At 40.2% G+C, this 57,671-nt stretch carries 48 protein-coding genes (1 of these 48 running past the window's edge); 37 read left to right on the top strand and 11 right to left on the bottom strand.

Features of this window, described 5'->3' with window-relative positions; genetic code table 11:
• Positions 1–671 precede the first annotated feature (671 nt).
• The 3 genes from D1B33_RS16650 to D1B33_RS16660 form a co-directional block, all read right to left on the bottom strand.
• The gene (locus D1B33_RS16650; protein WP_118877540.1) at positions 672–1,259 is read right to left on the bottom strand and encodes a hypothetical protein; all 588 of its coding nucleotides are present in this window, start codon (positions 1,257–1,259) and stop codon (positions 672–674) included.
• 24 nt (positions 1,260–1,283) lie between these two features.
• Positions 1,284–2,825 (bottom strand): hypothetical protein, encoded by a 1,542-nt coding sequence (locus D1B33_RS16655; protein ID WP_118877541.1) that lies wholly within the window; start codon positions 2,823–2,825, stop codon positions 1,284–1,286.
• Between the two features lie 132 nt (positions 2,826–2,957).
• The gene (locus D1B33_RS16660) at positions 2,958–3,863 is read right to left on the bottom strand and encodes a LysR family transcriptional regulator (RefSeq protein WP_158583011.1); all 906 of its coding nucleotides are present in this window, start codon (positions 3,861–3,863) and stop codon (positions 2,958–2,960) included.
• 207 nt (positions 3,864–4,070) lie between these two features.
• Here D1B33_RS16660 and D1B33_RS16665 point away from each other — a divergent pair, with 207 nt between their 5' ends.
• The 8 genes from D1B33_RS16665 (at position 4,071) to tsaD (ending at position 10,753) form a co-directional block, all read left to right on the top strand.
• Positions 4,071–5,105, top strand: a complete 1,035-nt coding sequence (locus tag D1B33_RS16665; RefSeq protein WP_118877543.1) for a phosphotriesterase family protein — start codon at positions 4,071–4,073, stop codon at positions 5,103–5,105.
• A gap of 19 nt (positions 5,106–5,124) precedes the next feature.
• Positions 5,125–6,087, top strand: a complete 963-nt coding sequence (locus D1B33_RS16670) for a phosphotriesterase family protein (protein WP_118877544.1) — start codon at positions 5,125–5,127, stop codon at positions 6,085–6,087.
• A gap of 83 nt (positions 6,088–6,170) precedes the next feature.
• Positions 6,171–7,550: an MFS transporter gene (locus tag D1B33_RS16675; protein WP_118877545.1), complete on the top strand. Its 1,380-nt coding sequence runs from the start codon at positions 6,171–6,173 to the stop codon at positions 7,548–7,550.
• 137 nt (positions 7,551–7,687) lie between these two features.
• Positions 7,688–8,044, top strand: coding sequence for a hypothetical protein (locus tag D1B33_RS16680; protein WP_118877546.1), 357 nt, complete (start codon positions 7,688–7,690; stop codon positions 8,042–8,044).
• A 96-nt stretch (positions 8,045–8,140) separates the two neighbouring features.
• Positions 8,141–8,593, top strand: a complete 453-nt coding sequence (gene tsaE, locus D1B33_RS16685) for a tRNA (adenosine(37)-N6)-threonylcarbamoyltransferase complex ATPase subunit type 1 TsaE (protein WP_118877547.1) — start codon at positions 8,141–8,143, stop codon at positions 8,591–8,593.
• Positions 8,590–9,291, top strand: a complete 702-nt coding sequence (tsaB, locus tag D1B33_RS16690; RefSeq protein WP_118877548.1) for a tRNA (adenosine(37)-N6)-threonylcarbamoyltransferase complex dimerization subunit type 1 TsaB — start codon at positions 8,590–8,592, stop codon at positions 9,289–9,291. The genes tsaE and tsaB overlap by 4 nt, the downstream gene beginning before the upstream one ends.
• Before the next feature lie 2 nt (positions 9,292–9,293).
• Positions 9,294–9,740 carry a ribosomal protein S18-alanine N-acetyltransferase gene (rimI, locus tag D1B33_RS16695; protein ID WP_118877549.1) on the top strand — a complete coding sequence of 149 codons (447 nt, stop codon included), beginning with the start codon at positions 9,294–9,296 and terminating at the stop codon, positions 9,738–9,740.
• On the top strand, positions 9,737–10,753 hold the full coding sequence (gene tsaD / locus D1B33_RS16700) for a tRNA (adenosine(37)-N6)-threonylcarbamoyltransferase complex transferase subunit TsaD (protein WP_118877550.1): 1,017 nt from the start codon (positions 9,737–9,739) through the stop codon (positions 10,751–10,753). The genes rimI and tsaD overlap by 4 nt, the downstream gene beginning before the upstream one ends.
• Before the next feature lie 475 nt (positions 10,754–11,228).
• Here the strand turns inward: tsaD and D1B33_RS16705 are convergent, their stop codons facing one another.
• Positions 11,229–13,187, bottom strand: a complete 1,959-nt coding sequence (locus D1B33_RS16705; RefSeq protein ID WP_118877551.1) for an ABC-F family ATP-binding cassette domain-containing protein — start codon at positions 13,185–13,187, stop codon at positions 11,229–11,231.
• Positions 13,188–13,404: 217 nt separating this feature from the next.
• On the opposite strand from D1B33_RS16705, the gene D1B33_RS16710 reads away from it, so the two are divergent.
• From D1B33_RS16710 to tatC, 3 genes are all read left to right on the top strand, one after another.
• On the top strand, positions 13,405–14,037 hold the full coding sequence (locus tag D1B33_RS16710) for a redox-sensing transcriptional repressor Rex (RefSeq protein WP_118877552.1): 633 nt from the start codon (positions 13,405–13,407) through the stop codon (positions 14,035–14,037).
• Between the two features lie 79 nt (positions 14,038–14,116).
• A complete protein-coding gene (locus tag D1B33_RS16715) occupies positions 14,117–14,338 on the top strand; it encodes a twin-arginine translocase TatA/TatE family subunit (RefSeq protein ID WP_118877553.1) in 222 nt (73 codons plus the stop codon).
• Positions 14,339–14,358: 20 nt separating this feature from the next.
• On the top strand, positions 14,359–15,186 hold the full coding sequence (tatC, locus tag D1B33_RS16720) for a twin-arginine translocase subunit TatC (protein WP_118877554.1): 828 nt from the start codon (positions 14,359–14,361) through the stop codon (positions 15,184–15,186).
• Positions 15,187–15,248: 62 nt separating this feature from the next.
• On the opposite strand, the gene D1B33_RS16725 is transcribed toward tatC, so the two are convergent.
• Positions 15,249–15,881 carry a CPBP family intramembrane glutamic endopeptidase gene (locus D1B33_RS16725; protein ID WP_233549517.1) on the bottom strand — a complete coding sequence of 211 codons (633 nt, stop codon included), beginning with the start codon at positions 15,879–15,881 and terminating at the stop codon, positions 15,249–15,251.
• A 356-nt stretch (positions 15,882–16,237) separates the two neighbouring features.
• On the opposite strand from D1B33_RS16725, the gene groES reads away from it, so the two are divergent.
• Together groES and groL are read left to right on the top strand one after the other, a co-directional pair.
• On the top strand, positions 16,238–16,522 hold the full coding sequence (gene groES, locus D1B33_RS16730; RefSeq protein WP_118877556.1) for a co-chaperone GroES: 285 nt from the start codon (positions 16,238–16,240) through the stop codon (positions 16,520–16,522).
• Between the two features lie 113 nt (positions 16,523–16,635).
• Positions 16,636–18,267, top strand: a complete 1,632-nt coding sequence (gene groL, locus D1B33_RS16735; RefSeq protein WP_118877557.1) for a chaperonin GroEL — start codon at positions 16,636–16,638, stop codon at positions 18,265–18,267.
• Between the two features lie 85 nt (positions 18,268–18,352).
• On the opposite strand, the gene D1B33_RS16740 is transcribed toward groL, so the two are convergent.
• Entirely contained in the window at positions 18,353–18,847 is a 495-nt protein-coding gene (locus tag D1B33_RS16740; protein ID WP_233549518.1) for a site-specific integrase, read from the bottom strand.
• 83 nt (positions 18,848–18,930) lie between these two features.
• Between D1B33_RS16740 and D1B33_RS16745 the strand changes: the two genes are divergently transcribed.
• The 4 genes from D1B33_RS16745 (at position 18,931) to D1B33_RS16760 (ending at position 26,223) form a co-directional block, all read left to right on the top strand.
• Positions 18,931–19,281: a YobA family protein gene (locus D1B33_RS16745; RefSeq protein WP_158583012.1), complete on the top strand. Its 351-nt coding sequence runs from the start codon at positions 18,931–18,933 to the stop codon at positions 19,279–19,281.
• A gap of 330 nt (positions 19,282–19,611) precedes the next feature.
• Complete coding sequence (locus tag D1B33_RS16750) at positions 19,612–20,505, top strand: SDR family oxidoreductase (protein WP_118877560.1); 894 nt, start codon at positions 19,612–19,614, stop codon at positions 20,503–20,505.
• 927 nt (positions 20,506–21,432) lie between these two features.
• Positions 21,433–23,247 (top strand): beta-glucuronidase, encoded by a 1,815-nt coding sequence (gene uidA, locus D1B33_RS16755; RefSeq protein ID WP_118877561.1) that lies wholly within the window; start codon positions 21,433–21,435, stop codon positions 23,245–23,247.
• A gap of 330 nt (positions 23,248–23,577) precedes the next feature.
• On the top strand, positions 23,578–26,223 hold the full coding sequence (locus tag D1B33_RS16760) for a cation-translocating P-type ATPase (protein WP_118877562.1): 2,646 nt from the start codon (positions 23,578–23,580) through the stop codon (positions 26,221–26,223).
• Between the two features lie 366 nt (positions 26,224–26,589).
• Here the strand turns inward: D1B33_RS16760 and D1B33_RS16765 are convergent, their stop codons facing one another.
• Complete coding sequence (locus tag D1B33_RS16765; protein WP_118877563.1) at positions 26,590–27,444, bottom strand: malate synthase; 855 nt, start codon at positions 27,442–27,444, stop codon at positions 26,590–26,592.
• A gap of 511 nt (positions 27,445–27,955) precedes the next feature.
• On the opposite strand from D1B33_RS16765, the gene D1B33_RS16770 reads away from it, so the two are divergent.
• The 7 genes from D1B33_RS16770 (at position 27,956) to D1B33_RS16800 (ending at position 37,795) form a co-directional block, all read left to right on the top strand.
• Positions 27,956–30,028 carry a methyl-accepting chemotaxis protein gene (locus tag D1B33_RS16770; protein WP_118877564.1) on the top strand — a complete coding sequence of 691 codons (2,073 nt, stop codon included), beginning with the start codon at positions 27,956–27,958 and terminating at the stop codon, positions 30,026–30,028.
• 231 nt (positions 30,029–30,259) lie between these two features.
• Complete coding sequence (locus D1B33_RS16775) at positions 30,260–30,847, top strand: 50S ribosomal protein L25 (RefSeq protein WP_118877565.1); 588 nt, start codon at positions 30,260–30,262, stop codon at positions 30,845–30,847.
• A gap of 551 nt (positions 30,848–31,398) precedes the next feature.
• Positions 31,399–32,499, top strand: a complete 1,101-nt coding sequence (locus D1B33_RS16780) for an FAD-dependent oxidoreductase (protein ID WP_233549519.1) — start codon at positions 31,399–31,401, stop codon at positions 32,497–32,499.
• 140 nt (positions 32,500–32,639) lie between these two features.
• The gene (locus tag D1B33_RS16785) at positions 32,640–33,719 is read left to right on the top strand and encodes an acyltransferase family protein (protein ID WP_118877567.1); all 1,080 of its coding nucleotides are present in this window, start codon (positions 32,640–32,642) and stop codon (positions 33,717–33,719) included.
• Positions 33,720–33,993: 274 nt separating this feature from the next.
• Complete coding sequence (locus tag D1B33_RS16790) at positions 33,994–34,635, top strand: TetR/AcrR family transcriptional regulator (RefSeq protein WP_118877568.1); 642 nt, start codon at positions 33,994–33,996, stop codon at positions 34,633–34,635.
• Between the two features lie 90 nt (positions 34,636–34,725).
• Complete coding sequence (locus D1B33_RS16795) at positions 34,726–37,032, top strand: ABC transporter permease (RefSeq protein ID WP_118877569.1); 2,307 nt, start codon at positions 34,726–34,728, stop codon at positions 37,030–37,032.
• Between the two features lie 4 nt (positions 37,033–37,036).
• On the top strand, positions 37,037–37,795 hold the full coding sequence (locus D1B33_RS16800; RefSeq protein WP_118877570.1) for an ABC transporter ATP-binding protein: 759 nt from the start codon (positions 37,037–37,039) through the stop codon (positions 37,793–37,795).
• A 143-nt stretch (positions 37,796–37,938) separates the two neighbouring features.
• On the opposite strand, the gene D1B33_RS16805 is transcribed toward D1B33_RS16800, so the two are convergent.
• Positions 37,939–38,850, bottom strand: a complete 912-nt coding sequence (locus D1B33_RS16805; RefSeq protein WP_118877571.1) for a TetR/AcrR family transcriptional regulator — start codon at positions 38,848–38,850, stop codon at positions 37,939–37,941.
• Positions 38,851–39,024: 174 nt separating this feature from the next.
• On the opposite strand from D1B33_RS16805, the gene D1B33_RS16810 reads away from it, so the two are divergent.
• From D1B33_RS16810 to D1B33_RS16845, 8 genes are all read left to right on the top strand, one after another.
• The gene (locus D1B33_RS16810) at positions 39,025–40,563 is read left to right on the top strand and encodes a DHA2 family efflux MFS transporter permease subunit (protein ID WP_118877572.1); all 1,539 of its coding nucleotides are present in this window, start codon (positions 39,025–39,027) and stop codon (positions 40,561–40,563) included.
• 258 nt (positions 40,564–40,821) lie between these two features.
• Positions 40,822–42,033 carry an EAL-associated domain-containing protein gene (locus D1B33_RS16815; RefSeq protein WP_118877573.1) on the top strand — a complete coding sequence of 404 codons (1,212 nt, stop codon included), beginning with the start codon at positions 40,822–40,824 and terminating at the stop codon, positions 42,031–42,033.
• A 145-nt stretch (positions 42,034–42,178) separates the two neighbouring features.
• Complete coding sequence (locus D1B33_RS16820; RefSeq protein WP_118877574.1) at positions 42,179–43,468, top strand: glycoside hydrolase family 18 protein; 1,290 nt, start codon at positions 42,179–42,181, stop codon at positions 43,466–43,468.
• A 155-nt stretch (positions 43,469–43,623) separates the two neighbouring features.
• Entirely contained in the window at positions 43,624–45,849 is a 2,226-nt protein-coding gene (locus tag D1B33_RS16825) for a YcdB/YcdC domain-containing protein (protein WP_118877575.1), read from the top strand.
• A 139-nt stretch (positions 45,850–45,988) separates the two neighbouring features.
• Positions 45,989–46,306, top strand: coding sequence for an ArsR/SmtB family transcription factor (locus D1B33_RS16830; RefSeq protein WP_118877576.1), 318 nt, complete (start codon positions 45,989–45,991; stop codon positions 46,304–46,306).
• An 81-nt stretch (positions 46,307–46,387) separates the two neighbouring features.
• Entirely contained in the window at positions 46,388–47,341 is a 954-nt protein-coding gene (locus tag D1B33_RS16835; RefSeq protein WP_118877577.1) for a cation diffusion facilitator family transporter, read from the top strand.
• A 194-nt stretch (positions 47,342–47,535) separates the two neighbouring features.
• Positions 47,536–48,003 carry a DUF2243 domain-containing protein gene (locus D1B33_RS16840; protein ID WP_233549520.1) on the top strand — a complete coding sequence of 156 codons (468 nt, stop codon included), beginning with the start codon at positions 47,536–47,538 and terminating at the stop codon, positions 48,001–48,003.
• Positions 48,003–48,803 (top strand): cytochrome c oxidase assembly protein, encoded by an 801-nt coding sequence (locus tag D1B33_RS16845; protein ID WP_118877579.1) that lies wholly within the window; start codon positions 48,003–48,005, stop codon positions 48,801–48,803. Before D1B33_RS16840 ends, D1B33_RS16845 begins: the two co-directional genes overlap by 1 nt.
• 342 nt (positions 48,804–49,145) lie before the next feature.
• On the opposite strand, the gene D1B33_RS16850 is transcribed toward D1B33_RS16845, so the two are convergent.
• Positions 49,146–50,981 (bottom strand): DNA ligase D, encoded by a 1,836-nt coding sequence (locus D1B33_RS16850; RefSeq protein ID WP_118877580.1) that lies wholly within the window; start codon positions 50,979–50,981, stop codon positions 49,146–49,148.
• 103 nt (positions 50,982–51,084) lie between these two features.
• On the opposite strand from D1B33_RS16850, the gene ku reads away from it, so the two are divergent.
• From ku to D1B33_RS16865, 3 genes are all read left to right on the top strand, one after another.
• A complete protein-coding gene (gene ku / locus D1B33_RS16855; protein ID WP_118877581.1) occupies positions 51,085–51,918 on the top strand; it encodes a non-homologous end joining protein Ku in 834 nt (277 codons plus the stop codon).
• A 90-nt stretch (positions 51,919–52,008) separates the two neighbouring features.
• The gene (locus D1B33_RS16860) at positions 52,009–52,527 is read left to right on the top strand and encodes a YusW family protein (protein ID WP_158583013.1); all 519 of its coding nucleotides are present in this window, start codon (positions 52,009–52,011) and stop codon (positions 52,525–52,527) included.
• Between the two features lie 111 nt (positions 52,528–52,638).
• Positions 52,639–53,010, top strand: a complete 372-nt coding sequence (locus D1B33_RS16865; RefSeq protein ID WP_118877583.1) for a DUF423 domain-containing protein — start codon at positions 52,639–52,641, stop codon at positions 53,008–53,010.
• 58 nt (positions 53,011–53,068) lie between these two features.
• On the opposite strand, the gene D1B33_RS16870 is transcribed toward D1B33_RS16865, so the two are convergent.
• On the bottom strand, positions 53,069–55,030 hold the full coding sequence (locus tag D1B33_RS16870; RefSeq protein WP_118877584.1) for a methyl-accepting chemotaxis protein: 1,962 nt from the start codon (positions 55,028–55,030) through the stop codon (positions 53,069–53,071).
• A 229-nt stretch (positions 55,031–55,259) separates the two neighbouring features.
• Here D1B33_RS16870 and D1B33_RS16875 point away from each other — a divergent pair, with 229 nt between their 5' ends.
• Positions 55,260–56,447, top strand: a complete 1,188-nt coding sequence (locus D1B33_RS16875) for an endonuclease Q family protein (RefSeq protein ID WP_118877585.1) — start codon at positions 55,260–55,262, stop codon at positions 56,445–56,447.
• A 187-nt stretch (positions 56,448–56,634) separates the two neighbouring features.
• Here D1B33_RS16875 and D1B33_RS16880 read toward each other — a convergent pair whose 3' ends face one another.
• The gene (locus D1B33_RS16880) at positions 56,635–57,411 is read right to left on the bottom strand and encodes an alpha/beta hydrolase (protein WP_118877586.1); all 777 of its coding nucleotides are present in this window, start codon (positions 57,409–57,411) and stop codon (positions 56,635–56,637) included.
• A gap of 194 nt (positions 57,412–57,605) precedes the next feature.
• Here D1B33_RS16880 and D1B33_RS16885 point away from each other — a divergent pair, with 194 nt between their 5' ends.
• On the top strand, positions 57,606–57,671 hold the beginning of the coding sequence (locus tag D1B33_RS16885) for a LysR family transcriptional regulator (RefSeq protein ID WP_118877587.1). Its footprint extends 822 nt past the window's final position; the window shows 66 of its 888 coding nt (coding positions 1–66); it begins with the start codon at positions 57,606–57,608; its stop codon lies off the right edge, out of view.

The raw sequence follows: 57,671 nt of genomic DNA on the forward strand, positions 1-57,671 counted from the left end.
TAGGCACATGAAAACCGCTGATATTCAGCGGTTTTTTTATTATTAATAAGAAATATAAAGCGTCTAAAAAGCCGGTTTGAAATCGAAAGAAGAGAAAACGGTCGAATAGAGAGCTTCTAAAAGACGGTTTAAAGTTAATTTAAGCAAAAATGGTAGAATAGAGAACCTCTAAACACCCATTTGGAATGAGATCATGGAAAAACAGTCGAATAGAAGAGAAGGCTTCTAAAGTACCGTTTGAAGTAAACTCGGGGAAAATGTTTGATTAGCGGTGATCTTAAGAAGCATTTGAAGCAATACTGAAGAAAAACACTCGATTAGAAAGCATCTAAAGCAGCGTTGGAAGCAAACTGGTGTAAAAATACTTGATTAGCAGAAATCTAATGAAGTGTCTTCAGCAATCCAGAAGAAAAACACTCGATTAGAAAACATCTAAAGTTAAATTTGAAGCAAACTCATAAAAATATGTTTTGATTAACAGTAATCTAAAAAAAGTGTCTTCAGCAACTCCAAAAAAGACTCTATTAGCCACCTTTGCATAAAGCACAAATTCTCTAAACCAACACACAAAACAGGAAACGCCTTTATTCCTCGAATACATATCACTTAATAACAATAAAAAAATGCAAGTCTCGGTCAATGCATTTATCCGAGACTTGCACTTCACTTTTCTACTGATGATGTGAATGGTGATCTTGATTCATATTGCTATTAGTGGGAGAACTAGTTCCCAGCAGAATTCCTGAAAATAACAGCAGCCCAACACAAGTAATAATTAGAGACAGTCTGTTAAGAGAACTATTCTTTTGAATAGTTGGCTCTTGGGGCATTACCGATTGTCCTTCTTGTTTTATTTGTTTAATCATTAAGATAGTCATAACACCCATCAGCAAGATTAAGACCAAACTAAGGATATAGATATAGGTCGAATCAAGCATCTCTCCAAGCATGGCTCCCATTAATCCACCCATAATTCCGCCGGCCATACCTTCAATGGTCGTCATTAAGTTAAACATGGCGCCCAGAATTAGACCGATACTGATCGCGATAATCATGGAAAGGATACTGTTTAATGAAAAAGGCTGGGTAAGAGCAAGAATCGTTCCCATAATCAGGCCGCTCATTGTACTGAGCACCATTGCTGCCAGCATGACCGTATTGCAGGATACCTTATGCCGTGATGCGAAAATCTTAAAGTAAATTGTGGCTGTAGATAAAACAATTATTAGCAGGACAATGAATTGCAAAACTAGTTTCATGATCATCACGCCTCCTAATCCGAACTAGTGGTGCCCCCCACAAGAACAAGCTCCATTATCATTTTCTTTTTCGCTTGGCAATTTCCATAATGGATTATTGCAGTATTTCGGATCTGCGCCAACCATACTCATGAATAATGGATGATAATTTTCGCAAATATTTAATTCTGTTAATACCCAATCCTCAGGATCTTTTGCATAATGCTCCCAATAATCGCCACCCATGTTCAGACCAGGTACAGCTGGAATCCAAGACTCTGCCAATAACAAATCAGGGTCGCCGTATTTTGCAGCAATTGCACGGATTTCAGGATCATCCAATGCAAGTAAATGTCCATCTTGGATAATCATATCCGTTCCTCCATCAAGCGTCTCGGTAGTCACGGTAGGGAAGTAAAGATGTACATGCCAGTGACCTACCGGCAAGCCCTGGTTTGCGGCTTCACGTTCAGCGGAGCTTGAAATAACTGTGCCGAAACCTAAATGGATGACACCACTGCGCATTCTTTCATACAGACAGTTTAACCAGCCATTTAAAAAGCCTTTTCTTGGGCGATGAATGTGCGGGTTTGTACCGATGGATGCTTCCCACCATCTGAATAATCCTTTGTCAGGGAATCCTGGGTATTGTAAATGATCCGTTTCTGCTTTTACTTTACGAAGCTTATCGCCAAATTCGCCGCCTTCGTGGATTTCAGTGATTTTTCCATTTACTACATCCATGGAAATCCATGGTACTGGACCGATATGGTTGCTTGTGCCGGCAATCACACCAGTAGCATCTTCGTTTGGCAAGAACATCCATGGTCTGCCCAATACGTGGCCTGGCAAATAAGTTTTTCCGAATTCTTCATTTCCTTTATAGAATGTATCTACTAATTTTGGGTTATAAAATTCTCTGTTTTCATCCCAATATTCATCATGATTTGTATACGTTAAATCTGTACCTTCAGGATCAACAATGCGGATACGGCGGGCATTACGGATTTTTTTCCAAGTCCATTCATCAATCGCCTGAATTATTTCATAAGGCATCGTATGGGCTGGGGAAGCAGTTAACTCTGGTGTGATGAACGGCATACGCTGAATTTGGACTTTATTTGCGCGTAAAACCGGACCGCCATAACCCCATAGCAACTTATCATATTTACCTTCCTTCTCCATTTCTTCCCATTCATCCATCCATTCAGCAAGTTCCTTTGTTCTCGCCAAATAGTATTCTACTTCATTATGACCTTTCCATTTAACGATTGGACCTTTATCGACGTGCATTACTTCATATTTTGTTTCATATTTCTCAAGAATCATTTTACACGCTTCAATTACCATTGGGTCGTGCCAATTGTCCACTCGCAGTAATACGCGCTCACCTGGTTTTAGATCCCAGCCTGCATGCAAGCCATGGTTATAAGGCCGTTTTGCAACGGCATCCAAAAATGGCACCAATTGTTCCGGGCTTGTAATATTAACCATCGGAGGACAACGTGGTTTTTGTTTTTCAATAAGGGGTGGTACATCAAATTTTGGTTTATTTTTTAAAACTTTCTCATTGCTTGAAACAGACATCTTATCCCATCTCCTTGAATAGATTGATTTTTCTAAATATTATCACGAGAATTTTTATTCGTGAAATATATATTTAGTCTATTACTTATATGATAAAAGTATAAATCGATTTAAGGAGTGGTAATAAATCCACTAGTGCTCGAAATATTGTTTAAACAATTTTGCAACGGTAGAAAGATACCGACCTTTTAGCCAAATAACGGCAGGCGGCCTTGCCATCACGACGGGATTGGTGATTTGTTTAAAGAGCAGACTGGAGTTCGGGATTGTTTTTTCTGCCGATTTCGGAATAATCGCTATCCCGATATCATAACTAGCCCAAGTTAACAATGTCATTAAATCACTGCTCTCACACATAATATTCGGTTCAAAGCCAAGATTGGCGCACGCCTTCTTTAATGTATCCCCAACGTAGATTGATTCGGTATAAGACGATGTTCCTTTATGTCTTCTTAAAAGCATAAGCGGCTTATCCTTTAGCTCCACCAAATTGATCGATTGCGATTCTTGATTAATTTCCATTGATTTGCTCATAACGGCAACGAATGGTTCTTCGGGGAAGCTAATCGCTTCAAAAAGTTCGTAATCAATAGGGAGGCGGACAATGCCTATTTCAATCACCCGTTTTTCAAGCAGTTCCATTATCCGGTTGGGATCCCCTTCCCAAATCTGAAACTTCACTTTCGGGTATCGATGGTAGAAATCTTTTATTTTTTCAGGCAATAGCTCTGCGCCCAACGAGGGAATCATCCCGATGTTCAATGTTCCGGAAATGCCCTCGGAAATCTCCTTCATTCTTTGCTTCGTTCTTTCCACTACTTCCAGAATTTCCAATGATTTTTCATAAAACACTTTTCCTTCTTCTGTAAGAGTTAAATTTCTTGTATTCCGCTCCAATAGTTTCATATTTAATTCTTCTTCCAGCAATTTTAACTGCTGACTTAAAGGTGGTTGTGCCATATTGAGCTTTTTGGCAGCGAGAGAAATGTTTCCTTCTTCTACTATTGTTGCAAAGTATCTGATTCGCCTAAATTCCATTTCATGACACCTCATTTCTATTTTCTAGGATATTAACATAATTTATATTTTTTAAGTATGAATAGCAACATTTTTTGTATTTCTCCAAATTTTCTGATTATGTTATTTTTTATTTATTCACTTTTTTGTTTTATTACAGTCTTAATATTGAAAACGAAAAATTTAAGAGTATACCAGAATCCTAAAGATATGATTGGAGGCTATAAAATGCAGGGTTATTTAGAACAAAATGATTCAGAAGTGGTTTTGACAGTTCTTGGTCCAATTTCTGCTCAGGAGTTGGGGGTTGTACTCATTCATGAGTCGCTTCTATCTGTGCTGCCAGGCGCAGAGCTTGCTCCAGAGGTTGATATGGATACAAGCGAGATTTTTGCAGCGTTAAAAAGTCAGCTTTTGGCATTTCGCCGTCTGGGAGGAAAAACGATCGTGGATTCTGGCGGTATGTTTCATGGACGTAATGTAAAGCTCTATGAAACCCTTTCAAAAGCTACAGGCATAAATATTGTAGCCTCTACAGGGTTAGGGCCTGAACCATTGCTGAGCGGGTATTTTTTGACGCCGCAAAAGAATCCTCCCATCCCATGGCAAGCTGAACAATTTGCTGATTTATTCGCCAAAGAGGTAACGGAAGGGATTGTTGTGCCTCGAGTAGAGCGTTCAGGTCCAGCGGGAATGGCAACGTCGATTGCCAGCCGGAATGGGTTGACGGAAATAGAGAAGAACCTTTTCCGAGGATGCGCGCAAACGGCTCTTGCAACGGGGGTGCCGGTATCGGTCCAATATGGAGCAAATGCGATGGATGATTTAAACATCCTGCTAAATGAAGGACTTGCTCCAAACCGCATTATTATTGGAGGGCTTGACCGCATTGAGGCAGTTAAGGCAAAAGAAGCAATTGCCATTGCACGACAGGGGGCCATGGTTGCCCTAGACCATATTGGTTGGACGAAGGATGAAGGTTACGTCAATGATGGGGAACGGATTCGATTGATTTTGGAGTTGTTCGAAGAAGGTTTGGGTGATCAAGTTCTGCTATCCACCAATGCAGTGGGAGTGGCAAAAGGATATAAAGCTAATGGCGTTGGATTCGATTATTTGCTGTCCACATTTGTTCCTTTATTGCGTGCAGCAGGATTGAATGAGGAACAAGTGCATTCATTATTAGCAAAAAACCCGCTACGTGTACTGACAGTTGACAAAGTGGCAGTGGCCATTAAAGAAACAATAGCAAGCAAAAATTAAAGGCAAGGAGTGAAGCGGAATGGGAAAGGTTAATACCGTTTTAGGGACAATAGCGACGGAGGAGCTGGGAGTAACGGCGATTCATGAACATATTGGATTTGGTTTACCGGGTTGTGATCTGGATACACAATGGTGGAGCAAAGCGGAAGAAATGTTTGAGACAACCATTCAGAAATTGCAGCGGTTCCGGGAACATGGCGGAAAAACTTTTGTTGACTGCACAGGCATAGGGAACGGGCGGGATATCCCGTACTTTCAGGTGCTTTCCCGTAAAACAGGCGTCAATATCGTTGCGGTGACGGGATTCGTGGCAGGTGATTCCGCACTTCCTTATTTCCGCGACAAATCGATTGAATATCTAACCAATTTATTTGTGCATGAAATTACAGTGGGAATTGACGGGACGAGCGCAAAGGCCGGGGCTGTCAAAGTGGGCGTGAGCCGTGGCGGTTTAAGCGAATTGGATGAACGCATTTATCGTGCAGCTGCAAGAGCCGCTGCAAAAACAGGTGTACCCGTAATCACACATTTATCAACAAACGCAGAGCGGCAAATGGAGTTATTTGAAATGGAAGGGCTTTCGATAGACCGAGCGATAATTGGGCATGCCGATATAGGACCGGATGTAGATGAAGAGCGCGATGTCATGATTGCAAAGCGAGGCGGGTACGTAGGATTCGATACAATTGGCTATGATGCGGAGCTGGAAAATGCCCCTTATTGGTCATGCGGCCGTCAAGAACGGATCCAGCATTTTCTGTCCTTCCTTGAAAAAGGCTATTTAAAAAATGCCGTCATTTCTGCGGATGCGAATTGTTGGCCATTAGGCTGGCCGGGAGTGGAAGGGCATTCTGTTAATTATTTGTTTGAGGAGTTTATACCGGACCTTCGTAAAGCAGGAGTGGATGAGGGAATCATTGAACAGCTTTTAGTACACAACCCTGCCAATATTCTAACGATGCGAGCACCTGTTTTCGTTTAAAAAATAAGCCTGCCGGGTGCGGTTTGGAATGTCTAGAATAAACAAGCTTTGGCCGTATTTATACAAATGGAGGGATGCAATTGATGAAAGCAAATATTATTGACATAGTAAATGAGGGGAAATTTAACCGCTTTCATTTATTCTTATTGGTTACATGCTGTGTAATCATCACCTTTGATATGTTTGATCTTGTGATCTATAGTTCCGTACTCCCACTATTGATGGAGGAATGGTCCATGTCACCGGTGCAAGCGGGCACGATTGGCAGTTACGGGCCCCTCGGAATGATGGTCGGAGCCTTTATTTTCGGAATTCTGTCCGATAAGATTGGGCGAAAAAATGGGTTGATCATCAGTGTATTCTTATTCAGCATTTTTACATTTCTATGTGCATTTGCTCCTGGGCCAAACAGTTTCGGTGCCTTTCGACTCCTTGCGGGTATTGGGATTGGGGGCGTTATGCCGAATGTCCTTGCCCTGATTACCGATTACTCGCCAAAGGACATTCGCAACAAAATGGTATCCATTGTTATGATCTCTTTTCCCGTAGGCGGAATTTTGGCAGCTCTGGCTGGTATGTACTTCATTCCCCATACGGGTTGGAAAAGTGTCTATTGGATTTCCATCATTCCAGTTTTGCTTATTCCCATCTTGTATAAGTTCTTGCATGATTCCCCGGCTCTTTTATTGGCAAAAGGGAAAACGGATGAACTTTGTATCGCGTTGACAAAAGCAAATCCCAAAGTGTCTTTAACGCCCGATATGAAGTTTGAAACATCCACCCTGAAAGAGGATGCAGGCTCTCCTGTTGCAGCCTTGTTTAAGAATAAACGGGCACTTGGCACGGTAATGATCTGGATTGCCTTTTTCATGTGTTTGTTAATGGTAAACGGGATTAATACCTGGCTGCCAAAATTGATGTTTAGTGCAGGATATGAGCTTGGGTCCAGTTTAAGCTTTATGATTGTCCTGAATGTGGGGGCGATTATTGGAACACTGATTCTTGGGTCCCTTGCCGACAAATACGGAGCGAAAAGGGTACTTGTTCCGATGTTTGTCATGGCAGCCGTTTCTTTGGCTCTTCTAGGATTTAAAGCGAACATGGTTGTTTTATATCTGCTTGTAGCCATAGCAGGAGCCTGTACAACAGGAGCTCAAAATATCTCCTATTCGTTTGTAACGCAATATTATCCTTCATTAATGCGTTCTACGGCTGTCGGATTTGCTTCCGGGATCGGCAGGATTGGTGCCATAATCGGGCCAACATTTGGCGGCCTGCTAGTGCAGCTTAATCTGTCCGTCGAAATGAATTTCTTTGCCTTTGCCGTGCCGGGAATTATAGCGGCAATTGCATTCTCATTCGTTCCTCTGAAATATGGCGATTTCAATAAAGAAGCCAGCGAAACGGAAGGAAATAAAGTGGAACAAAATGAACAGGGAAAAGCATATGAAGTCAAAGTTTGATCATAGGAATCAAATTATAAAAGTCTCTTCGCTCATGTAAAGCTTGCTTTATATGGGCTTTTTTTTATCTAAAAATCACATGTTAACGGGCTTCCATTAATAGATTGGGAATAATGGATTTTTTCCGGGGTGATTTTATGAGAGAAAAAAGGTTCCGAAGAAATTTGCTGGCATGGGCATTTATTTTATTTTCTGCATGCGTCGCCCTTGTGGCACAATGGGATAGTAACGTAAATAAATATTATGATCTTGAAGAGTTGAATGCATTTCACTGGCAGAAGCATATGAATGAAGACGAATTTTCCAAAGTAAAACAGGGCATGTCGTATTGGGATGTAGCGAAAGCTGCGAAGGGACAAGGACAACGAGTTGCCGAAGGGGTATATATATGGGAAGATGAAATCCTTTTGACTCAACGTTATGAAATGCACTTTCAAGAAGGAAAACTCCAAAAGAAAGCAATAATCAAAAGCATTGACCATCAAACCGAATAAATTCTGCTGTAAAATAGAAGACGCAAGGTACAGACTTTGAACATTTAACTATATTTGGGTAAACTTAAGGTAATGTGATGAGAGGATTCGGTTAACATGATATTTGAAAAAAACGTACTATCCTTAGAGGAAACACAAAACTTGGCATTTGCGCTGGCAAGAGTATTAGGCCCTCAAGATACCATTACACTGGAAGGGGACCTGGGAGCCGGCAAAACGACATTTACTCAAGCGCTTGCAAAAGGATTGGGCATTACAAGAACGGTCAACAGCCCAACTTTTACGATCATGAAACAATATGAAGGAAGACTGCCATTCAATCATCTGGATGTTTATCGGCTTGAAGATAGCGACGAGGATCTTGGCTGGGAAGAAATTTTCTATGGCGAGGCCGTAACCGTGGTGGAATGGGCTCATTTAATCGAGGACGATTTACCGGATGAACGGCTGGCAATCGAAATTTACAGAGTGGATGATCACGCAAGAAAATTTGTATTTAAACCAATCGGAGAGCGTTACGAACGATTGTGCGAGGAGTTATTGAAATGATTTGGTTAGGAATTGAAACATCGAATTCGCCACTTTCCATCGCAATTGTGAAAGATGGACAACTATTAGCAGAAGTAGTGCAAAACTTAAAGCTTACCCATTCGGTAACCGTAATGCCCGCAATAGAGGAGCTTTGCCAGAAAGCAAACTTAAAACCAGCGGACCTAGATGCCATAGCTGTCGCGGAAGGACCAGGTTCCTATACGGGGCTTCGAATCGGTGTAACCATTGCGAAAACATTGGCATGGTCCCTAAAGAAACCTTTGGTAGGGATTTCGAGCTTGCAGGTGTTGGCGGCAAACGCATCTACATTTAACGGGGTGATATGTACTCTATTTGATGCAAGAAGACAAAATGTCTATGCTGCCGCTTACCGTGGCTCCCAATTGGAGACGGTTATAAAAGACGGCCATTATTCCATCGCAGAATTGTTGGAGACTTTGCAGCATTTAAACGAACCTGTATTTTTTGTCGGGATGGATGCAGCAATTTTCAAAGAGATTATCATCGAGCATTTAGGCGACCGGGCACACTTTGCGCCCAATTCATTGGCTTTGCCACGTGCATCCCATTTAATTGAATTAGCGCAAAAACAACCGCTGCCAAGTGTAGAAGCAGTCCACCATTTTGTCCCCCAATATCACCGATTGGCACAGGCGGAAGCAGAGTGGGTCAAGGAACAGAAAAAGGGGCAATAGAAATGGTACATTATCGTAGAATGACCGCGGAGGATGTCGAGGCTGTCCATGCCATTGAACTAGCTTCTTTCCCAACGCCTTGGACGCTGGATTCCTTTCATTATGAAATGAGGGAAAATCAATTTGCTCACTATCTCGTTGCGGAAAATGAGGAACACCATATTATTGGTTTTTGCGGAATGTGGTTGGTCATCGATGCAGCTCAAATTACGAATGTTGCAGTAATTGAATCGGCGCGTGGTCTTGGAATCGGAGAAGGACTAATGCGAGAAGCAATGAACATCGCAAAAGACCATGATATTGATGTCATGAGTCTGGAAGTGCGGGTTTCGAATGTGGTCGCACAAAATCTTTATCGAAAGCTCGGGTTCCAGGACGGCGGAATTCGAAAAGCTTATTATACAGATAATCAAGAGGATGCTCTTGTAATGTGGGTGAACTTAAAATGAATGAACAATATATATTAGCCATTGAAACCAGCTGTGATGAAACGGCAGCTGCAATCATCAGAAATGGAACAGAAATCGTATCAAATGTAGTTGCTTCCCAAATTGAAAGCCAAAAGCGATTTGGCGGAGTGGTGCCGGAAATTGCATCACGCCATCATGTGGAACAAATAACAATCGTGATAGAAGAAACATTAAAAGACGCCAATATGCAGCCTTCTGATCTGACGGCAGTTGCTGTTACCGAAGGACCTGGATTGGTCGGTGCATTATTGATCGGAATCAATGCAGCAAAAGCATTTGCCTTTGTACATGGTTTGCCTTTAATTCCGGTCCATCATATTGCGGGGCATATCTATGCAAATGCATTGGTGGAACCACTGCAGTTTCCGTTATTGGCCCTTGTTGTATCAGGCGGCCATACAGAATTAGTATTCATGAAAGAACATGGAAGTTTTGAAGTGATTGGCGAAACGAGAGATGATGCAGCTGGTGAGGCTTATGATAAAGTAGCGCGTGTACTCAAAATGCCATACCCGGGCGGACCGCATATTGACCGTATGGCGCACGAAGCAACAGAAGGCATTGATTTCCCTCGTGCTTGGCTTGAAGAAGATTCCTATGATTTTAGCTTTAGCGGATTGAAATCAGCAGTTATTAATTATAAACACAATTTGGAGCAGCGTGGGGAAGAAATTATTCCTGAAAAAGTCGCAAAAGGTTTCCAGGATAGTGTGGTAGAAGTATTGACGAAGAAAACAGTAAGAGCTGCCCGAGAATACAAGGTGAAACAGGTCATTGCAGCCGGCGGTGTATCTGCGAACAAAGGGTTAAGAGAAAGTTTGGAAAAGGCGTTTGAGCAAGAAGGGATTGCTTTCACCGTGCCTCCTTTAAAACTTTGCACAGATAATGCAGCGATGATCGGGGCTGCAGCTGCTCATATGTATAATGCGGGGGTGCGCGGAAATCTGGCGATGAACGGACTTCCGGGCAAAGAATTAAAAAGTTGGATATAAAACTTTTAGCTGTTTCCAGTGGTTTGGAACAGCTTTTTTTCTACTCAAAATAATAATTATTTATCCCCAAGTAGGTTGGTTAAGATGAGTTTTCTAGTATAACATCCTTACTGTTCGGTAGCTTGCTAGCTTTTGTAAAATTTTTCTGAAAACTTATCCACAGGTGAACAATATTTTTAGCAAAATGTCAATACGAACATTCGTACTTATGCACAAAATGTGCATAAGTTGTGGATAAAATGTGGTAAAACTATATATTGTGTTAGTTTTTACACACAGGTATGTGGATAATAATTTTTTTAATTGTGGATAATGTGGAAAAGTGTGTTGATATGTTGATATTACTAAACTATTGCTGTGAATAAAATTGTGGAGATATTTTATCGAAATTTGTCTATTGACCAAGATATATGTAAAGGAATCATGAATAATAAAAATACCATGTACATATGCACATGGTATTACAACATATCTATTATGATGAAATAATATTGTCCAGTTCTTCATTCAGTTCCAGCCACTGCATTTCAAGTTCATCATGTTCTAACTTGAAAGAATCCAATTCACTTTGATAGCTCACGACTTTTTCATGATCTTTGAAGATTTCCGGTTCACAAAGCTTTGCTTCAATCACAGCCATCGATTCACTTAAGCTGGCCATTTTGTTCTCGAGCTCTTCAACTGTTCGCCGGATTTGCCGCTCCCGTTTTTTCGCCTCTTTATCGATTTGGGAAGTAGAGCCTTTAATTGGAGCAGCCTCTGCAGCAGTTTTCGATGCATTCTTTTGCGCTGCCAATTTCATCTGCGCCAATTCTTCGAGTTCCTGCTTTTTCTCCAAGTAATAATCATAGTCGCCTAAATATTCAAAAGAGCCGGTTTCCGACAATTCAATCACCTTTGTTGCGATGCGGTTGATAAAATAACGGTCATGCGATACGAACAGCAAGGTTCCCGGATAATCAATCAACGCATTTTCCAACACTTCCTTGCTATCCAGATCAAGGTGGTTCGTCGGCTCATCCAGCACGAGCAAATTGGCTTTTTGCATCATCAACTTGGCGAGGGCAAGCCGTGCTTTTTCTCCGCCCGATAATGAATTTACCGGTTTTAGAACGTCATCGCCGCTAAATAGAAAGCGCCCCAGCACAGTACGGATCTCTTTTTCATTTAACAGCGGCCATTCATCCCATAATTCATGCAGAATGGTTTTATTGCCTGTCAGTTTCGCTTGTTCTTGGTCATAGTAGCCGATTTTCACGTTTGTTCCGTAACGAATATCCCCTGATTGAATCGGCAAATCTTTAATAATCGTTTTTAGTAAGGTAGACTTCCCGACGCCATTCGGGCCAACCAAGGCAATTCGGTCTTCGCGGAAGATGCGCATTTGAATGTTTTTAGAGATTGTTTTTCCTTCATATCCGATGCTCAAGTTATCAACAGAGAGCACATCGTTTCCACTCTGGCGTTCGATGGTAAAGCCGAAATTCGCTGAAGCTTCGTCTCCATCGGGCGCATCCATCCATTGTGTGCGTTCGAGAACCTTTCTGCGGCTTTGGGCCATTTTTGTTGTCGATGCGCGGGCAATATTTTTTTGAATAAATGCTTCAAGTTTTGCTTTTTCATCTTGCTGCCGTTCAAACATTTTCATGTCGCGCTCATAGTTTTTGGCTTTTTCATCTAAGTAGGCACTATAATTTCCAACATATTTTGTTACATGCGTTCTGGAAACTTCGTAAACGGTAGAAACCACCTGGTCAAGGAAATAGCGGTCGTGGGAGACGATTAGAATCGCACCTTCATAACCTTTCAAATAGTTTTCCAGCCAGCTTAATGTTTCAATATCCAAATGGTTGGTCGGCTCGTCCAATATTAATAGATCCGGTTTGCTTAATAAAAGTTTAGCCAAAGCCAGGCGTGTGCGCTGCCCGCCGGAAAGGGAAGCAATCGGTTTATCGTAATCTTCCGGAAAGAACTGCATTCCATGGAGGACCGAACGAGTATCCGCTTCATACTGATAGCCCCCAGCATCTTTAAAATCATGCTGCAATTGGTCATAGTCAGCCATGATGCGAGCGTAGTTTTCGGCATTTTCGTAAACAGCTGGATCGGCCATTCGTTGTTCAAGAGAACGCAGCGCAGCTTCTTGATTCTTTAATTCGGCGAAAATGGTCATCATTTCATCCCAGATGGATAATGAGGATTCCAGTCCGGCATGTTGTTCCAAATAGCCGACTTTCACATCTTTTGGAATGATAATTTCGCCGGAATCGTACGACAGTTGGCCGGCGATAATTTTAAGCAAAGTGGATTTTCCTGCACCATTGCGGCCCACTAATGCCACGCGATCTCTATGCTGGACTTCCAACTTTACTCCGCTGAGTATTTCATCTGTCACAAAAGATTTATATAATTGATTTACTTGTAAGACAATCATTTTTACACCTCAGTTCACTTATTTCTAGTTTAATGGAAGAGGAATGGCTTCGCAATGAGGGTGCTTTACATATTTGAGCATGTTTAGTAATATGAAAACAATTTCTGCCATTTTTGAACAAAAAACTGTAACTGTCGCAAATATGCCTTGGTAAATAGGTTATATACAAGTGTATAATAATAAAAAATGATGAGGGGAATAGATAGGAGGAAAATGAGTGAAACATGATTTGAAAATTCCTCAAGCAACAACCAAAAGACTTCCTCTCTATTATCGCTTTTTGCAAAACTTCGCCAATGAAGGGAAACGGAGAATTTCCTCGCAAGAATTAAGCGAAGCGATGAAAATCGACTCAGCCACGATTCGAAGAGACTTCTCCTATTTTGGTGCGTTGGGCAAAAAGGGATATGGATACGATGTATTATATTTGCTTGAGTTTTTCAGACAAACACTGGATCAAGACGAAGGGGCGAATGTTGCATTAATTGGTGTAGGGAACTTGGGGAATGCATTTTTGAAATATAATTTCCAAAAAAACCATAACACGCGGATTGTGGTAGCATTCGACTCAAAAGCGCCGCAAGAAGGAACCGAAATTAACGGCATTCCTGTCTATCATCCGGACCGCCTGGAGGAAATGTATCATGCCTATCATGCGGAGCTTGCAATCCTGACGGTGTCTTCCCGGTCGGCCCAAATCATGGCAGATCGTTTGGTCGCAATCGATGCAAAAGGGATTTTAAACTTTACACCCGTGCGCTTAAATGTACCGGATTCTCTGAAGCTTCTTAATATTGATTTATCGGTTGAATTGGAAGCGTTAATCTATTTAATTCGCAATAGCGATTAATAGGAAGTTGTTTCATTATCTAATGGCAAATTTCAACAAGATGCGCTAAAATATACATATAATAGAGGAGGTGGCTACAATGGTTGTGCATTTAAATGCAATATCACCATTTGCCGTAGTTATTATTTGTGTAGTAGCCCTATTGATTTTTGGACCGAAGAAATTGCCTGAATTAGGAAGAGCGATGGGTACAACTCTTCGTGAGTTCAAAAAAGGAACAAGTGGGTTATTGGATGAAGAAGACGAAAAGAAAAATGTCTCTGTCATTGAACAAAAAGATTCAGATAAAGAAAACAAGTAAGTTAAGGATGTCTATTTTTTATGAATCCAAAAGAACTCACTGTTATTGAACATATAGAAGAACTAAGAAAACGACTGCTGCTTTGTGCCGTCTTCTTCGTTCTTGCATTAATTGTGAGCTTTTATTTAGCTAAGCCGATTATTAAATATATTCAATATGGCGAACAAGCGCAGCAATTAACGTTGAATGCTTTCAATGTAGGCGACCCGCTTACTGTCTATTTGGAAGTAACATTTATCGTGGCATTTATCATTACATCACCGCTTATTCTGTATCAGCTTTGGGCATTCATCACGCCCGGCTTGCATGAAACCGAACGCAAGGCGACTTTGAAATACATTCCATATGCATTCGTGCTGTTCATTGTTGGACTGGCATTTGGCTATTATATTCTATTTCCAAATGTTATGAACTTTATGATGAATCTATCGAACGAACTCGACATTCAGCAAACGATAGGAATTAACGAGTATTTTGGCTTTTTGTTTAAGCTGGTCGTGCCATTCGGTTTAATCTTTGAATTGCCGGTCGTGACGCTTTTCTTGGCTCGAATTGGAATTCTGGATCCGAGTCTTATGGTTAAGTTCCGTAAATATTCTTATTTTGTTCTTTTTGTAGTGGCTGTTTTAGTGGCGCCGCCTGATCTCATTTCGTACATACTGATTTCAATCCCTTTATTCGTTCTTTATGAGATTAGTATTTTCATAGCGCGGATTGGCTATAAAAAATACCAGGCTGCCGAAGCAATTCGCATACAAGAAGAAAAAGAACAGGAACAGAAAAATCAGGTGGAAGAGCTTTTGGCTGAACAACAACGTCAAATAGAAGAAATGACCAAGCAAAATTAAATTTAAATAAAATTAAAGCCTATTTTCATTCGGGAATTTTCCGATGAAAATAGGCTTTTTTATTACTTCGGCAGCTGATCGGTGATTTGCTGCAGCTTGTCTGCATTCATTTGAATAATGGTCACGAAGCCATTTAACATCATGTGTGCAATAATCGATGTAAGCAACCTTTTCGTCTTGTAGTAAAGGAAGGCAAAAATAAAACCGCTGATCGTATATAAAATAATGTGTGAAAAATCTAAATGGATTAGGGCAAAGACAATACTGCTGATGATGGCGGAAACCCAAAAACTTTGCGTTTGGACTAATGAGCCAAACACCACGCGACGGAATACGAACTCTTCCAGAATGGGTCCAAATAAAACGGATGCCAGAATCATGATTGGCGCAATTTCAGTCACTTGCATGATTTTTTGCGTGTTTTCGGAACCGTAGTCGATGCCAAGCGCCAACTCAATTGTAGCGCCTATTGTTTGCCCAAGATAAACAAGGAAAAAACCGATGATCCCCCAGCCAATCGAAACTGGAATTGATGCTTTTTCTCCCTTAAATACATGCCAGAAGTTCTTATTTTTAGAGATTAGGAATATACAGACTAAGAAGGCTATTGCAAAACTGACCGAAGACCACCAGCCTGCCAATGCAATGCCTTCATTTCCATCTTGTTCAAAAAATTGAAGGAAGAATGCTCTCACGGGTTGAATTAATAATAGGAACCCGGATAATTGGGCTGCTATGTAGGTAAGCAGAATATAGAAAGCTGTTTTTTGTGTTTGAATTTTGGTTGGCGTACTCAGAAATAATCCCTCTTTCTAAAGCGAATTGTTTAAAACCTGCCGGATGATGCTAAACTATCACAGGCATTGAAGAAATAGTGCATAATTTCACTTCTCTTTTATTGTAGAGGAATATGGAAAGAAAACAAAATTTTTTTGCGCTTCATACTTGCAAAAACAGAATCAATTCATTATTATAATAATTGTGTTAGCACTCATATGGAGAGAGTGCTAATAAAGTTATATAAATTACAATTTGTAGGAGGTTGTTTCACTTGTTAAGACCATTAGGTGATCGTATCATTATCGAACTAGTTGAGGTGGAAGAAAAAACAGCATCAGGACTAGTACTTCCAGATTCAGCAAAAGAAAAGCCGTCAGAAGGTAATGTAATTGCTGTAGGAACTGGTCGTGTACTAGATAACGGCACACGCGTCGAGCTTGACGTAAAAGAAGGAGATCGCATTATCTTCTCTAAATACTCAGGCACAGAAGTGAAATACGAAGGCAAAGAATACTTAATTCTTCGCGAAAATGATGTACTAGCCGTAATTGGCTAATACCCTATTAAACATAAAATGAATCTTAAGCAATAAGAGCGCCCATAACAACTTAAGCGCTCCCTTAGCTACTTTTGATTTTGAATAGAATTAAAAATTTGGAGGTAGACAAAATGGCAAAAGATATTAAGTTCTCTGAAGAAGCACGTTCTTTAATGCTTCAAGGTGTAGATAAATTAGCGGATGCAGTAAAAGTAACATTAGGGCCAAAAGGACGCAACGTCGTATTGGAGAAAAAATTCGGTTCTCCTTTAATCACAAATGATGGTGTAACAATCGCGAAAGAAATCGAATTGGAAAACCCATACGAAAACATGGGTGCAAAATTAGTAGCAGAAGTTGCTTCCAAAACAAACGAAATCGCTGGTGATGGTACAACAACTGCAACGGTATTGGCACAAGCAATGATTCGCGAAGGTCTTAAAAACGTAACTGCCGGAGCGAACCCAGTGGGAATCCGCAGAGGGATCGACAAAGCGGTAGCTGCAGCTTTGGGAGAATTACAATCGATTTCACGCCCGGTAGAAAACAAAGAATCAATCGCTCAAGTTGCCGCTATTTCTGCTGCAGATGAAGAAGTGGGCGATTTTATCGCGGACGCTATGGAACGCGTTGGCACTGATGGTGTTATCACAATCGAAGAATCAAAAGGTTTCACTACTGAATTGGACGTAGTAGAAGGTATGCAATTCGACCGTGGATATGTTTCCCACTACATGGTAACAGATACTGACAAAATGGAAGCTGTATTAGACAACCCTTATATCTTAGTAACGGATAAAAAGATTTCAAACATTCAAGAAATCTTGCCATTGCTTGAACAAGTGGTTCAACAAAGCCGTCCGCTATTAATCATTGCGGAAGATATTGAAGGGGAAGCTCTTACAACATTAATCTTGAACAAATTACGCGGTACATTCAATGTTGTAGCTGTTAAAGCGCCAGGCTTCGGTGACCGCCGTAAAGCGATGCTTGAAGATATTGCTGTATTAACTGGTGGCCAAGTCATTACTTCAGACCTTGGTTTGGAATTAAAAACAGCGGATGTATCTTCATTAGGCCGTGCTGGTAAAGTTGTTGTTTCAAAAGACAACACGACAATCGTTGAAGGTGCAGGAAACAGCGAAGAAATCGAAGTTCGCGTGAACCAAATCCGTTCTCAAATTGCAGAAACGACTTCTGAGTTTGATAAAGAAAAATTACAAGAACGCCTTGCGAAGTTAGCAGGCGGTGTAGCAGTAATCAAAGTTGGTGCTGCAACTGAAACTGAATTAAAAGAACGCAAACTTCGCATCGAAGACGCATTGAACTCAACACGCGCTGCTGTTGAAGAAGGAATTGTATCCGGTGGTGGTACGGCGCTTCTAAACGTATATGGTGCAGTTGAAAAAATTCTAGAAGAAGTAGAAGGCGACGTAGCTACTGGTGTACGCATCGTATTGCGTGCTCTTGAAGAACCAGTTCGTCAAATTGCTAACAATGCTGGTCTTGAAGGTTCAATTATCGTAGACCGTTTAAAACGCGAAGAAATTGGCGTAGGTTACAACGCTGCAAATGGCGAATGGGTAAACATGATTGAAGCAGGTGTTGTAGACCCAGCGAAAGTAACGCGTTCAGCACTTCAAAACGCTGCATCTGTAGCTGCATTATTCTTAACAACTGAAGCAGTAGTAGCAGACATCCCAGAACCAGCTGGAGCAGGCGGCGGAATGCCTGACATGGGCGGAATGGGCGGCATGATGTAATAAAGCCGTCAATCCCTTGATATATAAGGGTTTGTATGTAAGGTGAAAGTGATTTGCTAACATTTTGCTAACATAGAGGATAATTTTAGAGGCTTCTCATGAGTTGTGAAAACTTTTGGGAAGCTTCTTTTTTCATTTCTTTTGTAACGTGGAGATAGACATTCTTGGTGATTTGATCATCTGAATGACCAAGTCTATCCATAATTTGTTCTAGTGCTACACCAGCTTCTGCAAGAAGTGATGTATGTGTATGTCGTAAAGAGTGTGGGGTTAATTCAGTGTTTAAATTTGCCAGTGTTAGCAGTCTTGCCATTCTTAGTTGTACCATTTTGATAACAATCGGATAACCCGGCTGTCGTTCAGTTTTTGCAAAGATGAAGTCCTGATTGTTGTAATCATTACCAAATTGCTGAATGATTTTCTCTTGCTCTTCATTGTGCATTTTTAAAGCTTGAATCACATCTTCATCCACAACAACTTTTCGTCGGGATTTTTTCGTTTTAGGCGTTACTAAAAGAAATTTTACCGTATTATTGTTGGGATTATAATACGTTTTTGTAATACTGATTGTCTGATTCACAAAATCAATATCTTTCCACTTGAGTGCAACGAGTTCTCCAACCCTAATACCTGTCTTGCCTGATTATAAAAGGAGAGATGTTATTGAAAAAAATTAGTTTAATTTTGTTTTTGACACTTATATCAATTGGATTACTTAGTTGTCAACAAAACAGTGTATCGACTAACATCGAGAACAATTCTTTAACTATCGGAATGATAGTTGCAAAGGAAGAAGCAAGAATACTAGTTGTTGCTGGGGCAACACCGGAGGATATAACCAATTTAACTACACAAGAAATTATTAAAAAATATGAAGATGGGGCTTGGTTTACAATTAACCAAGAAGAACTGGGTCAAGACCTTAAAGTAGGTATGAAAGTTAATGTATGGTATGACACAATGGATTCTTCATTGCCTGGTTCTGGCAATGTAACAAAAATAGAGATACTCTAAGTTTTATTTTCCATCCATTTTTTCCAGATTGTGAAGATTTACATTTAAACTAAATGAGGCTTTAGTAAACAAGCAAAAAGTAGTAAACACTATCTTGATCTTCAACAATCGGGCGCAATTCTTGAAAAAGAATTGTGCCTTCTTCGATTTTAGGGCTAGATTCGTTATATTTATGGCTTTGAAAAGGGTAAAAGATCTAATGTTGTTTGAAGTAACATCATAAGGGGAAAATGTATCAGAGGTTAATTTGTGACAGCTTACAAAGTGTGTAAAAAGCATTTCTTAACTTTTTATTCTTTGGCATTAAAAATAAGATAGGAGATGATTTTGATGAGAAATCCACATCTAACAGATCCACGCAAGAAATTTTATACAGCAAAATTCCCCGATCAAGAGCAGAACACTCCAGCGCTAGAGAATGAAATGCACCCTGAACCTGACTGCGGGGAAGAATCATATAAAGGATACAATCGACTGGAGGGGCGCAATGCCTTAATTACCGGTGGCGATTCTGGAATTGGGCGTGCCGCCGCCATTGCCTATGCGCGGGAAGGGGCAAATGTGGCTATCCAATTCTTCCCTGGTGAAGAAGAAGATGCAAACGAAGTCAAAGAACTAATTGAAAAAGCGGGCAGAAAAGCGTTGTTGCTGCCATATGACTTGCGGGAAGATGGCGCAGCGACAGAGATTGTTGCAAAAACTGTGGAAGCTTTTGGCTTTTTAGACACGCTAGTATTGAATGCTGCGCAACAAATTGCACAGCCGACTCCTAGTGATTTAACAATCAACCAAGTGCAGGATACCTTCAAAGTAAATGTCATTAGCATGTTTGAGACCGTAAAAGCTGCCGAAGAACATTTGGAACCGGGAAGTGCAATAATTACTACCACATCGGTTCAATCTTTCAATCCATCCACATTTTTAATGGATTATGCCGCTACAAAAGGTGCAATAAGCAACTTTACGATCAACCTCTCCTCATACTTTGCTTCTAAGGGGGTGCGTGTTAACGGGGTTGCGCCAGGACCAATTTGGACACCTTTGCAGTTAGATAACGGACAATTGGATGGACAAATCCCTGAGTTTGGCCAAAACTCTCCTCTTGGCCGTGCGGGACAGCCAGTAGAGCTTGCGCCGGTGTATGTTCTTCTAGCCTCTGATGAAGGGAGCTATATCACGGGTCAGATTTATGGGGTGACAGGTGGAGAGTCAATCGACTTGTAATCTAAAGTGAGACTCAGGTTCTCACTCGCATCATGTTAATGAAAAACCCAATAAATTTTAATTTGCCTGCTGCAGTTAGTGACTAGTATCCAAATGCAGCAGGCTTCTAATTGCTTTTCATTAATAATAGTTTTCAACAATCGGGCGCGATTGTTGAATAAGCGTCTTTATTCTTCCTCTAGGGGAGTTGAATTTTACAATAAGTGATGCAAAAAATTCATCAAGTTGTTTATAATAGTGATACACAAAGTTATGACGGGTGGTTTTTAGGGGGTAGCCTAAAATGCCACTCCTTAAAATCCTTTGATATATGGGGGTTTTTAGTGGAAGAATGATAAATGTTCATACTTTTGCAGTAAGCAAAATATGCTCACTTTTTTCACAAAAACCATCTTATCAGAGAAGGTCTTTCGTCAGTTTAATGAACTGATGGGAGGCCTTTTCTTCCATTTTGGCGGTCATCCAAGCGTTAAATATTCATTATTGTATTTATGTCTGTAATGCCTTAACGCTGCTGAATCTCCTTTAATCCCACACCTCCTAGAATCTATTAAGCTATTTACCTCTATTTGATTCCCTTTTGTTATGGCATGGATCCGTTTATTTTGGCATTGGTAACGGTTTTCAATAATATATTTATTTTCCTCGATTGTTATTTTAGTTAGTGATATTATATGACCGTTTTTTGGGGTACTAGAGGAAATAGGCTGAGAATTTACCAAAATGAATTTAGAACCCTTCCATTTAGAATTTATGAAAATGAACTTTCCTGCTAAAAGACTTTCTCATTGAATATTAGATAATCTAAAAGGAGATTATATCCTGTGAAAATGGAAGCTTAAAAAGGATAATTATTTGTGAGATGTAGGATGAAAAGTACAACTAATATGACAATAAGCTATACAACTTGAATGGAGGAGAGAGTTTATGTTATATCCAACTGCTACGGAAAGCCGTGTTGTTGTAGATTTAAGTGGAGTTTGGAAATTTATGATTGATAAAGAAGTGGAACCAATTGAGGTGTCACAAGCACTGCCAACGAATCAAGTAATGGCTGTTCCTGCTTCATTTAATGATCAGACGGTGATAAAGGATATCCGCGAGCATAGCGGTTATATTTGGTATGAAAGAGAATTTAGTATTGCCAAAGCATTACGTAATGAAAGATTAGTCTTACGTTTTGGTTCTGCTACTCATGAAGCGTGGGTGTACTTAAACGGCAAAGAAATCACTTATCATAAAGGCGGATTCACTCCGTTTGAAGTAGAAATCAATGACTTTTTACTAGAAGGTGCAAACCGTTTAACGGTTCGTTTGAGCAATCTGTTGGATTATACGACTTTACCAGTTGGTAACTATAGTGAAAAGAAAGGTCAAAATGGCCGCATTATTCATAAAGTGGACGAAAATTTTGACTTCTTTAACTATGCTGGCTTGCATCGTCCAGTCAAAATTTATTCTACTCCGCGTGACTACATCGAGGATATTGTTATCGTACCTGAAGTAGATTTAGTGTCTAAAAAGGCGAATGTACAAATTTCTGTAAAAGCAACAGGAAATTTCGATGAAGTACGCATAACGATTTTTGACGAAAAAGGTCTGCAAGTGGCTCAAACTTCAGGTACAGATGTGAACGTGGCTATTGAAAATGTTCAGTTGTGGCAGCCACTGAACGCTTACCTTTATAAAGCAAAAGTGGAAGGCATGAAAAGTGGGGAAAGTATTGATGTTTATGAAGAGTCATTCGGTGTCCGCAAGGTTGAAGTAAAGAGCGGCAAATTTTTGATTAACGGTGAACCGTTCTATTTTAAAGGCTTTGGTAAACATGAAGATGCTTATGTGAACGGTCGTGGCTTGAACGAAGCTTATAATGTACTCGATATCAATTTGATGAAACAAATGGGGGCGAACTCATTCCGTACGTCTCACTATCCATATTCAGAAGAAATGATGCGTTTATGCGACCGTGAAGGAATTGTCGTGATTGATGAAACACCAGCCGTTGGATTGTTCGCCGCATTTAACTTCGATGTGTCTGCATTAGAAACGGGTGACCAAATAGAAGATGATACTTGGGAAAAAATGAACACGACTGAAGCTCACCAACAGGTTATCCGCGAATTAATTGATCGTGATAAAAACCATGCCTGCGTGGTAATGTGGTCGATTGCCAATGAGGCTGCGACTTTTGCACAAGGTTCTTATGAATATTTTGAACCTTTATTTAGTTTGACTCGTGAACTGGATCCGCAAAAACGTCCATGCACGTATGTAAATATTATGTTCGCAACGCCAAACGCTGACAAATGTACAGATTTAGTTGATGTCATTGCCTTAAACCGCTATTATGGCTGGTATGTACAAACAGGTGATTTAAAAACGGCAGAAGAAAAGACTCGTCAAGAACTTGTACAATGGCAAGAAAAATATCCAGATAAACCTATTATGTATACGGAATATGGTGCTGATACGGTAGCTGGATTTCATAGTGCATACGGTGAACCATTCTCTGAAGAATATCAAGAAGATTATTATCGCTTGAATAGTAAAGTATTTGATGAAATTCCTAACTTTGTCGGCGAGCAATTATGGAATTTTGCTGATTTCCAAACAAAGTTTGGCATTGTGCGTGTTCAAGGGAACAAAAAAGGCATTTTCACTAGAGAAAGAGAACCCAAAATGGTTGTACGTTATTTAAGCGATCGTTGGACCAACATTCCAAACCTTGGATATAAGAAATAATTGTCAACTACTGTAAAGATGCTCAAAAAGATGGAGATAGGGAATCCGTATATCTGCGCTTTTTTGTTATCTCCAGCATCAATTTTCATGAAAAGTTTAAGACCTAGTGAAATGGGTTACAGTAATTACATGAATTATCTTTGACCATTGTCAAAGGGGAGTAGCTTTGGAATGGATTTTTCTATTCTACAATAAAGTCGTCAATACGTGAACTACCATATCACCGGCTTTATTGGCAGGAAATTGCTAAGCGAGACCTTTGCCTTTTAGGCAACAGGTCTCGCTTTTTTATGGCTTTCCATCTATAAAGGTTTGAAGAGGAGCGATAAAATGGACTTTTACCAAAAGAGTATAGAAGAAGTACTAGAATCAGTTGACTCTGCGAAGGATGGTCTTACGCAAGAAGAGGCCAAAAGCCGCTTAGATAAAGATGGCTATAATGAAATCAAGGATAAAGAAAAAGTCCCGACATGGAAGCTGTTCCTGGAATCATTTAAAGATCCGATGGTCATTGTTCTTTTAATTGCTGCAGCTGTACAAGTTGTTCTAGGTGAAGTCGTAGAATCGTTGATCATTTTGCTTGTATTACTATTGAATGCCGTTATTTCTGTAGTACAAACAAAAAAAGCGGAAGGTTCATTGGAAGCATTAAAGAATATGTCGGCGCCTTCAGCGATAGTTATCCGAAATGGCACGAAACAGACCATACCGGCACGAGAACTTGTTCAAGGTGATATTGTTCTATTAGAAGCAGGAAATTATGTCCCTGCAGATGGGCGGATTCTAGAAAGTGCTTCTTTAAAGGTAAACGAAGGAATGTTGACCGGGGAATCAGAGTCTGTTGAAAAACATACGAAGCCGATTCCGGAAAAGGCAGCTTTAGGGGATCGGAAGAACATGCTATTCAGCGGTTCGGTTGTTGTTTATGGCCATGGTATGTTTGTTGTTACCGGTACATCGGAAAAAACCGAAATTGGTAAAATTGCCGATTTGCTGGCTACGGCAGAAGCAAAACAAACACCATTGCAGCGTAAACTGGATGCATTTAGTAAAAAATTAGGAATCGCTATTCTCATTCTATGTGTCTTCATCTTCGCGCTGCAAGCCGGTCGCATTTGGTTAGGAGATGATGTGGTAGACACAGGCACAGCCATGCTCGATGCGTTAATGTTTGCTGTAGCTGTAGCTGTAGCGGCAATTCCAGAAGCATTATCTGCCATTGTAACCATCGTTCTATCTGTAGGTACAAACAAAATGGCAAAACAAAACGCGATCATCCGAAAACTTCCTGCGGTTGAAACCTTAGGATCTGCCACTGTCATTGCGACAGATAAAACAGGTACCTTAACGCAAAACAAGATGACCGTTACGGATTATTATATTCCGGGTTCTGCTGGCAAAACGTTTGATCAGGATCCAAATCAATGGAATCTGTCACAACAAATGCTCGTAAACGTAGCAGCGTTATGCAATGATTCCTATATTAACAACGATGGCCAAGAAATCGGCGACCCTACAGAAGTCGCATTGATTCAATTCGCTAACAAAAATAATAAAGATTATGAGGAAATTCGTAAAACGTATTTACGTGAAGCGGAGCTGCCATTTGATTCCGACCGGAAATTGATGTCTACTGTCCATACAATCAATAACAAGCGGATGATGTTAACAAAAGGCGGCCCAGATGTTATGTTCGGCCGCGCTGATTATGTTTTGATTGACGGAAAAGAAGAGCCGCTAACAGAAGAAAGATTGGCGCAATTTGTGAAAGCAAATGAAGATTTCTCGAATCAAGCTTTACGCGTTTTGGCATACGGCTATCGAAAATTACCTCAAGATCAAACAACAATTGATGAAAATGATGAAAATCATCTTGTATTAGTCGGTCTGACTGCTATGATTGATCCTCCTCGTGAAGAAGTCTATGATGCTATTAAAGATGCAAAAAGTGCCGGGATTAAGACTGTCATGATTACCGGTGACCATAAGACGACCGCTCAAGCCATTGGACGCGATATCGGTATAATTGAGGACGGGGACTATGCTCTATCTGGGCAAGAATTAGATGCCATGACAGATGATGAGCTGGATGAAAAGCTGGAACATATTTCTGTTTATGCCCGAGTTTCACCGGAGAATAAGATTCGCATTGTCCGTGCATGGCAAAGAAAAGATAAAACTACGGCGATGACTGGTGATGGTGTAAATGATGCACCGGCATTAAAGCAAGCAGATATTGGTGTTGCGATGGGAAGCGGAACGGATGTTTCCAAAGATGCCGCAGCGATGATTTTAACAGATGATAATTTCGCATCCATCGTGAAGGCTGTAGGTGTGGGCAGAACTGTCTATGATAATATTAAAAAGGCAATAGGTTATTTGTTTGCAGGTAATTTAGGTGCAATCATTGCGATTCTTTATGCAGTGCTATTTAGTTTGCCAAATCCTTTCACCGCGATCCAGTTGCTATTTATCAACCTGGTAAATGACTCAATCCCTGCCATAGCACTGGGTACGGAAAAACAGGAACCAAATGTGATGAAGCGGAAACCGCGTGACCCCAATGAAGGACTTTTTGCTGGTGGTACCTTACAAGCTATTGTCGTTCGTGGTGCGTTGATTGGTATTGCCGTCATCATTTCTTTTTATATCGGTTTGGAACATTCAAATGAAATGGGAGTAGCGATGGCCTTTACGACTTTAATTTTATCAAGAACCCTGCAAACATTTGCTGCACGCTCCAATACACAAACAGCTATAGGTGCTGGCTTCTTCAGCAATAAGCAGGTAATCATCGCCGTATTATTAGGTTTTGTGTTTTACGGATTTACCGTATTGCCATTTACGCGAGAGATCTTTGGCATTCCTGCCGAATTTGGTTTTGGTGATTTCTTGGTTGCAGGTGGACTTGCACTAGCAGCAGTAATATTAATGGAGATCATTAAAATCATTCTTAAAGCATTGGACTCTGAATAATATATATAATGAAGGACTAGCAATAGGCTAACATAGTGGAATATCATGGAGGGAGGCTTCTCATTAGTTGTGCAAACTTTTGGGAAGCTTCTTTTTCCATTTCTTTTTGTTATGGCGGAGATAGACATTTTGATGATTTAATGAAGATTCCACGTGGATGTAGTGGCTTAGGCTTAGCAGAAATGCCACAAGGATGTGACGGTTTTAGTCCGATTTTCCGTTGCTTCGCTTCCAAACATTGATATAAAGGCATTAAAGGTCACGGGATAAATTCTCGTGACCTCTTTTTAATCTGCAAATTGTCGGGATTTGTAGATATTGTATTCTAAATATGCACGTGAGATTCAAATCATTCAGGAAGAAAACCTATTGAAGCATTAACGCGCCATTAGGTTCCGGCAACTCATCTTTCATAATTTGATTCATTTTGCAAAAATGTTCAAAAAAGTTATGTGCCAGTTCTTGTTCCTCTGTATCCTTCTTCAAAGAAACGATATCACGTAAAATTTGAGCCATCCAGACATTATCAAAATAACGGGATTTCCCTGTATTCCAAGTCATTTTGCCAGGAGTTTTTTCATTTAAATAATATTTCCAGAAAAGCATCTTATCCGATTCCTGTTCTGTAAGCTGCAGTCGGTATTCTGGATGGGCAGGAATATATCCATCTTCACAAAACTTACCGATAAAACCTTCGTTTACCATATAAGCACCCAAGATCCGTCTGTCTTTTTCAGGCATACCGGAATCCCTTGCTGTTAAAAGGCAAACACTATTTTGGTATAAACGGGAAGGCTTGTTTGGCTTTCCTTTGTTATTGCCGCTCTTTATTAACCCAGTAAAGACCTTCCATTCTGTAAAAGCCATACCCTGTTCTTCGGCGTCACACCAAAAAACCATTTGTGATTCAGGATGAAGTTTATGATTTTTCATAAGTTTTTCATGTTCTAAGCGAAGTTGCTGTTCTTTACGGTGTCGTTCCTTCTCTTCTTCCTTCTCCTGTTCGATCTTCTCACGTTCCAATTCCTTCTGCTGTATCACCTTCTCAAGTGAATTGGCAGCACTTTGGTCGTGCAGCTTTAGATGTTTTTCAAATGCATCGGGAAAAACAAACTTTTTATTTTCCGTAGCGAAATGTATTTCTATGAAAGACTCATTATGTTTAACAACACTGCCCTTGCCAAAACGCTTATGTGTTACTTCTTTATCAATTAGATTCATTATGTTTTCTCCTCCTTATAATCCTCAAACTTGGTGAATTCAGACTGCTGTTTTCACCATCTTTCTTGTTGGTTCTATGGGTAAGAAAATAAAAAAACGCATTCCTCTTCTATCTGCAAAAAATACATAAGAATTTGAAATACGATTTAAAAAGTTATTGTAAAAATATTGTAACATATTTTCAGAAAAATCGCAAATTCTTTATTGACAACCCACATTATGGTGGTGTAGAATTAAAATTTTTTATTTCCTCAGATTTTTTGTCCACATGTTAGAGTAATTGCATAGGCGGCAAGAACAACAGGAATTGGCCAATCTTTGCTTATATAGAGGCTTCTCATAGTTAGAAAACTTGGGAAGCCTCTTTTTTATCCTTTTTTCCTACTAGGAAGACATTATTAGGTGCTATTTGTTATTGCTGTAAAACTTTTATAGAAAATAGCGTTAAGGAAATCATGCAGAAAGCCGATAAAAAATAGGGCTTAGTATATAGATAGGAAGGAATAAAGATATGGTAAAAAAAGGTGATAAAATGAAGTCAAACTTGTTTTCTTTGATAAGAAAAAGTATTTCCACAAAAGTTGCTTTTGCTCTTTTTATAGCTATCATTGTTGTATTTTCAATTACCGGGTTTCTAATTAACTCTTATACGAAATCTTTATTAGTTGAAAGTGTAGAAGAAAATGTATCGACAAAGAGTGACGCGATTGCTGATCAAGTTAACAGTATGTTTGCAAATAAAGCAACAATTGTAAGGCAAATTGCAACAAACCAGGAAATTCTAAAATACTTGAATACAGCTGATTCAAGGGATGAAGCAACGGCAAATTCCTATTATATCGGGGTTTCAGAAGCTCTTGACGAAATTGTGAAAACAGACGAATCTGTTGCAATGGCCTGGGTTGCCAGCAATAAATCCAACTTTCTGGTTGGAAGCAATAACGTTGTATCGGATCCAAGCTTCGATATAAAAAGCAGACCTTGGTATGAACCAGCCTTAAATGAAGATGACGTATATTTTACTGAGCCCTATATGGATGAAGTATTTGGAAAAATAATTTTAAGTGCCATGAAACCAATTAAAGAGGATGGCAATACGATTGGCATCGTTGCAATCGATATATTTTTAGATGAACTGCCTGAATTGATGCAATCTTATAAAATGGGTGAAAACGGATACTCATTCCTGCTTTCCAACGATGGAACCATACTTTATCATCCAAACAGTGAGTTAATACTGGAACAAAAACTGCAATCGCTTTCTGGTGAAATAGGAAATGTGGGTCAGAAAATGGTTGAGGGTGAAAAGGGGCTTGAATTAGCGAAAGTAAATGATGGCTTAGAATATATCGGGTATTCACAAGTTCCAACAACTAATTGGTCAGTCGGAACATCTATCACACAAAAAGAAGCATTAAGCAGTCTTAATACTTTTACCTACATGATGAGTACATATTTTGCGATTGCCTGTCTTATTCTTATTGTCTTGGTATTCTTCATGTTAAAACATATGTTGAGAGAAATTCCACAAGTTACAAACATAATGGAGCAATTAGCTTTAGGTGATCTAAGCCAAAGAGAATTGCAATCAAACTCTAAAGATGAAATAGGGCAATTGGTAACCTCTGCAAACCAATTGAAAAAGAACTTGCGAGATATTGTAAGTCAAATCAATAGAGTTTCCAAAACTGTAAGCAGTCAAAGTGAAGAATTGACTCAATCCGCAAATGAAGTAAAGATTGGTTCGGAACAAGTAGCTTCTACTATTCAGGAATTAGCAGCTGGTTCTGAAACTCAGGCCAATAGCGCGAGTGATTTGTCATCAGGCATGAATAATTTTGCAGAAAAGGTTCAAGAAGCAAATGAAAATGGCAACCGTATTGAAACAAATTCAAAAGACATTTTAAACATGACGCAAGATGGGTCAGAGTTAATGAAAAATTCAATACTTCAAATGGGGAAAATTGATGAAATTGTTCGGGATTCCGTCAATAAAATTCAAGGGCTGGATAAGCAATCACAGGAAATTTCCAAATTGGTAACCGTGATCAAGGACGTTGCCGATCAAACCAATCTTCTAGCTTTAAATGCTGCAATCGAAGCGGCAAGGGCTGGAGAACATGGAAAAGGTTTCGCAGTAGTAGCAGATGAGGTAAAAAAACTTGCTGAACAAGTATCTGATTCTGTAACAAATATAACTGATATAGTAGGCAACATTCAAAAAGAATCGGGTCTTGTATCGGAATCGTTGCAAGGTGGATATAAGGAAGTGGAACAAGGAAAAGCACAGATTGAATCAACTGGCGAAACGTTCCATAGCATTAGTGAAGCTGTAACGGAAATGGTTAATAGTATTACAAGTATTGCTGAGAACTTAGATGAAATTGCGGCAAATGCACAGGAGATGAATGGAGCAATTCAAGAAATTGCTTCTGTTTCCGAAGAATCAGCCGCTGGTGTTGAACAAACATCTGCATCTTCTCAAGAAATAAGCAGCATTATGGAAGAAGTAGCCGGGAAATCGGTTCATCTAGCAAATTTAGCAGAAGAACTAAATGGATTAGTAAGACATTTTAAGCTATAGATAACCAGGTTCACTAGAAACAAAAAGAAGACTTCTCAATTAGTTTACTCAAACTTTTGGGAAGTCTTTTTTTTGTGCAGTTTATAATTTTTCTATAGAAGAAATGATTTGGATAGGCGTTTTCTGTGAAATAAAAGATAGGAATAGATATACTTGAGGAGGAAGGCTATTTTAATGGTCTTTCGACATTTTCTATAAAAATGTACATAGAATCAGAAAGGTGGAAGTAAAATGAATACGCTAGTAGCTGAAGAAAGAAAAGATCTGAACAGGTCAGCGTTGAAAAAATTGAGGAAAAGTGGGGAAATTCCAGCAGTTGTTTATGGAAGTGATATTGATACAAAATCTATTTCAATTAAAAACGCAGACTTTTTAAAAGTGATGAAAGGCGTTGGCAGAAACGGGATTATCTCTTTAAACCTTGATGGGGAAGCAAAAGATGTAATGTTAAGAGATTACCAAAATACCAGTATAACGAAGGACATCCTTCATGTAGATTTTCTTCAAGTTGATCAGCACACTGAAATCGATGCAAAAGTGAGTGTGGTTCTAAAGGGAACATCGAATGGCGAAAAAGTTGGGGGCGTTGCCAAACAAACTCTTCACGAATTGGATGTAACAGCAAAAGCAAGTGATCTCCCGGATTATATTGAAATTGATATCACTGATTTCGAAATCGGCCATTCTGTACGAGTAGCAGATATTAAGCAAGAGTATAGCAACTGCACCTTTAAGCATGATGATGATGAAGCTATAGTAATCATTGACTATGTGAAAGTCGTAGAGGAAGAAGAGGATACTACTGAAGTTGAAGCTTAAATTGTCGCCGATGATGTAGGAGTCAAACCTGCGACGTTTAGCTATCTAAGCTCTAAATATTTCAGATATGTATTCTCTTTTACCGTAAAAATTATAAAAAAACCGCAAAACTATGTCAATAAAAATATTTACAAAGTTTTGATTTAAAGAAGGTCTCTCATCAGTTCACCGAACTGGCGAGAGACTTTTTTTAATCTTTTGGTCAACGAACAAATATTCAGTGCCGTTAATTAGGATGAATGCAAGAGATGGTATATCAAAATAATGATAACGTGAACTATTTTATAAAAGGAACTTATATATGATTTGCCTAAAAAGGCAGTAAAAAAGCGATTTATACGTTTTCTGAATATATAGAATATTAAAATTATATAATTGATTTTTCAAAATTTATTATATAGAATTCCATTTAAGAACTCCTTAGGGAAAAAGACATAGCTTAGACCATGATAAAGGGATTCCAGGTTTGTCATGAGAGGGGAAATTGGGAGCTAGGTCAACCTTGCTGCCTCTAAGATTGGAAAAATAAAAAAGACAAAGGGGATATGTCGATGAAATCAAATTCTAAATTAAGAGTTGCTGTGATTGGTGGGGGAATTGGGGGTGCGGCTACGGCAGTCGCATTGAAAAGCATTGGTATTCGTGCAGATCTTTATGAGCAAGCTTCAGAGATTAAAGAAGTTGGGGCAGGTGTTGGGATGCGTCCTCCTACGGTCAACTACTTTAAAAAATGGGGAATTTACGGCGAAATTGAAAGGAAGAGTTCGAGAAGCGACTATATGGAAGTAGTTGCGGCGAATGGCGATGTTTTAGTGAGGGAGAGATGGCCGCTTTTGACGGACAATCCGGAAGAAAAGTGGGCGCGATTAGTGCATCGGGCAGACTTGATCGAGATATTTTTGAACCAGTTGCCAACCGACTCCATCCATTTAGGCCACAGGTTGGATAAAATCATTGACCACGGAAATTATGCTGAAGTACATTTTGAGAATGGCCGCTCGATTGAGGCTGATTTAGTGATTGGGGCAGATGGCATTCGATCGGAGGTTCGCTCCCAGTTATTCAGCGATACAAAACCAATTTATTCAGGCACCCATGCTTACCGGGCGGTGGTCACTAATAAAGAAGCGTTTGAACTGGTGCCGGATAATACATTGAAAGTTTACGTAGATGGCCGTGCGCAAATTTATGTTTTGCCGCTGCACCATCGAAACCAGGTTTCCTTCGATGTGACCATTCAATCACCGGATGCATCTTGGAGGCCGGTGGTGAGCCCTGAAGAAATCGTAAAACTCGTGGATAATTTTGTAGACGGAATCCAAAAGACAGCTCTAACGGTAGAAGAGTATACATGCCGATCGGTTTACGATATTGATTCAATCGATCGATGGCATTCCAATTGTGTGGCCCTGCTTGGAGACGCGGCACACGCGATGCAGCATCATACAGGACAGGGTGCAAACAGCGCAATACAAGATGCCGGGGTATTGGCAGAATGCTTGCAAGAGGCTGATTCCATCCCTGAAGCCCTGCAATTATATCAATCCCGGAGAAAACCGGTAACCGATAAATTCCAAGAATTATCGCGACAAGCACCAACACAGCAAACTGAAACCGCATTCATAGAAAAAAGCCACTTCGAAAAAGCATAGGGTAAACCATTGACCAGGGAAACATCTTTTACAGTGTTTCTCCGGTCAATTTTTCGTTAAGAGTACGAAAGAGTATATATACATCCAATCCTTATTTATGGTAATATTTGTATCTATTTATCTATTATAAGGGGTGCAGTATGGGGAGTAAGTCAAATGAACGGCAGTACGATTTGGACTGGATACGGGTGATTGCCATCTTGGGTGTATTTCTATATCACAGTTCCATGTTTTTCAATCCATTTCCCTGGCATGTAAAAAATAATATCATCGAGTCCAGTTGGATATTGGTTTTTTCACTATTTGTTGGTATATGGATTATGCCCATTTTTTTTGCCATTTCCGGGATGAATACCATTCATTCGTTAAGGAAACGCAGCTCTTTGCAGTTTATTAAGGAACGATTGAAGAGGTTGGGACTCCCTCTTTTATTCGGCATTTTTATCTTATCTCCTCCACAAGTGTATATCGAAAGAGTGACGAACCTGGGATTTTCGGGTTCCTTTCTGGAATTTATCCCATATTACTTTGATGGGCTGTATTTGGATATAGGAGGAAAAGGGAATTTTGCATTTTCGGGATTGCATCTTTGGTATTTGCTGGTCTTGCTTGTTTTTTCATTCATTTCATTGCCGCTTTTCAAACGGATTCCTGTCAGCGACAAGTTGAATAAAGTTCATTTCATTCTGTTGCCGTTGGTTTTATTTTTAACGGGGATTCTTCATATCATGTCTTTAGGCGGTTGGGATTTAGTATTTTATTTCATGACCTTTCTATATGGCTATTATTTTTTCTCCGCTTCCAATTTTAGATCAACATTGAGGTCCATCTATAAGATCACGATTCTGGTTGCTGTCATTGCAACCATTATCTATATAGCGGGTTTTCCTCACCCTGACTTCATGCCGGAGTATTTGTTTTACGGGATAAAAGTTTTGGCTTGTTGGGGTTGGCTATTGATTATTTTTTATTTGGCAGACCGATATTTGGCCTTTGCGAATGATTTTCTGAACTATACAAGTGAAGCGTCCATGCCATTTTATGTTCTTCATCAGCCAATTATTGTTTTTGTTGGTTATACGATTCGTGACTTTTCTTGGTCAATCCCACTGAAATTGATATTTCTGGTGACGGTATCTTTTGTTATCATTATGTCTTTATATCATTTTTTGATTCGAAAGATTAGTATTTTACGCATATTATTTGGATTAAAAGGTTGAGTGTTTGATGGGGAAAGATAATCGAATATAGCATTTTCTTTTAAAGCGATTGCCAACATGGGGCAATCGTTTTTCTTCTGCCTCGAATATTATCTGGTTAAATAAGGCGTAGGGCTTAGAAAGAAATTAGGCTCTGGGAGGTTTTTTCGGCAACTTCTATTAACTATGATGAAACTAAGAAATATTTACAAAATTTAACACAATCTCGGTGGATGGTTAAAAATAGCATGATAAATTTAATCGACAGGCAGTCGGTCTATAAAGGAGGGTGCCAATGAGGAAAGAAGCAGAAGATCGCAGGAACGAAATACTGGATGCTGCGGAAGAACTTTTTGTTCAAAAGGGTTTTGACGGAACCAGTACAAACGAGATTCTGGAAAAGGTCGGGATTGCGCGCGGGACATTGTATTATCATTTCAAGTCCAAGGAAGATATAATGGACGCTTTGATTAACCGGTATAGTGAACGCCTTTTGGGCCGGGCGCAGAAAATAGCAGAGAATAAAAGTATTCCGGAAATCGAGCGGATTATCCGCGTGGTGGTCTCGATGAAATTAAGCGGCGATAGCAGGCAGGAGATTATGGAACATATTCATAAGCCGCAAAACGCCCTGATGCACCAAAAAATACAAAAAGTCATTGTCAACGGTGTGACACCCATATTGGCAGGAATCATCGAAGAGGGCATGGCACATGGGCTGTTTCATACTCCGTATCCGTACGAATGTATGGAGATGCTCGTTGCTTATGCGAATACGGTTTTCGATGATGATCTAGTTGAAATGACCGACGATGAGCGAGCCAAACGAATACAAGCGCTCATATACAACGGTGAAAAACTTCTCGGTGCAGAAAGTGGAAGTCTGATGAACGCTATGCAAATGTTTGACAACGACAAAGGGACAAATCAGAAATGAAACCAAAGCGGAACTAGGCTTACATTGTTGTCTTTGGCCATTTGTCTAATAGAAAGCCGATTGGAAAATTTGGAACTGAAGAGGTGACGTATGTTTTTCAGAATAATCCGTAACGACGTGCTAAAGAGCAAAGTAATCACGCTTACCACAATGATATTCGTTGCCGCAGCATCCATGCTTGTTTCTCTTGCTGCAATCCTGGTCGTTAACCTATCCGGTGCACTCGATACGCTTATGACAAAGGCCGAAACCCCGCACTTTATGCAAATGCATTCAGGCGATATTGACATTGCGCGGCTTGGAGCCTTTGCTGAGCAAAACCCTAATGTAGATGAATACCAGGTTGTTGAGTTTCTCGGCATGGACGGGGCGGAGATTGTTTTGGGCAATCATTCGCTGGCGGGAAGCGTGCAGGATAATGGCTTCAGCATACAGAACGAAAAATTCGATTATCTTCTTGATCTTAACGGCAATATCATCCAAGTTTCCGATGGAGAGATTTATGTTCCGGTTGCTTATATGAGGGACAACACGGCAAAGGTGGGGGACAAGGCTGTAATAAGCGGGGAGGAGTTTGTTGTTGCCGGATTCCTGCGAGATTCGACCATGAATTCTTCGCTCTCCGCTTCAAAGCGATTTCTCGTAAGCAGCAATGATTTTGCGGAACTAAAAAACCTTGGCAGTATCGAGTATTTGATTGAATTTAGGCTAAAGGATTTCTCGGCGATCGGTGAATTTGAAACAGCTTATGCCTCCGCCGGCCTTGAAGCAAATGGACCTACCGTGACCTATACACTTTTCAAAACGATGAATGCCGTTTCGGATGGCATGATGATTGCAATTATCCTTTTAATAAGCGCGTTGGTCGTTGCCGTTGCATTTATGTGCATCCGCTTTACGCTCCTTGCCAAAATTGAGGGCGATACCCGTGAAATAGGCGTTATGAAGGCAATAGGGATGCGCATATTCGATATAAAGAAAATCTATCTAGTGAAATACGCCAGCATTGCAGCAATCGGCAGTATTTTTGGCTATATTCTTTCTCTGATGTTCCAGGATGTTCTTCTTGAAAATATACGACTTTATATGGGGGAAAGCGAAAATTCGTCCTATGCCAATGTCTTCGGAATGATCGGGATACTGCTCGTGTTCTTTGCAATTATCGTTTATGTCAACGGAGTGCTGGGAAGATTTCGGAGGATTTCCGCTGCAGAGGCAATACGTTTTGGCGCTTCCCAGGAAAAGAAGCGGAGTGTTAAGGGGTTCTCCCTAAGCAGCAATCGTCTGTTTGGCACGAATATTTTTCTTGGCATCAAGGATGTGCTTGCGAGGAAAAAGCTTTATGCTACAAGCTTGGCAGTGCTTGTGATTTCGGCGTTCATCATGATTGTTCCGCAAAACCTTTATAATACGATTTCCTCCAAAAACTTCATTCAGTACATGGGGATTGGAAATTACGACTTGCGCATCCAGACAAGTGAACCCAACAAAGCCGATGAAATCGCAAAGACGATTGAAAGAGATGAAGACGTAGTTAATTATGCCGTGATGACAACAAAGACTTTCAAAGTCAAATCGGGTAATGGGTCAGAGGAAAATATAAAAGTTGAACTTGGAGACCATACGGCATTTCCAATTCAATATGCTGAAGGAAGAGCTCCTAGCCGAAATGATGAAATCGCGCTATCAACAATCAATGCAGACGAGATGGGCAAAAAGGTCGGCGATGTACTTACGCTCGTAATTCAAGGGAAGGAGCAAAATCTTGCAATTACCGGAATTTATTCTGACGTTACCAATGGAGGAAAAACCGCAAAGGCTGTTTTCGCAGACCATTCAGCAAATGCCATATGGACCATCGTTTGCGTCGCGCTTTCGGATGAATCTCTTGTTGCTTCGAAAGTTTCACAGTATTCCAGCATATTTGATTTTGCGAAGACTTCCGACATTGATGAATTTGTTTCGCAGACCCTCGGCTCGACAATTGATTCCATAGAGATGGTCTCCTACGTTTCGGTTGCCATCGCGCTGTTAATTATGGTGTTGGTGACACTGCTCTTTATGAAGTTGCTCGTTGCGAAGGATCGATATTCCATTGCTGTCATGAAAGTTTTTGGGTTTACAAACTCGGATATCACGACGCAATATATTGTACGTTCGCTATTTGTTCTGTTCATTGGAATTACTCTAGGAACGCTTTTGGCAAACACATTTGGAGAGATGCTTGCAGGCATGGTCATCTCATCGTTCGGGGCAACGGCGTTTCATTTTGAAGTCAACCCGCTCAAGGCTTATCTATTTAGCCCGCTCCTGATGGTTTGTGCAGTACTGATTGCAACGATTATTGGCACATCCCGCGCAGGGGAAATAAAAATTTCCGAACATATAAAGGAGTAGTCATATGAACAGGATTATTATCGGTGATAGAATTGTCAAAACTTTTGGCGAGGGCGATGAGCAACGCAATGTTTTGAATGGAGTTTCCGTTGAAATAAATGAGGGCGAGTTCGTGTCGGTTATGGGTCCCTCAGGCTCCGGGAAATCGACGTTGATGTATGCTTTAAGCGGAATTGATCATGTGGATGATGGGAAGGTCCTTTTTAACGGCAAGGATTTATCGACCGTTACGGAGAGTGAACTTTCAGATTTACGCAGAACCAAAATGGGGTTTGTTTTTCAACAGCCAACCATGCTAAAAAACCTGAATATCCTCGACAACATTATCTTGCCGGCGATGCGCAGCAACAGAAAAAACACCGCCAAAATTGTGGCAAAGGCACGAACGCTTATGAAGAGGGTGGGCATTGCGGAACTTGAAACGCGGGATATTACACAAGTATCGGGCGGCCAGCTTCAACGAGCAGGTATTTGCAGGGCGCTGATGAGCAGTCCGGAAATACTCTTCGGCGACGAACCGACTGGGGCGCTCAACTCACAATCAGCCAATGAGATCATGGACATTTTTACTGAAATCAACGCAGAGGGAACAGCGATGTTGCTTGTCACCCACGATGCAAAAGTTGCTGCGCGGACGGAACGGATTTTGTTCATGCGAGATGGACAAATCGTGAACGAGTTGAGGCTTTCTAAGTATGACGGGCTGAACTTTGATCAGAGAATCCAAAAAGTGGCGTCGAAAATGTTGGAAATAGGCATATAATTTGTTTCACTGCAATTTCACGTACTGTAAAGAACCACTTCTCGCAACTGAGAAGTGGTTCTTACCATAAAAGGTGATTTCGGCAATAGTAGAAGTGGGTTGCCTCGCCAGCTGACTTTCTTTTACTGCCTTGCCCATACGTTTTAGTCATTGGCGGAAGAACTTTTTCGTTCTTTTTCTATTTGCAAATATCGCCATAATAATATGGAAATTTCATGGGCTTCCGCTTCGTGGGATGTGTCTTTAAATGAGCTGTTAAAGGCAGGCAATACCGCTTCCAATACATAAATATTTTTATGCTCTGCTTGAAGCGCTTGGAGCAAGTAATTTGCATACTCGACACCGCTTTCGGCAACATCGGGTGTTAGTTTTTCTGTAAAACCTTGCAATTGATCAACCAGCATGCTGCTTGTGATCATCGTTTCATCCCGTTTATGGTGAAGCGCCTGGAAAATATCCGAAGTAATTAAAACACTTTCTGTTTTCTGTAGATGCGCCAATATTCCTTCCACATGGTTTAAAGTGTTTTTTACCACATCTTCAGGAGTAGCCAATTGTTTGGTAATCATCCTAATCACTCTATAGGAATGCTGCATCATGGCAATCGCTTGTACGGCGCACTCATAGGAGTATTCACGCATTTGTTCGCCATAGACGTCGACCATTCTGGATGCTAGCCATTCAATTTCATCAATTAAATGCTTATCCAGCACTTGCCTTAGTTCTTCGTCTTTCATGCTGCCTACTGCTTCAAAAATTTGCATTAAATTATGTTTTCGGTGGATATAGGCAACCAATGCAATTTGCTTTAGCAGTACATTTTTATCATCTGGTTTTGTATTGAAAGCCACTTCATACCGGTTGTTCATTATTTCTTCCCTTGCTTGGTCCAAGATGGCGATCAGGCACTGGACTTTCGAACCGAAGTGGTTATAGAATGTTCCCTTTGATACATTGGCTGCGGAAATAATGTCAATAATAGAGGTATCATTAAAACCTTTGTCTAAAAAGAGTTGACGTGCAGCATGGATAATCTGTCGTTTTCTTTTATTCATCTTTTCACCTGTTTGTTTGTAATTTTACGATAATTATACCGTAAGTATAATTTGAAAACGCTTTTAATTCAATGTTTAAGACTATAAATATATTTTTGTTGATAAAAATAGACTGTCGGTATAGAATGTATTTCAGGGTGAAATGAATTAAGAGAGAGAGTGTGGAAAATAAATATGCATAGTGAACAGACAGCTAAAAAGCCTCCATATTTGATGATTGCCATCTTATTTGTAGGAACGTTTGTTGCTTTTTTAAATAATACATTACTCAATGTTGCACTTCCTACCATTATGGTAGATCTAGATGTTACGTATGCAACGGTGCAATGGCTGGCAACTGGCTATATGCTGGTAAGTGGGGTATTGGTGCCCGCTTCGGCCTTTTTGATTACACGATTTAAAACGAGACCATTATTTATTTTTGCAATGGCAGTCTTCACGATTGGTACATTGCTCGCTGCGACCGCGCCTACTTTCGCTTTATTATTAGCGGGACGCATGGTTCAAGCGGTAGGGGCATCGGTTATGTCTCCGCTTCTGATGAACGTGATGCTAATTAGTTTCCCGGTTGAAAAGCGTGGGGCGGCGATGGGGATGTTCGGGCTGGTAATGATTGCAGCACCGGCGATTGGTCCAACTTTATCAGGCTGGATTGTCGAACATTACGATTGGCGCGTTCTATTTGAAATGATTCTGCCAATCGCGGTCATCAGTTTATTGTTAAGTATTTGGAAATTGCAAAATGTACTTCCAAACAAACATGTTACATTGGACTATTTTTCGATTGTACTTTCAACAATTGGTTTTGGCGGATTGTTGTACGGTGTAAGTACTGCTGGCAATGATGGTTGGACCGATCCAATCGTACTTGCAACTGTTATTATCGGGATTATCGGTATTGTTTTATTTGTTGTACGTCAAGTGAAGCTTGAGACACCGGTGTTAAGTATGGAAATTTTTAAATCGCCATTATTTGCATTGTCTGCCGTCATCAGCGCAGTGCTTTCCATGGCATTGATGGGCGGTATGATTTTAACGCCAGCTTATGTTCAAAGTGTACGGGGCATCCATCCTTTTGAATCGGGATTAATGATGTTGCCGGGTGCTCTTGTGATGGCTGTCATGTCGCCAATTACAGGACGCTTGTTTGATAGAATAGGACCCCGTATTTTAGCGATAGTCGGATTAACGATTACTGCTATTGCAACTTATATGTTGTCATTTTTGGATGTTGATTCAACTTACTCATTCATTATTAGCATCTATACAATCCGCATGCTTGGGATTTCGTTGGTCATGATGCCAATCATGACGAATGGTTTGAATTCATTGCCGGGACGCCTAAATCCGCATGGTACTGCAGCCAACAATACTGTTCAACAGTTGGCGGGTTCACTAGGGACTGCCATTTTGGTGGCGGTGATGAATGCCAGAACAACGTCAGCTGCGGAAGATTTGGCAGCCAAGGCTAAAAGCCAAGTGACAGGAGCAATGACGGAAGAGCAAATTGCAGCAATGAAAGCTCAAATTGGCCAGCAAGCACTTTTGGATGGCATACAGTTCTCGTTTGTTGTCGCAACGATTATCACAGTTGTGGCACTCATACTGTCATTATTCCTGAAACGCGCGGTCAGCCCGGACAATGTGAAGCAGGTTAACGCTTCACAACCTAGAGTTGTGGAAACTCCTGCAAATGCAACCTTAAGTAAATAAGCATCGTTTATACTTTGCACCTATCACTGTGTATTAAAATAAAGAAGGCCGTTCCCTTGATGGAATGGCCTTTTTCGGGGATTGCGATGCTTTAGGTATACCGGCAATTATTTTTTAATTTGGTTGAAAGCCACTTTTACGGAATACAATATATAAGAATGACAAATGAATAAATTGATGCCGTGTTATCTTTTCTAACATGTATTTTTGTGTATAATGAAGAAGGAAATGAGCAAATTTTCGCTTGGGGGTTTTGGGATGGATGTTCTTGATTTTCTGGAGAAGTTAGATGAAATCAACGTTTTATTTGAACCAATCTACAGTGCGGATGAACACGTAATTACCGCATATGAAGTCATTGGCCAATATATAAATGAAGGTGAAACACTGGACGTTATTGATTTTACGTATGATGAATCAATACCAGCCGATATTCGCAATGAAGTAGAGCATGCGCTAGTTAAAAAAGCATTGCTCTTGGCAAGGGAAGAAGTGCAGACCAATGGGGTAAGGCTTTATCTCCCCTGTAATCCCAATCTGCTGATGGAGGATTTTGGCGAGAGCTATTTCAAACTATTGAAAGAAGAAATCGGGGAAGAATTTCTGCCTTTTATCTATCTCGTCATACCGGAGCATAAGTTCAAAGGGGAAACGCAGCAACTGCAGCATCCGATTCGCTATATAAAAACATATGGGGTCAAGATTGCATTAGCTAATATTGGTTCCGAAAGCAACCTGGATCAAATTTTGATGTTTGAACCCGCTACTTTAAAAATCAATGTATCCCAACTCAATTACAATGCTTGGGGTGCACAAAACCACGTTTTTACCACAATCCAAACATTGGCCATAAAGATTGGTGCAACGTTAATGTTTGATAATATCCGAACGGATTATCAACTGCACCATGCATGGAAAAGCGGAGCAAGGTTTTTTAAAGGGGGCTATTTACAAAAGCCCACAAGTCAATTTATACCAAAAGATACACTAAAAGAACGCTTCCGCAATGAATGCAAGCAATTTATCGCTACTGAAAAAAGGCTGCTTGAAGTGAAGTTTGAAGAAATGAAAAACTTGCAAAAAACCATTACCACAATCGTGGATAACATCAAACCGGACGGAAAAAACGTGGAAAAATTATTGCAGTTAGCCAAAGAATTGGAGAAGCATGCCTTTCGTTTTTATATTTGCAACGATGAAGGATTCCAACTTTCCCCCAACGTGGTTTACCACAATGGGAAATGGGATGTGGAACAATGTGCAGTAGGGAAGAACTGGAGCTGGCGTCCGTATTTTCTGTTTAATATCATTAAAATAAGGAATACCGAGAAAGGAAATCTTTCGAGTATATACAGCGATATTGAAACAGGGGAGCTAACACGTACATTCTCGATGGCCTTGAATGACCATGAATATTTATTTGTGGATATTACCTACGATTATCTTTACGAACATAATATCGTGAATTAATAGAAAATCCTTATTTAAAGGCATACAGCCATTAAATAGGGATTTTTTATTTGCCTTAAGTCTGCTTCATAAGTTATGAAAAGCAAAATAGAAACATAAAGTTAATAGATGTAATTACTTTGAACGATGAAAGGGAGGAAATCATATTCAAATACATGTTGTTCAACCCGGACAATCGCTTTTTGGAATTGCGCAGGCTTATAGCACCACACCCCAAAGCATCATCGAAGCAAACCAACTGGAACATCCGGAGCGGTTAGTTGTCGGGCAAGCACTTGTCATTCCAATCACGGGCAGTTTTTACTGGGTACAGCAAGGGGATACACTAACCAGCATTGCGCAGCGTTTTGGTCTGAATGCAGCTACTTTAGCCCGATTCAATGGCATTGATGTAAACACGCCATTGCAAGTTGGCACGCGTCTTTATATTCCTCCGATGCAAAAAAGAAATACGGAAGTCAATATTTATATCGAGCCAACGGGACAATCGGTCAGCGAAACATTGTTAAACGAAGCTAGAAGCGTGGGGCAATATTTAACGTACTTGGCGGCATTTAGTTATGAAGCCAGAAGAGATGGCAGTCTAGAGCCAATGCCGATAGAAGGGATTCCGGAAGTGGCTAGGGAGACCGGCGCCTCAATCATGATGGTGGTGAGCAATTTAGAAAACGGCCAGTTTAGCGGTGAGCTGGGAAGAGCGATTTTGCAAAGTTCCGCTGTCCAGGATGTGCTATTGGAAAATATCGTAGATGAAGCAAATCGTATTGGCCAAGTTACGGATATTCATTTTGATTTCGAGTTTCTTCCGGCTGATCAGCGCGAGGCATATAATAACTTTTTAAGAAAAGCAACGAACTACCTGCACGAAAATGGATTTTTAGTCTCCACAGCGCTGGCTCCAAAAACAAGCGCGGAACAGGCTGGACAATGGTATGAAGCGCATGACTACCGTGCTCATGGGGAAATTGTTGATTTTTCTGTTCTCATGACTTATGAATGGGGCTATTCAGCTGGACCTCCAATGGCGGTGTCACCGATTACGGAAGTGGAAAAAGTAATCCAATTTGCATTAACGCAAATGCCCGCAGAAAAAATCATGATGGGCCAAAACCTATATGGTTATGATTGGACACTGCCATTTGTGCCGGGTGGCCAATATGCAAGAGCAGTCAGTCCACAAAGGGCAATTGAAATCGCAGCAGCCAATAATGCCGTTATCGATTATGATACTACGGCGCAAGCACCGAACTTCAATTATGTGGATGATGCGGGAAAAGCCCACAAAGTATGGTTTGAAGATGCGCGGTCCATTCAGGCAAAATTTAATTTAATGAAAAGATTGAACTTGCGGGGAATCAGCTATTGGAAGCTAGGTTTTGCATTCCCTCAGAATTGGTTATTAATCAGCGAAAACTTCAATGTGGTAAAAAGGTAATTTAGTAAGATGTCATTATTGAATTAATTTTATAAATAACTATCAGAGCAGTCTAAACGGATTGGCTGCTCTTTTTTCAAAATATTGGAAATTCTTATGTTCTATTAAGGCTAGTTGATATACAATAATTGGTATAACCATTCAGGAGGTATAATTTGAAAAAGTTAAATAAAATCGGTATCCCTTTAACGGCTTTGGCAATTTCAGTTGGAATTATGTCTGTAGCTAATGCGCAAACACCCACACCTTTCTCTCCAGAAAAGCTGCAAATAGAAATCGCCTCTACAGAAACAGTCATCACGAAAAATGAAGTAATTAAAAAGTTTAGAGAGTTGTTTCCGAACAAGTTTGACTTCCTTACAACAAATGATTTTCACTTAAATACAGGACGCTATTATCCAGAGGATGAAACAGTCCGCTATAATTTGAATTTCTCCAAATACTATCAAGGCAAAGAATTATATGGCAGTGTTACGTTCGCTGGCGATGAGCTAAAGTTGGAAAGTTTCCACTTTGAACCGGTTAATCAATCAGACGCCTTATTCCCTGCAAAAGTATCGAAAGAGGAAGCACAAACGCTCGCACAGAATTTCGTGAAGAAATTTGCGGAAGGTGAAACCTATCAGCTCGAAAAAAACAGCGCCTATAATTACTATTATTCCAATCAACTATTAACAGAGCCCGTGCGCTATCATTTTTCGTTTCTACGTACAGAAAATAACATCGAAATTGCCAATCAACGAATGGAAGTGACGGTTCTTGGAAACGGGGAAATTGTACAGTACTACAGTTACCCAGAAAATACAGGGAAATTCACATTTGATGAAGCGAACAACTTAAAAAATGAACAGGAAGTACTGGCTAAAATTAAAGAAAAATTAAATTTGCAATTACAATATCAAGTAAATTATGATTATCGTTCAAATAAGCGCACGGTCCAATTGGTCTATATGCCGCTTAATCAATTTGTAGGGATCCATGCGTTAAGTGGACAATGGTTCACGGTAAATGGGTCAGCGGTTGCGCTTCCCAAAGATCCAAAAGTAGAAAAAATCGTGGGCCAACCATTAAAACCAAGACAAGGCCCGATTACTGTAGAGGAAGCAAAACGTTTATCTTTAGATTTATTAAAATTGGATTCGGATAAAGTGAAGTTAAGAGTGGAAAGTGTTGAAGAAATCACAAATCCCGATGGTCGGGAAATGATTTATATTTCTTATATGTATGAATTTAATAATGGGGGATCTGGGTCAAGCCTCGTTATCGATAAAGCAACCGGAGAAATCATTCAATACCACAATATGAAGAATGAACTATTAAGAGAACTTGGGGAAAAGCAGAATAGCGGCAAGAAGATAACAAGCAGCGAAGCTCTAGCGAAAGCAGTAGAGCATTTGAAAGAATGGATGCCATCCTCATTGCATAACTATAGCAAACCTTTAGCAGAGCCATTCTCTGATGACAATTACGGTGCCTATTCCTTCACGTTCCCTAGAATCGTAAATGGTATTCCGGTGAATGGGGACGACATTAATGTAAGCGTTGGTTTTGATGGATCGTTAATGAGTTTATATGTCAACTCGTCGGAAATAAAAGAATGGCCAACGACTGAAGGAATTATTTCAAAACAGCAAGCGGAAAAGTTATTTAGCGATGCGATCAACTTGAAATTACAGTATGTCCAAGATAACCGTTCAAAGGATTCGAAGCATTATTCATTGGTATATACACCATTCTATCACGACTCATCTTCTTTGCTGGATGCAGCAAAAGGCGAATGGACAAGCATGTTTGGCGGAAAAGAATATCCAATCGTTTCCCATGATACAGCAGAAGAAGAATTAAATTATTTAATACAAAACAACATCCTGGAAGTAAAGAATAGCGATTTTAATGCAGATGCTGCCGTCAAAAAAGGGGAAGCCTTGGAAATACTGCTAAAATCCATTTCCTATTTCTATGAAGGAAATCTTCCGCAACAAGGCGAAAGTCATCAAACGTTTGAAAATATCGGTCCGGATCATGAATATTACCAAGTAGTTGAGCGTGCTGCAGGCATGGGCATCCTCGACACAAAGAATACCGTGTTCAATACGGATGCCGCTCTTACACGTGAAGAACTTGCGGTTTGGTATATCCGGGCGCTTGGCTTGGAACAAGCAGCAAAGCATGCGGATATTTATAAGCTTGATGCAAAAGACGCGAAGGATATCACTTACAAGGGATATGCTGCATTGGTGGATGCTTTGGAAATTCTCCCGGCAAAAGATGGATTGTTTAATCCGAAAAAATCAGTAACCTATGCAGATTTGGCCGAGTCAACAATTCGCCTGGCACATAAGGTATACGAAAAAGGCAATCCATATCGATATTACTATTAATTAATTTAAGGCTGGCATAGATTCTTATGCCAGCCTTAAAACTTTTACATATAATAATTAGACAAAAAGGTGCTTTGCGCATAAAATATTCATATATGAATATATAAGCATATATCGAAATGGGGAGGGAGAGGTTAGGTTGGAAGAGCAACATAGTAGACATCCTTATGATTTGGACGAAGAGACGCTTTTTCTTGTTTCTCAAACATTTAAAGCACTAAGCGATCCAACGCGCATTCGAATTCTAAATTTACTGTTTCAACGGGAGCATTCAGTGAACGAAATAGCAGAATCCCTGGATTTACGCCAGTCGACGGTTTCCCATCAATTAAGATTCCTGAAAAATTTAAGGCTGGTAAAATATAGGAGGGAAGGAACGACCCTTTATTATTCCTATGAGGATGAACATGTCATGAATATGCTAAAGCAAACAATCGAACATTCTTCGCATAGTTAGGAAAAGTAAATAATAAACCATATTACTATATGAACATATACTAATATTAGAAAAGTGACTTCTAAGATAGGGGGCAAATGCATGGGACACGATCACAATCACGCACATCACGATCATACACATGGAGCCAATAAAAAAACATTGACCATCTCATTTTTTATTATCGCACTGTTTATGATTGTGGAAGTTATTGGTGGTTTATATACAAATAGTTTGGCTTTATTATCCGACGCTGGCCACATGCTCAGCGATGCGATTTCATTGGCCATTGGAGTTCTGGCATTTAAGTTCGGCGAAAAAACAGCAAATTACAGTAAAACCTATGGCTATAAACGTTTTGAAATATTGGCTGCTGTGTTTAATGGGGTTACCCTTATTCTAGTGGCTTTGTACATTTTCTATGAAGCGGTTAAACGCTTTGCCAATCCACCGGAAATTGCTACTTCGGGAATGCTGATCATTGCCATTGTTGGTCTCTTGGTGAATATCCTTGTGGCATGGATCATCATGCGCGGTGGTGATACAAAGGAAAATCTAAACATTCGGGCAGCATTTTTACATGTTATCGGAGATATGCTGGGATCGGTCGGTGCCATTGTTGCGGCTCTATTGATTATGCTGCTTGGCTGGAACTGGGCCGATCCGGTTGCTAGTATTATCGTGGCGGTACTTATAATAATCAGTGGGTATCGAGTAACAAGGGACTCGGTTCATGTATTAATGGAGGGAACGCCAAACAATATTCAAATGGATGAAATTATCCAAGTATTTAAAAATAAACCGGAAATCATTGATATTCATGATTTGCACGTGTGGAGCATTACAAGCGGTCAAAATGCCCTTTCTTGCCATGCGGTCGTTGAGGGAATAATGACCGTCCAAGAAAGCCAGCTTCTTTTAAAATCCATCGAGCATGACTTGTCTCACCTTGGAATTGGCCATATGACGGTTCAATTGGAAGATTCAAAACATGCACATGAGAACTCCATCCTTTGTAAAAATCATGAGGAAAACGACCACCATCACCATCATTGAGCAATAAAGAACTTAAATAACCTGGTAAATCTGAGCGGCAGTTGATGACCGCTCAGATTTTTTTTAGTTTTGGCAGTAGGCGAGCAGGGTATGTTCGAAATAATGCTGTGTTAATTTAAGGGAAATGAGGATAAATTTACGCCATTGATGGATAAAATAATGGTGGCAAAAATTAAACGTTGAGGGTGAATGAATTGGAGATTAATAAACAAGATGCTTCGTCTAATTTCCGGTCGGGTATTTTATTTGGCTTAGGGTTAGTTGCTTTTATCGATGAAGCAGTGTTTCATCAACTTTTGCATTGGCACCATTTTTATGATAAATCAACGACTGATATCGGACTTGTCTCAGATGGCCTCTTCCATGCTTTTAGTTGGTTTGCAACGGTCGCTTCTCTTTTTATGTTGGCCGATATTCGCAAAAGGAAAGTGTGGGATAGAAAAAGATGGATTGGCGCAATGATGCTGGGCGGTGGGACTTTTCAACTTTATGATGGCATCATTCAACATAAACTTATGAAGCTTCATCAAATTCGTTATAACGTGGAAATCATCTATTACGATATCGTGTGGAATGTGCTGGCGGCATTCATGATACTCAATGGCCTCAATCTTTTAAGAAAGAGTAAATCGGCCCAAAAAAGTAAAGTGGGCGAAGCGTAATGCATCATCATTCTGACGGAAATTCAACAATAATAGGTAGCTTTGCTGAAATGATTATTTACGTTGTTCCACTGATTGCTATTGGACTTTATTTATGGGCAGTTTATATGACGAATAAAAAATATAAGAAGTGGCCTGTATCAAGGGTATTCTTTTGGATTGGCGGGGTATGCTCGGCAGCGCTGGCGATGGTAGGTCCAATTGCCGAGATGGCCCATAGCAATTTCCAGGCTCATATGTTGGCACATTTATTATTGGGAATGCTCGCGCCCTTATTGTTAGTGCTTTCCGCGCCCGTGACGCTTCTTTTAAGAACGGTTCCAGTGAAAGCCGGACGAACAATTAGTAAATTATTGAGAAGTTCCTACGGCCGTTGGGTGACGAATCCCTTGAATACGGCCATATTGAATATTGGTGGGCTATGGCTATTATATACGACTGATTTATTTCAAATGATGCACGAATCCTTGCTTTTGTATCTTTTCATTCATTTACATGTATTTATTGCGGGGTATTTATTTACACTTTCGATCCTCTACATAGACCCTGTAGCTCACCAAAAATCATTCCAGTTTCGCGCTTTCATTTTAATCATGGCGATGGCGGGACATGGGATTCTATCCAAATGGATTTATGCAAATCCTCCAGCCGGAGTGAAGGAATCAGAAGCGCAGGCTGGTGGGATGTTAATGTACTACGGTGGGGACATGGTGGATTTAATGCTCGTCATTATTCTTTGTTATCAATATTTTAAAGGCAATAGAAGGTTATCGAAAAAGGCAGCCCAAGTTGCCAATTAAGACATGTTGTATGCTTAGGTTTTGTCGGGGACTGCTTCTGGGGTAATCCCACGAGAACAGTCCACGAGCATGTCTGTCGAAGACTCGGATTGACGAAATCACTTGAATCGAGTCCATGAGCGATTCCCTCGAGGACCGGAATATGCTGAATTGCAGGAGTTTAGTCCACGATCGGGCCAGTCACGGACTCGGATAAGTGAAATTGCATGAACACAGTCCACGAGAACTTCATTCAGGGACTCATAGCAACTGATTTACTTCAATCAAGTCCTTGAGCATTCCCTCACACCTCAATCTTGCTGGTAAAACTGGACCTTAACGCTCCAAACGCGACTCCTCACATTACTTCCTCAAGTTTTTTAATGTTGTTAAGACCGGGGCGAACGGCTGCTGTTCTCCGACTTTATAGAAGTCTTTTAAAAGATCTCCCGTTTCCTTTATGCGTTCCAACACGGCAGGGATGGTGAACAATTTAGGGTGCAGCTGCTGGCTGATTTCATGCCATGACAGTGGTGTAGCGACTAGCCCATGGTTATTGCCTCTTGGCGAATAAGGGCTGATAATCGTTTTGCCATGCGCATGCTGCACATAATCCAGATATAGTTTATTGTTTCGATTTTTTTTCATTCTTTCGATGGTGAACCACTTTGGATTTTGCTCTACCAAAAATTTGCAGACGAACTCTGTGAAAATTCTTGTCTCGTCAAAAGTAAAGGCATTTCTTGGCAGTGGGATATAAACCTGCAACCCCTTGCCACCGGATGTTTTAATATAAGAAGTTAAATTGAAATTATCAAAAATGGCTTTCATTTGTAAGGCCGCTTCCACAGCCAATGAAAATTCCTCTACGGAAGGGGGATCCAGGTCAAAAACGATTTCAGTGGGGCACTGGGTATCATTTGTTTGAAAAGGGATATGAAATTCAATTACTAATTGATTTCCCAACCATAAAAGGGTTTTTAAATCATTGCAAACGATATATTCAATTTCGTCGTCAAAACTTGTCCTTACGAAATCAGGTGCATACTCAGGCACATTTTTTTGATAAAAGCTTTCGCCAGGAACACCATGGGGAAATCGAATAGCCGTTAAATTGCGCTGTTCCAAAAAAGGCAACAGGTAAGGGGCAATCTCCTGCAGGTAGTAGATATAATCATCCTTTACCAAGTCCAACGCAGGAAAAACGGGTTTATCAGGATGCGTTATTTCAACGTGCCGGGGGATTGGATGAAGCTGTCGCAACATATGATCCCAGGTTGCATGTTCTGGTTTTAAGTCAAACCGAAATGCTGCAAAACGCGGTTCTCTCAATTTCTTTCCATCAAAATCAATGCAGGCCACATCGACACAAATGGATGGAGGGATGGTCCAAATGGTTGCGGAAATTCTCGTCCCTTTTGTTTGAAAAAAGGTGGAAAGTGTCTGCATTTCTTCATCAGAAAGACCATGACGAAAAGTGGTTATTTCCTCTAATTTTTCATCAACGTAAACAGCCCCGTTAAAATAGCCATTTTCTTGATCGAAAAGCGTCAAAATCACTGTAACATACCGCCAATTTTTCACCTTCAGCCACCCGTTTGTCCGTTTTCCGCTATCCCACAGACTGTTTTTTTTCTTGGCAATGATTCCTTCTCCATTCCATTCCTGAATTCTTGCCCATAATAGATCACTCTCATCAGAAAATGTGATTAGTTGAATTGTGCCTTTGTCTTTAAACGAAGGCGACAGGGGAAGCCCGGCTGATTGAAATAAATCAGCCAATTCTTTCTTTCTGTCCATAAGAGAATGCTGCGTTATTTCCACACCCTTTAATTGAAGCAAGTCAAAGGCAATAAAACTGCAAGGGAGATTTTTGCTTGCCTGTAGAATCGTTTTTTGGGAGCGCATTTTTCCCCGAGACTGAACGGTTGAGAAATCGCTTTTATAATCATTTACCAAATAAACAATTTCCCCATCCAATAGCAAAGGCAAAAATGCTTTAAGCTTCTCGGTATTGATTTGGCAAAAGTGGATTAACTCAGGAAAATAGTCGTTAAGTTCTTTTTCGTTTCGACTTTGTAAAGTAACGCTGTTTAGGTCCCATTTTAAAAGGCAGCGATAGCCATCATATTTCGTTTCATAGAGCCAGCCTTCATTTGAAGGGATAGTTTCGGAAGAGGTCAGAAGCATTGGTTTCATAAGGAAAACCTCTCTTTTTTGAATTAGTTTTTATCTGTTTGATTTCGTTATACATAGTTGTTGGCTCGAATCCTCATAATAATGAAAAAGTAGGTGAAGAAGTTTGCATACAGTTTGGAAAGGCAGTATTAGTTTTGGACTTGTCAATATTCCGATCAAGCTGCATACGGCAACGGAAAATAAGGATATAAAATTGCGCCAGCTTCATAAGGAGTGCAATAGCCCGATTAACTACCAAAAAGTTTGCCCTGTTTGTGAGAAAGAAATTAAAAATGAAGAAATCGTAAAGGCCTATGAGTATTCCAAAAACAAATTTGTCGTATTGGATGCTGAAGAACTTGAAAATCTCCGAAAAGAAAATGAAGATAAAGCGGTTAAAATTATGGAGTTTGTCAAGCTGGAGGAAATCGACCCCATCTATTTTGAGCGAAGTTATTTTATGGCCCCTGACAGTGGCGGTGGAAAGGCATATACCCTTTTGCGCAAGGCATTAAGCGATTCCGGCAAAATTGGCGTTGCGAAAATTACGATTCGCTCGAAAGAACAACTGGCGATTGTCCGGGTTTATGGTGAGACATTATTAATGGAAACCATTCATTTTCCCGATGAAGTGCGGAATGCTGCGGAAGTGCCGAATATTCCGAGCGAAGAAAACGTGGTTCAAAAAGAACTCGATACCGCATTAATGTTAATTGATCAGCTGACAGCCAAATTTGAGCCGGAAAAGTACGAGGATGACTATCGTACGGCGCTACTTGAATTGATTGAACATAAGAAAACCGGCGAAATTACGGTGACCGCACGCGAAAAAGAAACCGTAATCCCGGCGGATATGACAGATTTAATGGCAGCATTGCAGGCCTCGCTGGATAAAACGGCTGCACCGAAAAAGAAAACAACACGAAAACGAAAAACGAAAGAGAAAATAGAAGCGTAATTAAATTTATGAAAATAGAATAGGTTTTAAGGTTAAATAAGGGGGATGAGGGAAAAGTATGAAGGAGTAAATGTAAAGGAGCGATGTTACATGAATTGCAGTAAAGCCTTTATAACGATTCCTTTATTGCTTGGTTTAATGACTGGTTGCAGCAACAATGATGCAGGACAGGACGAAGCAGCGACAATACCGGCAACAACGAATGACGCAGCACAGAATAATAGTTCCAATGGGACAGAGCAAAATGCATCAGGAGATCAAACTAATGGGGCGCAACAAGTAGATACACTGTTTAATTTTACTCATTTCGACTTGGATGTTGAGTATGATAAGGATGTTTCCTATAACGTGGAATACGAAAATAACCAAAACCAAGTGTCGGCGGAATTGGAAGATGACGCAAATGATATAGACTTATCCGGCAATGATGCATATCATGCCATTGAGCCTCAATTAGAGTCGTTGACATTTGATGAGAATACAGGCAATGAAGAAGTTTTAAACGATGTAATCTCTGCATTTGGATTAAAGGAAGACTTTAAGGAATTTGATCTGGAAGTCAAATTCGTTAATGGCGTAACGAAAAAATATGAATTCACTAATAAGTAATTATTTGCTGTACATGTTCTAAAATACTCGGAGCATGTACAGCTTTTTATTGTCAAAACAATGATAATACTTATATAGTTAAAGGGATAGATACATAAAGGGGCGTTTGAGATGAGCGTATTATTGTCGCTAGGGGCGATTTTGGCATTTATAGGGGTTGCGCTGGGAGCCTTCGGAGCACATGCATTGAAAGATAAATTTCCGGAACCCCGTTATGAGCAAATATGGAATACGGCCGTTCAATACCAGATGTACCATGCATTGGGAATCGTTTTGGTAGGCATTCTTTCAATGGATGCTTTAATGGGAAGCTCGAGTTTATTGTTATGGGCCGGGATTTTGATGCTTGCGGGCATCGTATTCTTTTCCGGCAGCTTGTATATACTCGCGGTAACGGGAGTCAAAAAGCTTGGGGCCATTACACCAATCGGCGGCTTGTTATTTTTGGTTGCCTGGATTCTCTTATTTATAGCAGGATTTTAAATCACCAATCGAAAAGAAACACCTTTAAAAGATTCTGCTCTTTTAAAGGTGTTATTTTTTATAATTTGAATTGATGAACCAGCACTTTTAATTCGTCTGCCAGATGTGCAAGCTGTTCGGTATTTTGCGAGATTTCTTCAATTGAACGGTTAAATTCTTCGGTTGTTGCCGCGGTTTGTTCCACTGCTGCAGCCGTCTCCTCGGAAACCGATGCAATTTGCTCCACCGAATCGCTCATTTGGCTGGTGCGATTCACATTATCATCCAAATAATTCGTAATATCCACAATGCTCTCAACCATTGAAGAAACCGAGACCTGAATGTTATTGAACGTTTCTCCGGTTGACTGAATATAGGTTGAACCTTGCTGAACTTCCTCATACCCGTTTTTCAGAGACGATTCCACCAAGTTTGATTCTTGTTGAACATTCGCAACAATTTTCGTAATGTCCGTTACCGAATCGGAAACCTGCTCAGCCAGTTTTTTTACTTCATCTGCCACTACCGCAAAACCTTTGCCATGTTCTCCGGCACGGGCAGCTTCTATCGCAGCATTGAGTGCAAGTAAATTAGTTTGGTTGGCTATTTCTTCGATCATCGACACTAGTTTTGAAATTTCTTTTGTTTGCATCTCCAAGCTGCTCATTTTAAGCACAGCTTCTTTCATGACGCCATTGATTTTTACCATTTGCCCATCTGAAAGCTGCATTTTTTCTTTTCCCTCAGAGATAAATTGAAGCATTTCTTTTGTGGAAAGACTTAGGTCATGTCCTTTTTGCCTGCTTTCCTGAACGCTTACAGAAAAATCAGCAGTATTCGATGAGAGATTGCCGAGATTGCTAGCCTGATTTTCTGAACCGGAAGCAATATCGGTCATTGTAGATGAAATTTGTTGCGATCCTGCCAAAATTTCATCAGCTGCTTCTTTTAGTTCGGTACTTTGCTCTGCCACATGAAGGGAAGATGCTGCCACGCTGTTGATCGTTGTATAAAGCTTATTTTTCATCGCATGCATGGCATTTAGCAAATGTCCGATTTCATCTTTCCGGGTACTTTCTTGTGTGTCAATTGTTAAATTTCCATGAGAAAGTTCGTCCAATGCATTGGCGAGATAGACGATTGGTTTGGAAATGGACCGGCTAAAATAAATTGCGATTATTAAAACAATCAGAATGGTTAAAACTATAATCATTACTGCAGTGAATACAAACTGATCCTGCACCTGCTGTATGACCGAAATGTCCTGTTTCAGGCTGATGCCGCCAATGATTTCACTGCCGGTTGGGTCATACATTGGCAGAATGGACTTAAAGGTTCCGTTTTCTTCAGATGTAGCGATCTTTCCATCAGAAATTTTCGAGAGAGTCGATTCATCTAATGCTGAAGAATCTTCTGGAGAACTGGAAGAGTAGATTGCAGCACCTTCTTGATCATATAGCGTAATGACTACGCCATCCAATTGCTGGCTTAACTGTTCCAGGAAAGTACTTTCCACACTCGTTTGGAGCGTGCCCACAATTTCGCCATCCACTGTCAACGGTGCAAACGCTCTGACGGAAAGGCCGCTTTGTCCGACCTCGAAACCAGAGATGGACTGACCTTCCAAAGCCGCCTGGATAGCTGGCACGTCACTTTTGTCATCTCCGAATTTTTCGGGATTATGTCCTCGTAAAAATACAACGCCATTCTGGTTTCCAAACTCAAATACGGATAAGCCGTGTTCTTCCTGTAAACGGGAGAATATTTCATTAACCGTTGTTAATAATTGCTCTCGGTCTCCCGATTGATAGTCTGCAATCAGTTCCTCATTTTGGGCATAGGTAGAAGTAAGATTCAGCAAATTATCGGAAACATTGTCTAATTCACTTTGAACGTTATGTATCATTCTCTCCTGTTGATTGTCGATGAGGTCGGAATATCCGTTGCCTGTTACGAAGAAAATAATCGTAGCGATAAGTAGTAAAGGGAGAATGGATAAAGAAAGTAAAATGGTAATTAATTTTGCTTTAATACTTTTCAAAAGATGCACTCCTTGTTGAAATATTAAACGTATTTTTGGAAATTAACATTCAATTCTTAATCTACCATAATTATCTATACAATGGTTATATTGAATTAGGATATTTTAAATATAGTATAACTTTTTGGTGATTTTGGATTTAGAGGTAGGTGACAATACTAATGCTTGGGGATGCATAGTTCGCTTTTGGGGTATCGTTTTGTAAAATGGTTTAAAGGAAGTGGATGGAATGCTAAAAGAAATCTATGCAGATTTACATATACATATCGGGCGAACGCAAAAAGGCCGCGCTGTAAAAATCACTGGAAGCAAAGACTTGACGTTAAGAAATATATTGCAAACAGCGACTTCGAAAAAGGGACTGGATTTAATCGGCATTATTGATTGCCATTCACCCGAGGTAATCGAAGAGATGGAGGAACTGATCAAAGAAGGAAAAGCAACGGAACTCTCGTACGGTGGGTTGCGCTATGAAAAGACAACACTGATTCCCGGTTCCGAAATCGAAATCTATGATGAAAATTGCCATGGTCCCATCCATGTGCTTGTTTATTTTCCAACCCTTGAAAAGATGAAGGAATTCTCAAGTTGGCTGAGTACCCAATTGAAAAATATCCATTTAAGTTCGCAGCGAATTTATTGTGATGCTCGTACATTGCAGCATAAAGTTTATGAGCTTGGCGGGTTATTCATCCCGGCGCATGTGTTTACGCCTTTTAAAAGCCTATATGGAAAAGGAGTAATCAGCAGCTTGTCTGAAGTTTTCGAACCCGCTTTGATTGATGGAATCGAGCTGGGTTTAAGTTCCGACACGTATATGGTAAAAGGAATCAGTGAATTGGCGCCCTATTCCTTTGTCACGAATTCGGATGCGCACTCCTTGGGAAAACTTGCACGCGAATATCAAAAAATGCTGCTGGAAGAGGCCAATTTCAAGGAATTGAAAAAAGCGCTTCATAAAAAGGACGGGAGAGCCATACTTGCAAATTATGGTTTAAACCCACTGCTCGGCAAGTACCATGAAACGGTTTGCGCAAATTGCGGAGAGCAGGTTGCGGAAGAGGGATTAACAAGATGTCCGCACTGCGGGAAACTACAATTGATAAAAGGGGTTTCAAAAAGAATCAGGGAATTGTCCGACAATCCTGATCTGCAAGTAGAAAGACCGCCTTATTACCACCAAGTACCTTTGGATTTCATCCCAGGGATTGGCCGAAAAACAATTGAAAAGCTTTTAAATGCTTTCGGAACAGAGATGAACATCTTGCATCACACATCATTCGAAGATTTAAAGCAGGCAGTACCCGAAAAAATAGCCTCCCTTATTGATTCGGCAAGGCAGGGAAAATTGGGCATCAAGGTTGGCGGCGGTGGAGTTTACGGTAAGCTGGAGACAAGAGTACCGGACAACGAATAAAAGGAAGCATAAAAAAACAAGCTACTTGTTTAAGACGGGGAATCTTAAACGTAGCTTGTTTTTAAAGGGATGTATGTCACAATGGACATATATTTTATAGCAAATGGGGAAATTTGTGGTTTTGGGATACCACAAAAATTTGCTAGGGGATACAATAATAATATAACCAGTTTTCTCAAAGTTTATATCATAATATTTGAGAAATTTTGTTGCTTTTTTCTTCAGACCATTTAAGTCCTTCAAAGAAGCGGTATACTTCCTCGAATACAAGCTCTTTTTCTTGGTCCAGTGTTAAAATATGACCCGAATTGATAAAGCTTTTAACAGACTTAATGCGAGAATTTACGGAATTATATATTAGATCTGCGCTTTCGCAGTAATAATCATCATCACGTAGCCCACGTAAAATGTGAACCGGCGTCTTGATTGTTTCTAATTTTTTGCTTGTTTCATTAATCATGCCTTGCAGGTATTCCAAAGATGGCATGCGGAACCTTTTCGCAAGTTCCTGTGGTTGATCGGCAATTTCATCAAATGTGCCAGATAACTTTTTGTACTTTATTGTGTAATCGATGATACGTTCTTGCAGGCTGTCGGTACTTTTTGCTAAAGCTGGAGCAGACATCGCTACAATTGCTTTTGTTGGACGTTCTTCTCCCAATTTTAAAGAGAAGATGCCTCCCAGTGAAACACCGGCAACGGCGATTTCTTCATAACCTCTGTGCTTAAGCTCATCATAGCCTTCCAATACACTGTTCCACCATTCAATGGGACTTGTTTTGATCAGTGTGATTGGATCGCCGCCATGACCTTTGTATAATGGTGCATGAACAGTATAATTTCGTTCTGCCAAGTATCTGCCTAGACGTTTCACGTCGTTCGTGTTTCCAGTAAAACCATGAAGTAAAAGAACGGCGCGTTTACCTTTCTCAATCATAAATGGTTTTGGTGGAATGATTTTCATTTTTAATAAACTCCTTTGGTCTATAATTGTGACAATCACGAGAATTTTTCAAATAAAGTATTGTTTTTTAAAAAATAATTTGATATGCAAATTTAATAATTAGCCTTATTATAGTGTTAACCTTTACATAAGTACAATTTATTGTTTTTATCAATATCATTCCAAAAAGTTATCAATACAAGAGAGGTACCGATATGGAGATCCAGCAGCTCGAATATTTTAAAACCGTCGCAGAAATGCAACATATGACACATGCAGCA

This window comes from Ureibacillus yapensis (assembly GCF_003515775.1).
GTDB lineage: Bacteria > Bacillota > Bacilli > Bacillales_A > Planococcaceae > Ureibacillus > Ureibacillus yapensis.

Excerpts from the sequence above, each read along its gene's own strand:
- D1B33_RS16680 (WP_118877546.1), top strand. The coding sequence starts at position 7,688 with ATGAGAGAAAAAAGGTTCCGAAGAAATTTGCTGGCATGGGCATTTATT.
- D1B33_RS16875 (WP_118877585.1), top strand. The coding sequence starts at position 55,260 with ATGCTAAAAGAAATCTATGCAGATTTACATATACATATCGGGCGAACG.
- tsaB (WP_118877548.1), top strand. The coding sequence starts at position 8,590 with ATGATTTGGTTAGGAATTGAAACATCGAATTCGCCACTTTCCATCGCA.
- D1B33_RS16835 (WP_118877577.1), top strand. The coding sequence starts at position 46,388 with ATGGGACACGATCACAATCACGCACATCACGATCATACACATGGAGCC.
- D1B33_RS16775 (WP_118877565.1), top strand. The coding sequence starts at position 30,260 with ATGAATACGCTAGTAGCTGAAGAAAGAAAAGATCTGAACAGGTCAGCG.
- groL (WP_118877557.1), top strand. The coding sequence starts at position 16,636 with ATGGCAAAAGATATTAAGTTCTCTGAAGAAGCACGTTCTTTAATGCTT.
- D1B33_RS16760 (WP_118877562.1), top strand. The coding sequence starts at position 23,578 with ATGGACTTTTACCAAAAGAGTATAGAAGAAGTACTAGAATCAGTTGAC.
- D1B33_RS16650 (WP_118877540.1), bottom strand. The coding sequence starts at position 1,259 with ATGAAACTAGTTTTGCAATTCATTGTCCTGCTAATAATTGTTTTATCT.
- D1B33_RS16860 (WP_158583013.1), top strand. The coding sequence starts at position 52,009 with ATGAATTGCAGTAAAGCCTTTATAACGATTCCTTTATTGCTTGGTTTA.
- D1B33_RS16705 (WP_118877551.1), bottom strand. The coding sequence starts at position 13,187 with ATGATTGTCTTACAAGTAAATCAATTATATAAATCTTTTGTGACAGAT.
- D1B33_RS16770 (WP_118877564.1), top strand. The coding sequence starts at position 27,956 with ATGGTAAAAAAAGGTGATAAAATGAAGTCAAACTTGTTTTCTTTGATA.
- D1B33_RS16660 (WP_158583011.1), bottom strand. The coding sequence starts at position 3,863 with ATGGAATTTAGGCGAATCAGATACTTTGCAACAATAGTAGAAGAAGGA.
- D1B33_RS16850 (WP_118877580.1), bottom strand. The coding sequence starts at position 50,981 with ATGAAACCAATGCTTCTGACCTCTTCCGAAACTATCCCTTCAAATGAA.
- D1B33_RS16670 (WP_118877544.1), top strand. The coding sequence starts at position 5,125 with ATGGGAAAGGTTAATACCGTTTTAGGGACAATAGCGACGGAGGAGCTG.
- D1B33_RS16785 (WP_118877567.1), top strand. The coding sequence starts at position 32,640 with ATGGGGAGTAAGTCAAATGAACGGCAGTACGATTTGGACTGGATACGG.
- D1B33_RS16715 (WP_118877553.1), top strand. The coding sequence starts at position 14,117 with ATGGTTGTGCATTTAAATGCAATATCACCATTTGCCGTAGTTATTATT.
- D1B33_RS16810 (WP_118877572.1), top strand. The coding sequence starts at position 39,025 with ATGCATAGTGAACAGACAGCTAAAAAGCCTCCATATTTGATGATTGCC.
- D1B33_RS16655 (WP_118877541.1), bottom strand. The coding sequence starts at position 2,825 with ATGTCTGTTTCAAGCAATGAGAAAGTTTTAAAAAATAAACCAAAATTT.
- rimI (WP_118877549.1), top strand. The coding sequence starts at position 9,294 with ATGGTACATTATCGTAGAATGACCGCGGAGGATGTCGAGGCTGTCCAT.
- tsaD (WP_118877550.1), top strand. The coding sequence starts at position 9,737 with ATGAATGAACAATATATATTAGCCATTGAAACCAGCTGTGATGAAACG.
- D1B33_RS16765 (WP_118877563.1), bottom strand. The coding sequence starts at position 27,444 with ATGAATCTAATTGATAAAGAAGTAACACATAAGCGTTTTGGCAAGGGC.
- uidA (WP_118877561.1), top strand. The coding sequence starts at position 21,433 with ATGTTATATCCAACTGCTACGGAAAGCCGTGTTGTTGTAGATTTAAGT.
- D1B33_RS16805 (WP_118877571.1), bottom strand. The coding sequence starts at position 38,850 with ATGAATAAAAGAAAACGACAGATTATCCATGCTGCACGTCAACTCTTT.
- D1B33_RS16750 (WP_118877560.1), top strand. The coding sequence starts at position 19,612 with ATGAGAAATCCACATCTAACAGATCCACGCAAGAAATTTTATACAGCA.
- D1B33_RS16790 (WP_118877568.1), top strand. The coding sequence starts at position 33,994 with ATGAGGAAAGAAGCAGAAGATCGCAGGAACGAAATACTGGATGCTGCG.
- D1B33_RS16800 (WP_118877570.1), top strand. The coding sequence starts at position 37,037 with ATGAACAGGATTATTATCGGTGATAGAATTGTCAAAACTTTTGGCGAG.
- tsaE (WP_118877547.1), top strand. The coding sequence starts at position 8,141 with ATGATATTTGAAAAAAACGTACTATCCTTAGAGGAAACACAAAACTTG.
- tatC (WP_118877554.1), top strand. The coding sequence starts at position 14,359 with ATGAATCCAAAAGAACTCACTGTTATTGAACATATAGAAGAACTAAGA.
- D1B33_RS16815 (WP_118877573.1), top strand. The coding sequence starts at position 40,822 with ATGGATGTTCTTGATTTTCTGGAGAAGTTAGATGAAATCAACGTTTTA.
- D1B33_RS16675 (WP_118877545.1), top strand. The coding sequence starts at position 6,171 with ATGAAAGCAAATATTATTGACATAGTAAATGAGGGGAAATTTAACCGC.
- D1B33_RS16880 (WP_118877586.1), bottom strand. The coding sequence starts at position 57,411 with ATGAAAATCATTCCACCAAAACCATTTATGATTGAGAAAGGTAAACGC.
- D1B33_RS16665 (WP_118877543.1), top strand. The coding sequence starts at position 4,071 with ATGCAGGGTTATTTAGAACAAAATGATTCAGAAGTGGTTTTGACAGTT.
- D1B33_RS16845 (WP_118877579.1), top strand. The coding sequence starts at position 48,003 with ATGCATCATCATTCTGACGGAAATTCAACAATAATAGGTAGCTTTGCT.
- D1B33_RS16780 (WP_233549519.1), top strand. The coding sequence starts at position 31,399 with ATGAAATCAAATTCTAAATTAAGAGTTGCTGTGATTGGTGGGGGAATT.
- D1B33_RS16795 (WP_118877569.1), top strand. The coding sequence starts at position 34,726 with ATGTTTTTCAGAATAATCCGTAACGACGTGCTAAAGAGCAAAGTAATC.
- D1B33_RS16865 (WP_118877583.1), top strand. The coding sequence starts at position 52,639 with ATGAGCGTATTATTGTCGCTAGGGGCGATTTTGGCATTTATAGGGGTT.